This is a genomic window from Citrobacter sp. Cu096, from assembly GCF_030332285.1.
Classification (GTDB): Bacteria; Pseudomonadota; Gammaproteobacteria; order Enterobacterales; family Enterobacteriaceae; genus Citrobacter; species Citrobacter meridianamericanus.
In genome coordinates this window covers 1-57,671 of the sequence record NZ_JAOWID010000023.1, presented here as the reverse complement: position 1 = coordinate 57,671, position 57,671 = coordinate 1, and the positions used below count along the sequence as shown (strand labels likewise).

The following is a 57,671-nucleotide window of genomic DNA, read 5'->3' as shown; positions in this document are numbered from 1 at the left end:
CGCCATCGTCGTTCTTGGCAGCTACTCCGTCTGGCTGGCGGTGAGTGATGTCGGCGGTTTAGACCATTTAAAAGCGATAGTGCCGCAGACACCGCTGAATTTCTCCACCGCCCTGGCGCTGGTGGTCGGCTCGTTTGTCAGCGCAGGAACATTAACCGCCGACTTCGTTCGCTTTGGTCGCAACGCCAAAGGCGCGGTGCTGATTGCCATGGTGGCGTTTTTCCTTGGTAACTCTCTGATGTTTATCTTCGGCGCGGCGGGTGCCGCCGCTGTTGGACAGGCGGATATCTCCGACGTGATGATTGCCCAGGGACTGCTGCTGCCCGCGATTGTAGTGCTCGGCCTGAATATCTGGACTACCAACGACAATGCGCTGTACGCCTCAGGCCTGGGTTTTGCCAATATTACCGGCCTTTCCAGCCGTTCGCTGTCGGTGGCTAACGGTATTATCGGCACATTGTGCGCGCTATGGCTTTACAATAACTTTGTCGGCTGGCTGACCTTTCTGTCGGCAGCAATTCCTCCCATTGGCGGAGTGATCATCGCCGACTATCTGCTAAACCATCGCCGTTATGCAGACTTCAGCAAAGCGCAATTTATTTCCGTAAACTGGATAGCTATCCTGTCCGTTGCATTGGGCATTGCCGCAGGCCACTATATTCCCGGTATTGTGCCCGTCAACGCCGTACTTGGCGGCGTATTCAGTTATATCCTGCTGAATCCACTTTTTAATCGCAGCCTTGCTAAATCACCAGAGGTCAGCCATGCAGAATAATAACATCACCCTTTGTCAGGCACGTTTACAGGGACGCGAAGGATTGTGGCAGCTCACGATTGAAAACGGGCGCTTCAGCCGGATTGAGCCACAGGACACCGCCACGTTGCCGCAGGGAGAAGTACTTGATGCCGAAGGCGGCTTAGCCATTCCACCGTTCGTTGAGCCACATATCCATCTGGACACCACGCAAACCGCAGGCGAGCCGAGCTGGAACCAGTCTGGTACGTTATTTGAAGGCATTGAACGCTGGGCCGAACGTAAGGCAATGCTCACGCACGAAGACGTCAAAGCGCGCGCCATGCAGACCCTGAAGTGGCAGATGGCCAACGGCATCCAGCATGTCCGCACGCACGTTGACGTTTCCGATCCGACGCTGACGGCGCTGAAAGCCATGCTGGAGGTGAAGCAAGAAGTCGCACCGTGGATAGAGCTGCAAATTGTCGCCTTCCCGCAAGAGGGCATTCTTTCTTACCCCAACGGTGAGGCGCTATTAGAGGAAGCCGTGCGTTTGGGTGCCGACGTCATTGGCGCGATCCCCCACTTTGAATTTACGCGTGAATATGGCGTTGAGTCGCTGCACAAAATTTTCGCTCTGGCGCAGAAATATGACCGACTTATCGATGTGCACTGCGACGAAATTGACGATGAGCAGTCACGCTTTGTTGAAACCGTTGCGGCACTGGCCCATCGCGACAATATGGGCGACCGCGTGACCGCCAGCCATACCACGGCAATGCATTCCTATAACGGTGCCTATGCTTCCCGACTCTTTCGCCTGTTGAAAATGTCCGGCATCAACTTTGTCGCGAATCCACTGGTAAATATTCACCTGCAAGGGCGCTTTGATACGTATCCTAAACGTCGCGGTGTAACGCGCGTCAAAGAGATGCTGGAAGCGGAGATCAACGTCTGCTTCGGCCATGATGACGTCTTCGATCCGTGGTATCCGCTGGGCACCGCGAATATGCTGCAGGTACTGCATATGGGATTACACGTGTGTCAGCTGATGGGATACGGACAGATCAACGATGGTCTGAACCTGGTCACTACCCACAGTGCGAAAACCCTGCACCTGCAGGATTACGGTCTGAACGTGGGGAACTCCGGAAATCTGGTGATTTTAGCGGCAGAAAATGGGTTTGACGCGGTTCGTCGCCAGACGCCTGCACGTTATTCCATTCGTCACGGGCGAGTCATTGCTGAAACGGTGCCAAGCCAAACCACGCTGCATCTGACACAGCCGGAAGCGGTAACGTTTAAGCGCTAGGTTGTTCTATCCAGTGTCGGATGGCGCAAGCCTTGCCATCCGACACGGTCTGTCAGGCTTGTAATAAGCTGGCGTGTACCTTAATCACTACCTTTTTGATTTCCCCCGGCTCCCCCACCATACAGCCTGGTTTATGCGGTTCGCCCGGCATAAAAATCGCAAATCTTCCCGGCTTCAGTACGAGCGCCTGCTCATCGGCAATCTCGCTGCACAGCTGATAGTCATCCTCAACATGCATCTCATCGCACTGGCGAGCAGAATCGGTCATCCCGAACAGAATGCGTTCTTCACCGGACAATAGCACCTGAATATCAATGTACTGCTGATGCAGTTCCGCTTTCTTTTGTTCTGGGCTCTGCGTCGCAAACTGCATGACATTCATAAAAATAGTATCGCCCTGCAAGGCGTAGCGCCCTGGGGTCTTCTCCTGAGGATTCGCCGCAATGGCAAGCGTTAATGCCTGCTGCAAGACCGGATGTAATCCGGCAGAAGGCAGTGAACGCAACTCATCTGACATCATAATCAATCTCCCTGGGCCAACAGCGCGGCCCCCAGTAAACCAGCGTCATGACGGTAATGCGCTGCCAGTAATTCCACGTGATAGACCAAAGGCTCTTGTGCCAGATAATGTTCAACCAGCGCCAGATATCCTTCAGCCAGCCCAACGCTGCCACCAACCACCACAATCTGGCAATCGGTCGTAGCCTTCACATCGGCGACAAGCCTTGCCAAAGTACGCGCTGAACGATGGATCAAGTGTCTTGCCTGCTCATCTCCTTGCCCGGCGCGGCTAAAAATGGTTTTGGCATCGCATCCAGCAAGCGTACCTTCGGCTGCAGCCGCGATCCCTCGACCGGAAGCGATCGCCTCGACACAGCCCACGCGCCCGCAGCCGCATACTGGCCCATGCGGGTCAGCCAGCGTATGTCCGAGATGTCCTGCCAAACCGTTGATTCCGGTCAGCAGTTTTCCCTCGCTCACCACCCCGCCGCCCACGCCGGTGGAGACGGTAATAAACACCATATCGCCGTACTCGCCTCCAAGCGCATGATGTTCAGCCCAGGCCGCCGCTTGCGCATCATTAACCGCCATGGTCGGCAAACCGGTCAGCTCTTTTAAGGTTTGTACCAGCGGGAAGTGCATAAGCCCGCCAAGATTGAGCGGGTTTATCGCCAGTAGTGTGCCCTCGCGGATAATACCGGTGGAGGCAATCGCGACGTGGACAGCCTGCCCCTGTAGCGGCGCAACGAGTGCTTGCAGTGCAGCGCGCAGCGCCTCCGGCGTTTTGCTGGCGGGCGTCGGCAATTCACGCCGCTCGCGAATTTGCAGATTACTGTCTACCAGCGCGGCTGCCAGTTTGGTACCGCCGATATCAATCGCCAACGTAGTCATGACACCGCCTTCTGCATCACGGTGATACGCTTTTTATCCCGTTGCTCAAATAACGACATACTTCTTCCTTTACGTTAATTGCCCGGTTCAACACCGGGCAATCGGATTAACTTTTGGATTTCATCATGGTGCTTTTGTCACCGCCGAACGGCACAGCCCCGCTAAACGGTCGACCATCAATGGCATCATGCGTACGTATCGCTTCAGGACGTAGCCAGCGCTGTACGCGGGACGGCATATCGAGACCAATCAGCAGGATAACCACAAATGTCAGGCCGAAAGAGAGCGATCCCAGCGCAGTGCCCAGATCCAGACGCTGCGCAATCAGCGCCCCGATGATCGGCGCCAAAGCCCCGCCCAGCGCACCCACGTTGTAGGTGAAGCCCAGACCAGCCGCACGCTGGTCGGTATCGAAATAGCCGCCAATCAGTTTTGGTAAGATCCCGGAGATCCCTTGACCAAGCATTTGCTGGAAAAACAGCAGCAAACCCAGCACCCAGACGTTTGAGCCGCCAATCGCAAATACCGGAATAATCAGCAACTGTGAAGCCAGCAGACTGCAAACGTAGGCCTTGCGCGTGCCCAGCCAGTCACCAAGAAAACCACCGACGCAACAACCGACCGCCGCGCCAAATCCGCTAAAGAACAGGACATTGGCAACCGTGTGCGGATCATAAGCCAGTTCGGTTTTCAGATAGGTTGGCAACAACGCCTGAATAGGCCATGAATAGAGGAAGGCGAACAGCACGACCACCATTAGCATGACGCCTGTCGGCCAGCGCTTCCCGCTGCTTTGCACCATAAAGCTAATGAAAATAAAAGCACATATCAGGCCAAGGACCGCTACGATAGCTGCATTTTGCAGGTTGCCTGCAAAGCAAAACCACAGCGCGGTCGCGGCGGTGAGGGTCATCAGAATATTGATAACCCGATGTTCGCCCCGGTAGAGTATGTCCACCATCGTGCGCACCGGCGCTTTGCCTTCGTGTTTCTCTTTCCAGTCTTCCGCTTCCGGGATATTTTTACGCAGCCAGAGGGCGAAGATAATTGGCAGAATGCCGATGAAGAACAGCGCGCGCCATCCCCAGACCGGAACCACCAGGCTGTAGACCTGCGCGGCGATCACCGCGCCAACGGAGAAACCGGAAATCAGGAAGCCACTGGCTTTATTTCGCAGATGCTTAGGCCAGCTTTCAATAACATAAGTCGCGCTGGAACCGTACTCGCCGGCCATTCCCATACCGATAACCAGGCGGGCGATAAACATAGTGGTGTAGCCCGGTGCGAAGCCACAGGCCAGCGTCCCCACTGAGAACAGAATGATGCTGGTGACCATCGCCAGGCGACGTCCGTAACGGTCACCCATCGCCCCCAGCATTAATCCGCCAAACCAGCGGGAGATAAAGGCGGCGGAGATCAGACTGGCCGCCTGCACCGTCGTCAGTCCGAATTCGCCTTGTACTTCTGTCAGTACAAGGGCGATTAATACAAAATCAAAACCATCAAGCAAATATCCCAGCCAGGCGGCGGAAAATGCCCGCCATTGTGCCCGATTGAGATGGCGATACCACGGGATGCTCTGGGTAGAAGTACTCATTTTACTCTCCCGACGATCTTTGTTGTTGAGCCGGATGGCGGCTTTGCCTTATCCGGCCACGGTCGAAATATCCAGGCCGGGCAAGCGAAGCGCCCCGGCGACCCGCGATTACGCCTTTTCCGCCAACAGTTGGTTTGCCAGCGCTTTCAGTTCCGGCAAATATTGTTCATCTACCGGGGCAAATGGTTTACGGCACAGCGGAACAGAAACCACGTCCATATAGTGCAGTACCGTTTTCAGGCCGCGGAACACGCCAACTTTAATGAGCAGATCGATAACCTTATTGCACTCGGTTTGCAGCTTTTGTGCCGTCCGGATGTCGCCTTCTTTGAGCGCTTTCACAATTCCCTGGTAACGCCATCCCATGATGTTGTAGGTACTACCGATACCTCCATCTGCACCCGCCAACAGACCAGAAGCGAAGATCTCATCATAGCCGTTGTAAAGCACCAGATCGGGGTGAGCGCGGCGGATCTGTTCCATCTGATAGAGATCGCCTGAGGTTTGCTTCAGCGCACCAACGCCCGGCAACGTCACCAGCGTGTTGATCTGATCCAGCGTCAGTTTTACGCCGCTCAGTGCCGGGATGTTATAGACCACCATCGGTAAGCCATCGGCGGAATCAATAATTGCGCGGTAGTGATCGCAGTGCTCTTCAAAGCTGAACGGATAGTAAAATGGCGTGACAGCCGAAACCGCATCAAACCCGTAGCGATGCGCAGCGCTCGCCAGCTGCTGGCTCTCTTCGGTACTCACTGTGCCGACGTGGGCGATCAGCGTCACCTTGCCTTTTGCTTCTTCGGCAACAATTTCCAGTACCTGCTCTCTTTCAGCGCGGTTTTGGACAAAGGCCTCACCCGTTGAGCCACCGACATACAGCCCATCTATTCCCTGCCCAATATTGAAACGCACCAGACGGCGCAAGCTCTCGATGTCCAGTTTCTGTTGGTTATCGAATGGAGTTAACAACGCTGGCATTACGCCTTTTAAATTTCTTGCCATAACGACCTCTGAGGATGATTAGTGTTATCTGACTACATACCTTTATACCTGTTATACCAGATCAAATAAGCAGCAATACAATACAGAACGCTTATATTGCGATCTACCTCACTAAACACTTCATCCTTCGAGCCGCCTCTGCGTTGGCTGCGTTCGATCACCCCTGTCACATAGTTATCTATGCTCCAGGGTGCTCGCTCTCTTGCCGCATTGATGCAACTTGAATGATTTTGTGTTTAAACGATCGTCGGGATCGCGATCACTTACGCAATTTTTTGTTTTTACTGAGGGCGTGCCAGGTGGCAGAAACGCTGTTGAGATGTTCTTGTAATGCGCGGTCGGCTTCATCAGGATCATGCTGACGAATAGCCTCAACAATAGAAATATGTTGTTGATAACTCACACTATTATGCTCGTACAATTCCCGATCAGGGACGGTCGGACGTGCAGCAATCAGCCAATCCAGCAGCGCGACGTGGATCGCCATAAAGATGGGATTGCCCGGGATCTCCGCCAGTACGCGGTGAAAATCAACGTCCGAGCGAATGAACAACGCATTGTCATCGAGCGACTGACTGTTGATCTCCAGCGCCTTCGCCAGTTTGTCGATTTGCTCGTCCGTCGCATGTTCGGCGGCATATCGTACCAGGCTGGATTCAAAGAACAATCGCAGCTGTTCGAAGTGGGCAATGCCGCCGGGATGCGCGAGGAAATCTTTCGCCATACCAGAGAGCTCGCTGATAATAGTATCAGCAGAAGGACGCGAAACGCGGGCGCGCTCACCGTTGTTGATTTGTACCAGACCTTTGCGCTTTAACGCCGCCAGCGCTTCTCGTACAGAAGGACGGCCCACGTTAAAGAAGGTCATCAGCTCTCGCTCAGACGGCAACTGTTCGCCCTCGCCAAATTCCCGACGACGAATCATCTGCTCCAGTTCTTCTTCAACCATTTCAGACAGTTTTTTACGCGCCAGCGGGCGATTGCGTAAGCTACGGCCAATGGCGGATGGAGAGTCTTCAGCTTGCGAATCAAATGCGTTCATAGGGCCCATTCAGCTAAGTCGTGGTAACAAACAACAGCGGGTTTATCCTATCACAGGATCGAAAGCAGGGTGAAATGATGGTCATTCGGGCTGAACAGCTTATTGGTCATATCTGCAATAAATATATTTTATTCAGTTTAATCATTCTGCATATATTTAATTTAACGGCACTCTATTCACTTTTTGAAATTTATGAATATGAACATGACAAATTATCATAACCATCTATTTTATAACGATAAATAATTTAAAGATCGAATTAAAAACAAGATATCCACTCCATAAAAAACGCTCAAAAAAATATAACATCCGTTTACATAACAGCGTTATTACCGGATTTATCTTCTTCTCTGGCATGGAGTGAAACAATGTTCGGCATCATTATTTCTGTTATCGTTTTATTAACGATGGGTTACCTGATCCTCAAAAACTACAAACCGCAGGTCGTACTGGCGGCCGCGGGGATATTCCTGATGATCTGCGGTGTCTGGCTGGGCTACGGCGCGCTGGTCGCTGACGACAAGAGCAGCGGCTATCTGCTGATCGATATTTACAACGAAATTCTGCGTATGCTCTCCAATCGGGCGGCCGGACTGGGGTTATCCATCATGGCAGTGGGCGGTTATGCCCGTTATATGGACAGGATGGGAGCCAGCAGAGCGATGGTTAGCCTGTTAAGCCGTCCGCTTAAGCTAATCCGCTCACCCTATGTGGTTCTTGCCGCCACTTATGTGATTGGTCAGATCATGGCGCAGTTCATTACCAGTGCATCCGGGTTAGGTATGCTGCTGATGGTGACGCTGTTCCCAACGCTGGTCAGCCTTGGCGTGAGCCGTTTGTCTGCGGTGGCCGTCATTGCTACCTCAATGTCCATTGAATGGGGCATTCTGGAAACCAACTCGATTTTTGCCGCGCAGGTCGCAGGTATGAAAATCGCCACCTACTTCTTTCATTATCAGTTACCCGTCGCATCGTGCGTCATCATCGCCGTCGCCATTGCGCATTTTTTCGTTCAGCGGCAATTTGATAAAAAAACAGTACCGGACTACAACGGATTCACTGAACAAAAAGCACTGGAAAACGTACCTCCACTCTATTACGCCATTTTACCCGTCATGCCGCTGATCCTGATGCTGGGCTCGCTTGCCCTGGCACAGATGGGGCTAATGAAAGCAGAGCTGAATCTGGTGGTGGTAATGCTGATGAGCATGACGCTCACGATGTTTGTTCAATTCCTGCATAAACATGATCTGCGCGAAACGATGGATGATGTGCAGGCTTTTTTTGACGGTATGGGGACGCAGTTCGCCAACGTTGTCACGCTGGTGGTTGCCGGGGAGATCTTTGCGAAAGGGTTAACGACAATCGGCACTGTCGACGCCGTGATAAAAGGTGCAGAGCATTCCGGCCTTGGCGGCATCGGCGTGATGATCATCATGGCCGTGGTCATCGCCGCCTGCGCGATCGTCATGGGATCAGGCAACGCGCCATTCATGTCTTTTGCCAGCCTGATTCCGGATATTGCCGCCGGGCTGCATATTCCTGCGGTAGTGATGATTATGCCGATGCATTTTGCTACTACGCTCGCCAGAGCGGTGTCACCCATTACCGCGGTCATTGTGGTGACGTCGGGTATTGCCGGCGTGTCGCCCTTTGAGGTGGTAAAACGTACAGCCATCCCAATGGCGGTGGGATTTGTGGTGAATATGATAGTCACCATCGCGCTGTTTTACTGATCCCGAAACCAGAAAACAGAACAGGCCCCAAAGGGCCTGTTTTTTTATTTCACTATTTATTTCACTACGCGCAGCGCTGGACGCCCACCGCGAGGTAGCGGCGGTGTGTCATCTGGTTCGTTGTCGTCGCCATTGTCAGGCTTATCGCCATCAATGACCGACATGACCGTTTCACTCTCAAAACCAGACGCGTCGTTGTCGTCATCATTTAAGCTGGCGACATCTTCGTCGTAGGCGGCTTCCGGCTCGAACATCGTACCGGCGCCATTTTCACGAGCATAAATTGCCAGGACGGCAGCCAGCGGCACTGAAACCTGACGCGGCACACCACCAAAGCGCGCGTTAAAGCGCACTTCGTCGTTAGCCAACTCCAGATTGCCCACCGCACGCGGTGCAATGTTCAGAACAATTTGCCCGTCACGTGCATATTCCATCGGAACCTGCACGTCCTGGAGCGTCACATCCACCACCAGATGCGGCGTGAGCTGGTTGTCTAACAACCACTCATAGAATGCGCGCAGCAGATACGGACGGCGTGGTGTTAGCTGTGGCAAATCCATACAGGTTAACCCCGGCCCAGACGCATTTCACGTTCAGGCTCAGTCAGAGAAGCCAGGAAAGAGTCACGTTCAAAGACGCGAGTCATGTACCCTTTCAGTTCTTTCGAACCTGCACCGTTGAATTCAATACCCAGCTGCGGTAAACGCCACAGCAGCGGCGCCAGATAGCAATCTACCAGGCTGAACTCATCGCTCAGGAAGTAAGGTTTCTGGCCAAATACCGGCGCAATTGCCAGCAGTTCTTCGCGCAGACGCTTACGCGCGACTTCGGCTTCAGAAGCAGACCCGTTCACGATGACGTTCATCAGCGTGTACCAGTCTTTTTCAATACGCTGCATGTACAGGCGGCTTTCACCACGCGCAACCGGGTAAACCGGCATCAGCGGTGGATGCGGGAAACGCTCATCCAGATATTCCATAATGATGCGAGATTCCCACAGGGTCAGCTCACGATCCACCAGTGTCGGTACGCTCTGATTCGGGTTGAGGTCGATCAGATCCTGAGGTGGATTGTCCTTCTCCACGTGCTCAATCTCGAAACTAACACCTTTTTCAGCCAGCACAATGCGGACCTGATGGCTATAGATGTCAGTAGGACCAGAAAACAGCGTCATTACCGAACGTTTGTTGGCAGCGACAGCCATGAAAACCTCCAGGTATATTCAGAATTTTTACTGCTACCAGCCACTCAGTGGCCAGCCAGAAGTGATGTCACCCAGGCTCGGAAAGTCATTGCTGTTCAAAATACAAACAAAAAATGAGCGATACCGGACATTTGGGCAGAAAATTGGATGATAGTTTACCAGATTTTGTGACCGTTGTGGTGAGTCGATTCTTGAAATGGGGAAAAAGAGGTGGCAATTAGCGGATTGCCGTGGTTCTACGGCAAGAAATAACGATAAAAAAACCCGCCGAAGCGGGTTTTTTCGCAAATTGTCGTCTGCCGAAGCAGAATACAATTAACGTTTGGAGAACTGAGGACGACGACGTGCTTTACGCAGACCGACTTTCTTACGTTCAACCTGACGAGCATCACGGGTAACGAAGCCAGCTTTACGCAGTTCGCCACGCAGGGACTCGTCGTACTCCATCAGAGCGCGGGTGATACCGTGACGGATCGCACCAGCCTGACCAGAGATACCACCACCTTTAACAGTGATGTACAGATCCAGTTTCTCAACCATGTCGACCAGTTCCAGCGGCTGACGAACTACCATGCGGGCAGTTTCACGACCGAAGTACTGTTCCAGAGAACGTTGGTTGATTACGATTTTACCACTGCCCGGTTTGATGAAAACGCGAGCTGCGGAACTTTTGCGGCGACCAGTGCCGTAGTATTGATTTTCAGCCATTGCCTATAATCCCGATTAGATGTCAAGAACTTGCGGTTGCTGTGCCGCGTGGTTGTGCTCGTTGCCAGCGTAAACTTTCAGTTTACGGAACATAGCACGACCCAGCGGGCCTTTTGGCAGCATGCCTTTAACCGCGATTTCAAGCACACGCTCAGGACGGCGAGCAATCATCTCTTCAAAGGTCGCTTGTTTGATACCACCGATGTGGCCGGTGTGGTGATAGTACACTTTGTCAGTACGCTTGTTGCCGGTTACAGCAACTTTGTCAGCGTTCAGAACGATGATGTAATCACCGGTATCTACGTGCGGAGTGTATTCCGCTTTGTGCTTACCGCGCAGGCGCAGAGCCAGTTCGGAAGCCAGACGGCCCAGAGTTTTACCGGTCGCGTCAACAACATACCAGTCGCGTTTTACGGTTTCTGGTTTAGCTGTAAAAGTTTTCATTAAAAGCTTACCCAAATAAATAAGTTACACGTTGGTGAACACCCAAACGTTTTGTCAGTTGAGGTTCACACGACATTGTCCAGCAAACCTACCCCTTCGAATAGCCTATGCCGGCGCATAGAAAGTTTTGGGAAAAAAACTCTCTCGTAACGTGGGGTCGCAAGATTATAGAGAAGTCAGGGTCAAAGATCGACCCCTTTATGTGATTTGCGGCAGGTTTAACCGGCTAAATGTTCCCGCTTCAGATACTCTTCGCTTTGCATCTCCTGCAAGCGCGACAAACAGCGCTGAAATTCAAACTTCAGACGCTCGCCCTGATAAATTTCATAGAGTGGCGACGCCGCGCTGACCACCAGCTTGACGTGACGCTCATAGAACTCATCCACCAGCGCGATAAAACGCCGCGCCTCACTCTCCATCAGCGTCGTCATGACCGGTACATCAAACAACAGCACCGTATGAAACAGACGCGACAGCGCAATGTAGTCATGTTGGCTACGCGCATCGACACAGAGCGTAGTGAACGACACCGCCAGCGTTTGGTTTTCGACGGCCAGCGTCTGCATAGGGCGATGATTGATTTCCAGCGTCGGCGCATGCTCGCCTTTCGTTCCCGCCAATGCCAGCCAGAGCTTATCCATCTGCTGGCGGGTTTCCTCATTCAGTGGTGACAACCACAAATGCGCCTGGGTTAAGGTGCGCAGACGATAATCGACGCCAGCATCAACATTCATAATGTCACAATGCTGTTTGATAGCATCAATAGCAGGAAGAAAACGCGTGCGTTGCAAACCGTTGCGATACAGTTCATCTGGCGGAATATTGGAGGTCGCGACCAGCGTAATACCGCGGGCAAATAGTGCCTTCATCAGGCCGCCGAGCAGCATGGCATCGGTGATGTCAGAAACAAAAAATTCGTCAAAGCACAGCACGTCCGTTTCGGCCTTAAAACGGTCGGCAATGATTTCCAGCGGATCGCTCTGCCCCTGCAGGGCGGTAAGCTCCTCATGGACGCGCAACATAAAACGGTGAAAGTGCAAACGCTGTTTACGCCCGCCCGGCAGGCTATGGTAGAACAGATCCATCAGCCAGGTTTTTCCGCGCCCGACGCCGCCCCACATATACAGCCCACGCACCGGCGGGTTAGTCGGCGACTCGCGCTTACCCAGCAATTTGCCAAAACGCGCCATCAGTCCACTCTCCTGTGGCACAGGACGTGCCGGCGTCGAAAGTGCCTGGAAAATGATTTCCAATCGATTCACGGCTTCTTGTTGTACGTTGTCGGGCTGATGACTGCCATCTTTGAGGGCTTGCTGGTAACGCGATGTCGGAGAAAGGCTTTGCATGATGTTATTGTTATTCCTTGAGAATCGATGTGCCGTCGCTCACGGTTGACGAAAAAAAGGCCGTTCTACATTACGTGATATAAACACGGGATTCCACTTCTACGGAATTAGCGGTTATAGTGGCATAATCAGGCGCAGGCATGGAGCCTAAAGCCAACACCCTACGGAAACACAAGACAACGGGAGATGTTCATGACCTGGGAATATGCGCTAATTGGGTTAGTCGTCGGTATCATTATTGGTGCTGTAGCCATGCGTTTTGGTAATCGTAAATTACGCCAACAGCAGGCATTGCAGTACGAACTGGAAAAAAATAAAGCTGAGCTGGAAGAGTACCGCGAAGAGCTGGTGAGCCACTTTGCCCGCAGCGCTGAATTGCTGGATAACATGGCGGACGATTATCGTCAGATCTACCAGCATATGGCGAAAAGCTCCAGCAACCTGCTGCCGGGTATGTCACCGGAAAACAACCCGTTCCGTAATCGTCTGGCAGAGTCCGAAGCTGGCAACGATCAGGCGCCGGTTCAAATGCCGCGTGACTATTCTGAAGGGGCTTCTGGCCTGCTGCGTAGCGGCGTAAAGCGCGACTAACCGCACATCGTTAAGAAATTTATTGGGCGCAGCAATTGCGCCCTCCGCTTCTCTTCCCGTCCCAGCTATTATTTAGTCGTTAGCCTCATTGTGACCAAACCGAAAATTCAATAACATCAAACTGTTTTGAATCATCTTCCGTTTACTCAAGGTACGAGAGCAGGATCCATGAAAAAACAAACCCAGCTGTTGAGTGCATTAGCGTTAAGTGTCGGGTTAACTCTCTCGGCGCCATTCCCGGCCGTTGCGTCGATTCCCGGCCAGGTTCCCGGTCAGGCTGCGCTCCCCAGTCTCGCCCCGATGCTGGAAAAAGTGTTACCTGCCGTGGTGAGCGTAAGGGTCGAAGGCACCGCCACTCAGGGGCAGAAAGTCCCGGAAGAGTTCAAAAAGTTTTTTGGTGATGAACTTCCCGACCAACCTTCCCAACCTTTTGAAGGGCTGGGTTCCGGGGTTATTATTGATGCCGCCAAAGGCTACGTCCTGACCAATAACCACGTTATTAATCAGGCGCAAAAAATCAGCGTTCAGCTTAATGATGGTCGTGAGTTCGACGCAAAGCTTATTGGCAGCGACGATCAGAGCGATATCGCTCTGCTACAAATTCAGCATCCCAGCAACCTGACGCAAATAGCCATTGCCGATTCCGACAAACTCCGCGTGGGTGATTTCGCGGTAGCCGTGGGTAACCCGTTTGGTTTGGGGCAAACTGCCACCTCAGGCATTGTATCGGCTTTGGGTCGTAGCGGGTTGAACCTCGAAGGTCTGGAAAACTTTATTCAGACGGACGCTTCCATCAACCGGGGTAACTCCGGCGGTGCATTGCTTAACCTCAACGGTGAGCTGATTGGCATTAACACCGCGATTCTGGCTCCCGGTGGCGGTAGCATCGGTATTGGCTTTGCAATTCCGAGCAACATGGCGCGTACGCTGGCGCAGCAGTTGATGCAGTTTGGTGAAATCAAACGTGGCCTGCTGGGGATTAAAGGCACCGAAATGACCGCCGATATCGCCAAAGCGTTCAAACTGGACGTGCAGCGCGGCGCGTTTGTCAGCGAGGTTCTGCCTAACTCCGGTTCCGCAAAAGCGGGAGTGAAGTCTGGCGACGTCATTACCAGCCTCAACGGCAAACCGCTCAACAGCTTCGCCGAACTGCGTTCACGCATTGCGACAACCGAACCTGGCACCAAGGTCAAACTGGGTCTGCTGCGTAATGGTAAACCGCTGGAGGTTGAGGTCACCCTGGACACCAGTACATCATCGTCCGCCAGCGCGGAGATGATTGCGCCTGCGTTGCAAGGTGCTACGCTCAGCGACGGACAGTTAAAAGACGGCACCAAAGGCATTAAAATTGATAACGTCGAAAAAAGCAGCCCAGCCGCGCAGGCCGGCCTGCATAAAGATGACGTTATCATTGGCGTTAACCGCGATCGCGTAAACTCAATCGCTGAAATGCGCAAAGTGCTGGAAGCGAAACCGTCGATTATTGCTCTGCAGGTGGTTCGCGGTAACGAAAGTATTTACCTGCTCCTGCGTTAACGCCTGTAACCGGACATCAGCCCCCCGTGTGATGTCCGGTAAACTCGTGATATGCTGCTGCCGTTCCCTTTATTAATGACGCCGCCATCATGTTTGTGAAGCTTTTACGTTCGGTCGCGATTGGTTTAATCGTCGGCGCTATTCTGCTGGCCGCGATGCCCTCGTTGCGCAAAATTAATACGCTTACCGCACCGCAGTTCGACAGTGCAGATGAAACACCCGCCAGTTATAACCCGGCTGTTCGCCGCGCAGCGCCTGCCGTCGTTAACGTTTATAACCGCAGTATGAACAGCACAGCGCATAACCAGCTTGAGATCCGCACGCTCGGCTCAGGCGTTATCATGGATCAGCGCGGCTATATCATTACCAACAAGCACGTCATTAATGATGCTGACCAAATCATCGTCGCATTGCAGGATGGCCGTGTATTTGAAGCGCTACTTGTGGGTTCTGATACGTTAACCGACCTTGCGGTGCTGAAAATCAACGCGACTGGCGGACTGCCGACAATTCCGATTAATAACAAACGCGTACCGCACATCGGCGATGTGGTTCTCGCCATTGGTAACCCTTACAACCTCGGGCAAACCATCACTCAGGGGATTATCAGCGCCACCGGTCGTATTGGCCTGAACCCGACGGGGCGGCAAAACTTCCTGCAAACCGATGCCTCCATCAACCACGGCAACTCCGGTGGTGCGCTGGTTAACTCGTTGGGTGAGTTGATGGGTATTAACACCCTGTCATTTGATAAAAGCAACGATGGCGAAACCCCGGAAGGGATCGGTTTTGCTATTCCTTTTCAACTGGCAACCAAAATCATGGATAAGCTGATTCGTGACGGACGCGTGATTCGCGGCTACATCGGCATCAGCGGTCGCGAAATAGCGCCACTGCACGCCCAGGGCGGCGGCATGGATCAAATTCAGGGAATTGTGGTTAACGAAGTGTCCCCGGATGGTCCGGCAGCGCGGGCTGGCATACAGGTTAACGATCTGATTATTTCGGTCAATAATAAGCCAGCGGTGTCAGCGCTGGAAACAATGGATCAGGTGGCAGAGATTCGCCCAGGCTCGGTTATCTCCGTGGTCGTGATGCGCGATGATAAGCAGTTGACGCTGCAGGTCACGATTCAGGAATATCCGGCAACCAACTAACGCGGATATAAAAAAACCGGAGCCAGTGCTCCGGTTTTTTACTTTCTGGTAGTTCGTTATTTAACGAACTCTTCGCCCAGAGTGATATCTTTCTTCAGCGTATCCAGCATACCTTCCAGCGCAGCTTGCTCAAACGCGCTCAGCTTGCCGATAGACTGACGTTCTTCTACGCCGTTTTTGCCCAGCAGCAGCGGCTGAGAGAAGAAGCGAGCATACTGGCCGTCGCCTTCAACGTAAGCACATTCAACCACACCTTTTTCGCCGCTCAGTGCGCGAACCAGTGACAGGCCAAAACGTGCTGCAGCCTGACCCATAGACAGGGTTGCAGATCCGCCACCAGCTTTAGCTTCCACAACTTCAGTACCCGCATTCTGGATACGTTTGGTCAGGTCAGCCGCTTCTTGCTCGGTGAAGCTTACGCCAGGAATTTGTGACAGCAGCGGCAGAATGGTCACGCCAGAGTGGCCGCCAATAACCGGGACTTCAACGTCGCCTGGCTGCTTGCCTTTCAGTTCCGCCACAAAGGTGTTGGAGCGGATAATGTCCAGCGTGGTCACGCCAAACAGTTTGTTCTTATCGTATACGCCTGCTTTTTTCAGTACTTCTGCAGCGATAGCAACCGTCGTGTTAACCGGGTTGGTGATGATACCGATACACGCTTTCGGACAGGTTTTAGCAACCTGCTGCACCAGGTTCTTCACAATACCGGCGTTAACGTTGAACAGGTCGGAACGATCCATACCCGGTTTACGTGCGACGCCAGCGGAGATCAGCACCACATCAGCACCTTCCAGTGCAGGGGTAGCGTCTTCGCCGCTAAAGCCTTTGATTTTCACAGCAGTAGGGATATGGCTCAAATCAACGGCCACACCAGGCGTTACTGGAGCGATGTCGTACAGGGAGAGTTCTGAACCTGAAGGCAGTTGGGTTTTTAACAGTAATGCTAGCGCCTGACCGATACCACCAGCAGCGCCGAGGACTGCAACTTTCATCCTAAACTCCTTATTATATTGATAAGCAAAGTGTCTATTGCTCCGCGGCGGCGACCTTAATTCACAAATCCAACGAATACAACAACCACGCGTCAAGAATGCGTAGTCACGCAAATTTGGCTTTTATGCATTTAACTTACGTAAAATAAAACCTAAGTTACGTAATTCAAAACCACCCGCACAGTAGAGCAACTTTCCAACAGGTGCTGACAATATACCCTACCCACCTCTCAAAACAACATCAATTTGATAACATTTAATTTACTTTTAACCTTATTTGCGAGCCGTGACACAGGCATGTTTCTTGATAACGAAATTTGATAAAATTCCGCTCTTTCATAACATTATTTCAGCCTTGAACAAGGCAGACCGTTTGCATAAAAATTCATCTGTATGCACAATAATGTTGTTTCTACTGCCATATTACGGGTGACTTATGCGAAGCTCGGCAAAACAAGAAGAATTAGTCAAGGCGTTTAAAGCGCTGCTTAAAGAAGAAAAGTTCAGCTCTCAGGGCGAAATTGTCCTGGCGTTGCAGGATCAGGGCTTTGATAATATCAATCAGTCCAAGGTTTCTCGCATGCTGACCAAGTTCGGCGCCGTGCGTACACGCAATGCGAAAATGGAAATGGTTTACTGCCTGCCAGCAGAGTTAGGGGTACCGACAACCTCCAGCCCGCTAAAAAATCTGGTACTGGATATAGACTACAACGATGCGGTCGTGGTTATTCATACCAGCCCCGGCGCTGCTCAGTTGATTGCACGTCTGCTGGACTCATTGGGGAAAGCGGAAGGTATTCTGGGTACGATTGCCGGTGACGATACTATCTTCACCACCCCAGCGAAGGGATTTACAGTAAAAGATTTGTACGAAGCCATTCTGGAACTGTTCGAACAAGAACTATAGTGCCTCCTCCCCGTCGCCTCGCGACGGGGGAAAAAACTCTGTTTTCTCCCTCTTCCCTCTATTTCCCACTACAACTCGTTTAACAAATGGTGCGTTTAACCATCAAAAACCATTCACGTAGTGAATACGAATACTTTAAAACGCACATTTTGCAAAAATTCATATAATTATGATTTGATTGAATTTATTTATTTAAAGATGTCAAAAACACTCTTTTTAATTCCATTTGGTTATAAAAAAACCATTTCTTAACACCAAATACCAGCAGAAACAATTAGCGTGGTATTAATTTATCAGGTTATTAGTGTATACTTGATTTTGTGATGAGGGTCACGAAACGCAGACCCCTATAAAAGAATTCGACGAGGTAAAAATCATGAAAATCAAAACGACTATTGCAACCTTAAGCCTTCTTTCTGTTCTCTCTTTCGGTGCAAGCGCCGCGGTTACTCAGGTGAACTCACAAGAAGCACAGAACCTGCAATCCATGGGTAGCATCTCCGTATCTCAGATCGGTAGCTCACCAATGGATATGCGTCAGGCCATCGCTGCTAAAGCTGAAAAAGCGGGTGCCAGCAGCTATCGCGTTACCGAGCTCCGTGAAGGCGCTCACTGGCATGCTACTGCAGAACTCTACAAATAAACCCTCGTCGTCTCAGTCCGACGACTTGCCCCCGCCTGCCGGGGGCTTTTTTATGCCTTATATTGAATGCCGAACATTAAAGCGCAACTGCCCTTCCAGCTCTTCTTCCGCTTCATCGAACAGTAAAATCAGCGCACCATATCGTCTGCGTAGCTTGTCCGGCAAATGAACAAATTCAATCTCCAGCGGCAACGGTAAGACTTCCCCGATAACCACCTCCCACAAAGAATCTAAATCAACCACCTTTTCCCTGGCGAGACCGAACGTGCGCGTAAACTCGCGATAGAAATCACCCTGGTCTTCTATCTCGTCAAAATCAAATGTATAGATGTTCATCTATAGCCACCATCCCGACGCCAGTCACTGTCACTCTACGAACCAATAATATGCAGAGACTTCCTGCATTTTCAGGTAAGTATAGCCATAAAAAAACCGACGTTTTTATCGTCGGTTTCTCACATTCAATTGCTGGTCAGCGCATGTTGATACTTATGTAGCATCCCACTGAGTCGTTTTACCGGCTCGGTAACCTGCGGTGGTGCTTGCCAGATGATTAATTTCTCCTGGTAGATCTCAAGCTCTTCCAGCAACTGACTAAAGTAACGTCGCAGCTTGTCGTCGTTTCCTGCAGAAATCACGTGATCGGCAGTGCGGCGAAGCTGGCGATGGAATGCGGAGAGATCCTCGTTTACCGGTACCGGCGCATCGCGCAGGCGCTGATGCGCGATGATCATGGTCAGCGCCAGGCGAAACTTCGCCAGGTCGCCGGGAAATTTGTTCATTAGCAAAAACAGCTGCTGATAAAGCGCCGGAAGATGGTTTTCTTTTCGACGAACCACGTTGGTGGTCATCGCAGAAACCGCCGCCGAGACAAACTGGTTGAGCAACACGCGGCCCGTTCTGTCACGAGAGTTATCACGCACCAACATAATGACGATAAATGCCAGTACACAACCAACAATCTGCCCCAGCGCACTGTCAAGAAACTGGCTAAAGTGGAACGTCATCGGGTTATCCAGCACGATGATATTAATCGTGCTGGCCAGCGCCCCCATCGATCCCAATCGTCTTTTCTGTACCTCGATCCCCAGAAAGAAACCCAGCACCGCCAGGCTCAGACACAGCAACAACATACTTTGCTGGGTATTAGGGATAATCACCAGGAAATAGAGTGCCCCGAGCGGTAACGCCGCCAATGTACCGTATATAAAGTCTATCGCCACCATACGCGGGTTAGGCAAACGCATTGCCAGCGAGGTAACAACCGCAATCATCACCATTGCACCACTGCCGGATGTCCAACCGGTCCACAGCCAGAATAAGGTTCCCAGCACACATGAAAGTGTGGTGCGCCAGAAATTAACCATCGCATGGTGACGCTCGGCAGATTCCACTTTCACCACCGGTTCACCTTGCAGGATCTCTTCTTCGATAGCGCTAATTTTGGTGTTGCTGACAACTCCACGTTTAAGTAACAAATAGCGTGTTGCCGCCCCAGCCCAGGTGTAAATTGTGACAGGTGTGTCACGTTCTCCGGTCCAGGCAATCACCCTACGCATCCGCTTCAACTGTTTATGGACATCCTGTACCGTTTCAACCGGCGTATCGAACAACTCACGGAAGGTATCGGTGATCAATTCTGGTCGGGTGTTCTGAATTAGATAGGTTTCGCAGGACTGCGTGATGAGCGTGAGCGACAACGTATTCAATGCCTTGAGTCTGCGGTTAGCCCGCACCCAGCGCGAGGACTCCATATTCAGGTTACTACGCATCCCTTCCAGCGCCGCCGTTCGCCTGACTAAATCTCCCCAGGCTTTGTCCACTTCCTCACTGTCGCCATGCTTAATGCACAGCTGCATAAGCTGATATTGCGCTACCAGCAGGCTATCCAGTTCGACATCAATTTCCTGTTTCACCGAACGGGGCGAAAAGAGCAGGTCAGCAACAATGGCACAGACAATGCCCATCACAATTTCACTACAGCGTTCGAGCGCAAATTGCGGCGTCAGCAGCGGTTCAGCCTGAATAGTAATGACGATGATCAGAGCCGTATAGCCTGAAAGCCCCCAGGCATAGGAGTTTTCGATCTTCACTAACGATGAGATCCAGGTACAAAAACCGGCCCAGACACAACACACCAGGATCATCAATAGCGGGGCGCGGATCATGCTGATGATAATGATCAGTGCGGCAATACAGCCGATAAATGTCCCGACAATACGCAGCATGCCGCGATAGCGGATAGCACCTGAATAAGGTTCTCCACCAGCGGCAAAGGCCGGACCTGCCGCCACAATGGCCGCGGTCAGCACCGCCCAGCGCGGGGTCTCAAGCTGGAAATGAAAGCCAACGAACAGCGCCAGTACAATCGCGCAGGCCAGTTTTACCGCAAAGCGGATATGCTGATTGGCAATGGAGAAAATACCCATCGCGATTAACCAAATTCGCGCAGGCGGTGCGCCATTTTACGGAAGAAAGATTCCTGACTGGCATCGCGATCCTGCTTGCCGGTAATGACGACGGTCGCCGTCGTCCCGGCAGGCCACAAGGTTCCCTGCTGCTCATCAAGGCGAATTCGCACCGGCACACGCTGCGCCAGACGTACCCATTCAAGATTGGAATCAATGGTCGCCATACCCTTGGCGTCCCGCGTGCTGCTGGCATTCGTTACGCCAGCCGCCACACTATCAACAGTCCCCTTCAGCACATTATTACTGCCAAGCGGGGTGATTTCAGCGCGATACCCAGGACGAACGCCTTCCAGTTTGGTTTCTTCCATATACGCCAGCACATAGAAAGAATGCTGTTTGACTAACGCCACCGCCGTGGACCCGCGCGTAATAAATTCGCCGCTATAGACGTTCAGGTTAGTCACCCAGCCATCTGCTGGCGCGCGGATAACGGTACGCTCCAGATCTAATTTCGCCAGGTCGCGGGTCGCTTGTGCCTTCGCAAGCTGGTGTAATACGGTTTGCAGGACGTTGTTTGACTGATCGATCTCTTCACGAGACATGGCCTGCACGCCAAGTCGGTTACGACGACCGGCCTCCTGGCGTTTTTCCTGCGCCAGAACTTGATAATAAGCGACATCAGCTTCAGCCTGTTCAAGGGCTTTCTTATAGCGTGGCTGATCGATGGTGAACAGGATCTGATCCTTTTTCACCAGTTGGTTATCATGGATGTTAACGTTGGTAATAAGGCCCGCAACATCCGGCGCAATGGCGACAACATCGGCGCTGAAACGGGCATCACGCGTCCACGGCGACTCGGTGTAGAACACCCATGCGCGGAAAATGGCGATGAAGGCCAGAATGACCAGTATCACGGTAATGGCCGTGCGGGAGAGTTTTCTTGTTAGTGTTTTCACTTCAACCTCAAACGAACAGGCGCGTTGTTAAGTAGAACAGACAGCAATACAGCGCGGTGTTAAACAGAGCCGGATGCCAGACAAAATCATAGATACCAGTCGGAACCAGCACCCGACGCACCAGCCAGAAAATCGCCAGTGACAAAAGTAATTCGAAAAAAATCGGTGGGAAGGACAAACCAAACACCACGATAACGGGAAACAGACTCATGTTGACCTTGGTAACGTAAGAGAGTGCAGATGATAGTTTTTCTAGCGTATGTCACCGCAGAGAAGGGCGAGGATGAGCCAGGCGAGAGCGACATAGCCGTTATTTGAATAATAATATATTAACGTAACTGTTATGCTGTTATCTATATTATGTGATCTAAATCACTTTTAAGTCAGAGTGAACAATGGAACGATTAAAACGTATGTCGGTGTTCGCCAAAGTTGTCGAACTGGGCTCCTTCACCGCCGCCGCAAGACAGCTACAAATGAGCGTTTCATCAATAAGCCAGACGGTCTCCAAACTGGAAGATGAGTTACAGGTCAAGCTGCTAAACCGCAGTACGCGCAGCATTGGGCTAACTGAAGCCGGTAAAATTTATTATCAGGGCTGCCGCCGGATGCTGCACGAAGCACAGGATGTTCACGAGCAACTTTATGCCTTTAATAACACGCCTATCGGTACCCTGCGCATTGGCTGCTCTTCAACTATGGCACAAAATGTCCTCGCCGGGTTGACCGCCACGATGCTGAAAGAGTATCCGGGATTGACGGTAAATCTGGTAACCGGCATTCCGGCCCCGGATTTAATCGCGGATGGTCTGGACGTAGTTATCCGCGTCGGCGCGTTGCAGGACTCCAGCCTGTTTTCACGCCGTTTGGGAGCTATGCCGATGGTGGTCTGCGCCGCGAAAAGCTATCTCGCGCAGTTTGGCACCCCGGAGAAACCCGCCGATCTCAGCAACCACTCGTGGCTGGAATACAGCGTGCGCCCGGATAATGAATTCGAGCTTATCGCTCCGGAGGGCATCTCCACCCGCCTGATCCCAGAGGGGCGCTTCGTGACTAACGATCCGATGACGCTGGTACGCTGGCTGGCCGCAGGCACGGGCATTGCCTATGTACCGCTGATGTGGGTGATCAATGAGATCAATCGTGGCGAAGTGGAGATCCTGCTTCCCCGCTACCAGTCGGATCCGCGTCCGGTCTACGCGCTGTATACCGAAAAAGACAAATTGCCACTCAAGGTGCAGGTAGTGATTAACTATCTGACAGACTATTTTGTCGATGTGGCGAAGCTATTCCAGGGAATGTACGGTCGGGGAAAAGAGAAGTGATGATATGCCCGATAGCGCTAGCGCTTATCGGGCAAAAATACCCTTTAAATTACAGTTTCTCAGGCAGTACCGCCCACGGTCAGGTTATCCACCTTCAGCGTCGGCTGACCCACGCCCACAGGCAGACTCTGTCCTTCTTTACCGCAAACGCCAACTCCGTTATCCAGTCTCAGGTCGTTACCCACCATCGAAATCTGCTGCATCGCTTCGATACCGGAGCCAATTAACGTTGCGCCTTTCACCGGTTTGGTCACTTTACCGTTCTCAATCAGATACGCTTCGGACGTCGAGAATACAAATTTCCCGGAGGTGATATCCACCTGGCCGCCGCCGAAGTTAGGTGCATAAATACCGTATTCAACGGATTCGATGATTTCCTGCGGCGTGGATTTCCCCGGCAGCATATAGGTGTTAGTCATACGCGGCATCGGCAGGTGCGCGTAAGATTCACGGCGACCGTTACCCGTTGGCGCGACTCCCATCAGGCGCGCATTGAGTTTGTCCTGCATATAGCCTTTCAGAATGCCATTTTCGATCAGCACGTTGTACTGACCCGGCGTACCTTCGTCATCGATAGCCACGGAACCACGACGGTCCGCCATTGTGCCGTCATCCACCACGGTACACAATTCTGACGCCACCAGTTCACCCATGTGACCGCTGAATACTGATGTGCCACGGCGGTTAAAGTCACCTTCCAGACCATGACCGACCGCTTCATGCAGCAGAACGCCAGGCCAGCCAGCGCCGAGCACCACCGGCAACGTACCGGCAGGCGCGGCCACCGCAGAGAGGTTAACCAACGCCATGCGTACGGCCTCTTTCGCCCATGCGTCAGCACGGACTTCGCCATCGAGATCGGCAAGGAAATAGTCATAGCCAAAACGCCCGCCGCCACCGCTGGCGCCGCGTTCACGCTTGCCATCCTCTTCAACCTGTACGCTTACCGACAAACGCACCAACGGACGGACGTCAGCGGCCAGCGTACCGTCGGTCGCCGCCACCAGAATCAGTTCATAAACACCGGTCAGACTGGCGGTCACTTCCTGAACGCGCTTGTCTGCGGCACGCGCCACGTTGTCTACGCGGCGCAGAATATCCAGCTTCTCTTCACGGCTCATGCTCTGCAGGGGATCAACTGAGGTATAAAGCGCCTGGTGCTCCACCGCCCCCAGCGTTTTTACTTTGCCATCACCGTTGTCACGCACGATGGTACGAGCGGCATGAGCACTTTGTTCCAGCGCCAGCAGGCTAATCTGGTCTGCATAGGCAAACCCTGTTTTTTCGCCGCTGATGGCTCGCACGCCAACGCCCTGATCGATATTGTAAGAACCATCTTTAATGATGCGGTCTTCTAAAACCCAGGATTCGTGATAGCTCGACTGAAAATAGAGATCGCCGTAATCAAGGCGGCGTTCGGCCAGTTGGCCCAGGATGGCAAACAGATCCTGATGTTTCAGGCCATTCGCCGCTAGCAATTGTTCACTTACCAGGTTCAGACTCATCGTTTTGCTACTCATTAGTTACTGCGGTAGAAGATCTATGTAGTGAGATTGGGGCAATTACTCGCCCCCGTCAAATCATTGCTGGCTTTCTTTGCGCGGCTGACGCAGAACTTCGTTGATCTGTGGCTTATCGATCGGACCAGTGATGCGATAGCGCAGAATCGACACTTTGCTCCACAGCGGTCCCAATACCTTACTGGCAGCAAACACCGCAGCACCAACAATCGGGTTGACGGCAAACGCAGCGGCAACCCCTACGGTGGCAGAAATCTCTGGCGCGACCACCGCTTCCATATTCAACTCCCGGCGTACCAGGTTCACCGAGCCTTTCATCGCAATATCGGCTTCCAGACCGTCCACCAGCGTATCATCAGTATGCATCACGCCATCTTTGATCCACGCCGTGCTGCGAATCGAGTCGAAATAGAAGCCTTCGCTGAAGGTATCGCTGAAATCAAAGCGCAGTTTACGCAGCAACGCATCAAAACTTAACAGGCGTAACAGTTGTCCCGCATGACCGGTACTGAGTTCTGTAAGCTCACCTTTGCCCAGGCGGGTACGCAAAATACCATTCAGCGAAGCTAAATCTGGATCCCACGGCGGGTTACGCCAGTGCAGATCGTACTCAACGTTGAACGAAGAGTTGCGAATCGGGGTCGATACGCCAAAGAAGTTGGCCGCGGAGTCAATTTTATTGCCACTCAGTTTACCCTTCAGCGACGTCCGCTCCTTGCCCGGCGCATTCACCCACACGCCGTCGGTGGTCAGTCTGGCAAAACCGGTATCCAACAGGCCGTTACTCAAGGTGAGCGTGTCGCCTTTAATCGCGACATCGGCGTCAATGCGACCGTATTTCTGTCCCCACATCCAGCACTCGGCACAGCGTAGTTGAAGATCCGGCCAGCCACGGAAGCTGACGTTGTCGATGGTGGAAAACGGCGAAGCGGGCGTACTATTCGGTGACGGTTTTGCCGCACTTGGGTTGTAATAAAGATACTTAATATTGGCCAGCCACGGCGCGTTATTGCGCATCGCCAGCGTGGCGTTAATTTCGCGGCCCTGCGCCTGCACGGTGGAGCCATTGATTGACGGCTCAGACACAATACTTAAATTATTCCACTGCTGGCCACCCAGGGATAACGCTGGCGTACGTACCGTGATGCGCTGAGGGAAGTTGGCGTTGGTCCCAACGTTATCCGCAGCACCTTTCTGGAACAAAGCCAGCCATTGCGCCCCATCCATAGGGGGAAGATTAAGCTCAATGCCTTGTTGATCGGGTAACGCGGGCACGGTACGGCTTTCCGACGTCCAGATTGCGCGGTCAAGCGTCAGTTTCTGATTCAGCAACCAGCGGCTGTTAAAGTGATTCTTACTGCCCGCGTTGCCGGTCAGATCAAAACTGCGCAGATTGCCGTTGGCCTTAACGTTAACCGGCAACGCCTCACCGGCAGCCTTATTCAGGGGAGAAGGTAAGTGACTACTTACATTCTTCAGGTCGCCTTTTATCTCTATGTCGTAAGTCGGCCCCGCATGATACGGGAGATCGATACCTACCTTGCCATTCCACGCCATGCTGCCACTTAACGCATCGTTGACCTGCGCCGGTAAAATCCCCATACGGGTTGGCTGCCAGTCACCTTGCAGATTCACGGCTACCTGATAGGCTTTCGCCCCTTCGGTCGTGGAAAAATCGACGTTCAGCGGCTGATTAAACCAGTTCGCCGTCATCGGCTCGCTCTTTAAATCGCCATTGATAAAGCTGAATTTACCGTTCAAATTCTTCAGCGTGCTGTCGAGCGGTTTAATAAACAGGCTGTTATTACGCAGGTTGACATCACCTTTCGCGGTAACCAGCGAGCCGTCTAGCGGAATATCCAGATGTAAGCGAGCATTCACATCGCCGTCAATCTGCAACTGCTCTAGCGTGGCGCCGAGGGAATCCTTCAGCGGCGTCTCATCAAAATAAGGTCCGACCGCCTTGCCTGGTCCGTTAATATCGGCATCAATCAGCAGTTTTTCTTTGGCATAGTCGGGGATATTGGCCGTCAGATTACTGGCCTTCACGCCGCCCAGATTAACGCTATCCGTCTTCATCCACAGACCGTCGTTAATGAAATTCAGTTCAATATTGAGGTCAGTAAGCGCAGGCCAGTCGGGCTGGAAAGCAAATTTCGCGTTGCGTAGCGGCACCAGGACCTGAAATTGCCCCTCATTATGCAGATACGGGAACAGATGCGGGTTACCGCCATACACCAGCGTGGCGTTATCCGCTTCGCCGCCCTGAATAGCGCCACTGAGGTAGTCAACCAGGTCTTTGCCCATCAGATTTTCCGGGAAGTAGCGCCAGGCTTGGGAGCCGTCGTCGGTGCTGATGCCAGCCAGAATACCTAACCACGGTTCATCTCCAGTGGGTTGCAGATAGCGAAAACCACCGCGCGCACGTACCGCTTTCGCTTTCACATCAATGTTGCGCCCGTCTAACTGAAAGCCTTTCTCATTCTTCAGCCAGCTTAGCGTCGCCACGCCGTTCTCTATTTCCAGCGGTGCGCGGAAAACGGTTTCGTACGGCATTTTAGCTTGCTTCATCGAAGCGGTGAGTGCACCATTTTCAACGCTGCCCGCAAGCGTACCGGAGAAATGCTCAGCCCCTGGTAGCAGCTTCCACTGTTTCCAGGCCAGATTGCTCCACGAGGACTGGAAGCGAGTTTTTTCTGTCGCCTGCAGTGGGATATCCAACGCCAGCACATCTATCTTTCCGCTCGGCTGCGTGGCCCGCCAGATATCACCCAGTGCAGGCGATATCCTGGCCGCCATCGGGCGCAGCCCCTCCAACCCAGCCAATTCCAGGTTACTGGCACGAATGCGTAACTCATCGCTGCGTTTATGATTCTCACCACCGACTTCCTGCTCAGGGACCCAGGCCAGCGTTAATGCCCCGCTCGGCCAGGGTTTATCGTCCATGGTGATACGGGTATCAGGGATCGAGAATTGCCAGCCCGGTCCTTCATGGGTAATGTGCGCCGTCAGGTTATCGACAGAGAGCGTGTGAGTATGCTCATCACCCAGCCAACTTGCCCCGCCTTTTTTCAGCCAGACATCACCGCCGGAAACGACCCCTTTGCTAATCGTCATCCAGGCTTCCAGGCTGAAACGCGCAGTTTGCAGCGCAACATTATCCTGCATCCATTTACTCAGCCACGGTTTGACGTCGATGTCATCGGCTTGCAGCCAGACCCGACCGTTATTCAACAGCCCGTCATCGTCGCGCAAATCCATACGCACCTGCATAACACCGTGCTGCCCGGTCAGACTGGAGAGACTGACCAGGCCCTCTGCACGATGGCGGTTTTTACCGTTCAGCCACGTAAGCTGGGGGATCGCCAGTTCTGCACGCTGGCCAGAGAGGGTTAAGAAACTAATCTGGCTGTCACGCAGATCGAAATGATCAAACTGACGCAGAAAGAGATCGCTGAGGTGGCCGGCTTCAATTCCGTCACCGCTTTCACTGTGCTGGATGGGGGTATTGATGCGCAGTTGCAATTGCCAAAAGGTGAGGTCGCGGAACTGCCAGCGCATGTGCAGTAAGCTTTGCCAGACATCCAACGCTAACGTGACGCGCTTTACCGAAAATTCGCCACCGTCTTTTAGCTGCGCATGGATATCGCGCGCTTCAAGCGTAGGACCGAAATTTTGCCAACTTGCGGAAAGCTCACTGGCGGAAACCGGCAGACCGGTGGCGGATTCAATCTTGCCAAGGATGACAGGCCGCCAACTGTCAAGATGAGGTAGCGCCAGGCGCAGCCCACTGACCAGCAGCGCTGCGATGACAACGAATGCGGCTCCAGTGAGCAGTAATATCCCCGGCAATCGCCTCACGCGCCTCTCCTTGTCTACCAAAAAATGTGACTCACAAAACCGTGTTGCCGGATGGCGGCGTGAACGCCTGCTCCGGCCTGCGAGGTATCGCCATCAGGCGTTTACCAGGCCAGATTACATCATGACGACGTCGAACTGCTCCTGGTTATACAGCGGTTCAATTTGAACCTTGACCTGCTTGCCGACAAAGATTTCAACTTCCGCCAACGCATGAGACTCCTCCCCCTTCAGGGCTTCAGCCACCGCCGGAGAGGCATATACCAGGAAACGATCGGATTCATATGCATGGTGAACGCGCACAATTTCACGCATGATTTCATAGCACACGGTTTCCACCGTTTTCACCGTGCCGCGCCCATGGCAGGTCGGACACTCGTTGCACAACACATGTTCCACGCTTTCGCGCGTGCGTTTGCGCGTCATCTCTACCAGACCCAGCTGTGAAAAACCGTTGATGCTGGTTTTTACGCGATCCTTGCTCAGAGCCTGCTCCAGAGAGTGCAGCACTCGGCGACGGTGGTCTTCATTATTCATGTCGATAAAATCGATAATAATAATGCCGCCGAGGTTACGCAGACGCAGCTGACGGGCAATAGCCTGCGTTGCTTCAATATTAGTATTAAAGATAGTGTCGTCGAGATTACGATGCCCAACAAACGCGCCGGTATTAATATCGACGGTGGTCATCGCTTCAGTCTGGTCGATAACCAGATAACCACCTGACTTGAGTTCAACTTTACGCTCCAGCGCACGTTGGATTTCATTCTCAACGTCAAACAGATCAAAGATAGGCTGGCGACCGCTGTAATGCTCAAGCTTACTGGTCATTTCAGGCATATATTCAGCCGTGAATTCCATTAACGCTTCGTACGTCAGGCGGGAGTCGACGCGGATCCGATCAAGCTGGGCGTCAGCAAAATCGCGCAACACGCGCTGCGCGAGCGCCAGCTCACCGTACATTTGATAGCGCGTTTGCGGGCGTTTCTTACGTTCCATGACTTTCGTCCAGACACGCTTCAGGTAGGCCGCATCCGAAGCCAGATCTTCTTCGCAGACGCCTTCTGCCGCCGTACGAATAATGAATCCGCCCTGCTCATCGCAGTAATCCGCCACCACTTTTTTCAGGCGTTCGCGTTCAATTTCGCTTTCGATACGTTGGGAAACGCCAACGTGCGACGCCCCCGGCATAAAGACGAGATAACGGGAAGGCAGCGTGATATCCGTGGTAAGACGGGCGCCTTTAGTACCCAACGGATCTTTTACTACCTGCACCATCAGGTCCTGACCCTGGCGCACCAGTTCAGAGATGTCGCGCACGGTGAACTGTTTTTGTTCTTCACCCGCCACGCATTCGGTGTGCGGCATGATGTCCGAAGCGTGAAGAAATGCAGCTTTATCAAGCCCAATATCTACAAAAGCCGCCTGCATACCCGGAAGTACACGACTTACACGACCTTTGTAGATATTGCCTACGATTCCGCGTCGCGCCTCACGTTCAATATGAATTTCCTGCAGAATACCACCATCAATGTAAGCCACCCGTGTTTCCGATGGCGTTACGTTTACCAACAATTCAGCCGTCATGTTTATCCCTTTTATCACGCAGTGCGTTAAAATTGGTCAGCAACTCATACGTTTCTACCAGCGGTAAGCCGACTACGGCGTGATAGCTGCCATTAATCTTCCTGACAAAACAGCCACCCAACCCTTGAATACCGTATGCACCTGCTTTATCCATTGGTTCACCGCTGGCAACATAACCCGCGATGTCCTCATCGGTTAGTGCTCTGAACGTCACTTCCGTCATCACCAGACAGTCCAGACTGTGCTGGCGGTCGGCCAATGCTACGGCGGTCATGACCTGATGCGTTTTGCCCGACAGTTTACGCAGCATTGCAGCGGCATGGTCGGCGTCATGTGGTTTTTCCAGCACCTCGCCATTAAGGATAACAATGGTATCCGCCCCCAATACCGGCAAATCACGCGCGGCCAGCGCCACGCCAGCCTGCGCTTTTTCGCGCGCCAGACGCGAAACATACTGCTGCGCACTTTCCTGCGGGTGGCGCTGTTCTTCAATTCCAGGAACCAGCCGTTCAAACGTAACACCAAGCTGAGCAAGCAACTCCTGACGACGTGGAGAACCTGAAGCAAGATACAGAGTATTCATATCAACCTTTATTGCACCGCAAACTGCTGACGGACCTTACGCATCAGTAAGAATAGCCATGGCCAAAGCACACCATTCACTACACTACTCCAGAACACTTCGGGTCTGAAAGAGACATTGATCACTAAAAACTCGGCCCAGAAAACAATAATATCCACGACCAGTGATAACAACATGACTACCAGCGCCTGTTGCCAGAGCGCGAGGTTGCGGAATAGCTGGAATTTCAGCGCGACCAGATAAGCAATGATACTCATCGACAGTGCACGCACGCCAAGGGTGGAACCGCTGATGAGATCCAGTATGGCACCCATCACAAATCCTGTGCCTACATTTACGCGATGCGGCAGCGCAAGGATCCAGTACAACAAGATAAGCAGCACCCAGTTCGGCCGGAAAACCAGAATGTCGTCCGGCCAGGGCATGACTTGCAGCAACAGTGCAATAAGGAACGAGAGCCAAATCACCCAACGTCCCTGGCTACGATAGCTTGCCACTTACTGTCCTCCCGGCTTACGCGGAGCAGGCTGTGGCGATGTGGTATCCGCAGGCGCAGGAGTCACGCCTGTTGCAGGAGCTGGCATGGGCGCAGGCGGTCCCATTGCTTCAGGTGCAGGCAGAACTTGCGGCATCATTTGCATCAGACGTTCATTGGCAACACGGTGCACTTCTTCTGGCGTCATCGGATTTGCGCCATTGCGATCGGCGCCCCACAACAGCAGCAGATAGCGCAGACGCTGCAGACCGGCGGTCGGGCGCGCCTGAATCACGGTATATGCGCGCTGCGTGTCCAGCTTAACCGATGAAACGACACCGACCGGATAACCTTCAGGGAAACGTCCGCCCAGGCCCGAGGTAACCAGCACATCACCAACGCGAATGTCGGTATTGGCCGGCAGATGTTCGAGCTGAAGATCGTCGGTGCAGCCGTTACCCGCAGCGATCACGCGAATATCATTACGCAGGACCTGGATCGGTAGTGCATGCGTCGCGTCGCAAATCAGCAGCACGCGGCTGGTCAGTTTAGCCACAGCAACGACCTGACCCACAACGCCTTTGTCGCTAATAACCGGCTGACCTTCATAGACGCCGTTAACGCTCCCTTTGTCGATCACGACCTGATCGCTGTAAGGGTCATTAACCGTTGAGATGACCTGCGTCACCATCTTTTGTTCGTCCTGACGTAGCGGCGATCCCAGCAGCTCGCGCAATCGCGCGTTCTCCTGTTTATATTGCCCCAACATCAGCAGCTCGCTGTTTTTCAGCAGCAGTTCCTGACGCAACGCCCGGTTTTCAAGTTCGAGTTGATCGCGCGAAGCCAGCGTTTGTGAAACGCCGTCGAGTAATTCACGGGGAGCATTTGAGATAAAGTAGAAAGGACTGACGGCGGTATCCATGTACGTTCGGATTTGACTAAACGTACCCAGGCGGCTGTCGGCAATAATAACGCCGAGCGCCACCAGCACCGCCAGAATAAGGCGAATCTGTAGCGACGGGCCACGGCTAAAAATTGGCTTCATAGTCTATGCGTATTCTCGTATCAGAGCGGAAGGGCAACCCGCGGGCTACCCAGCCTGCATCCGATTACTCTTCGCTGAACAGGTCGCCGCCGTGCATATCGATCATTTCCAGCGCCTTGCCACCACCGCGCGCCACGCAGGTCAGCGGATCTTCAGCAACAACAACTGGAATACCGGTTTCTTCCATTAACAGACGGTCAAGGTTACGCAGCAGCGCGCCACCACCGGTCAGCACCATGCCGCGTTCAGAGATATCAGACGCCAGCTCTGGCGGGCACTGTTCCAGTGCAACCATTACCGCGCTTACGATACCGGTCAGAGGTTCCTGCAGGGCTTCCAGAATCTCGTTGGAGTTCAGGGTAAAGCCGCGTGGAACACCTTCTGCCAGGTTACGACCGCGAACTTCGATCTCGCGGACTTCGTCGCCCGGATAGGCGGAACCGATTTCGTGTTTAATACGTTCTGCGGTGGCTTCACCGATCAAAGAACCGTAGTTACGACGAACATAATTAATGATGGCTTCATCAAAGCGGTCACCACCAATACGAACAGAAGAGGAGTAAACCACGCCGTTCAGGGAGATAACGGCAACTTCAGTCGTACCACCACCGATATCCACAACCATAGAACCGGTTGCTTCAGAAACTGGCAGACCGGCACCGATCGCAGCCGCCATCGGCTCTTCGATCAGAAAGACTTCACGGGCACCAGCGCCCTGTGCGGATTCACGGATCGCACGGCGTTCAACCTGCGTTGCTCCAACCGGTACACACACCAGTACGCGCGGGCTTGGGCGCATGAAGCTATTGCTGTGCACTTGTTTGATAAAGTGCTGGAGCATTTTTTCAGTCACGAAGAAGTCAGCGATAACGCCGTCTTTCATTGGGCGAATTGCAGCAATATTGCCCGGCGTACGACCCAGCATCTGCTTCGCATCATGACCTACTGCAGCCACGCTTTTCGGCGAACCGGCACGATCCTGACGAATGGCCACAACAGAAGGCTCATTCAATACGATGCCTTGTCCTTTTACATAAATAAGGGTATTCGCGGTACCCAGGTCAATGGACAGGTCATTGGAAAACATGCCACGAAATTTTTTCAACATACTAAGGGATAATCCTGAAAGCTGGGGCGGAAAACAAAATCCGCTTACTTTACCAACCACACGCAGCAGCGACAAGGCGCAAAAATCATCTGCTACGGTGAAAATTAGTGCAGTTCGTTTCCTTTGTTACAAAACCGGCCTGAATCCATCAGGGCTGAATAAATCAGCAGCACTCCTCGCTTTTGTTTGCAACCTGTCAAAGGTCATTCACCTGCATGTTTGCTGTTACAACCTGGCGAGCAGACAAGCACACCCCCAGAAGGCACAGCGCGCGTTATTCTACGTGAAAACAAATTAAACGGCAGGTTAAACCGAGTATCTTTGCGAATATTTTTTCACGTTAGTGTCAAGTGGCTGTGATGCGGCAAAAAAATCCCCTTGCCCACCAGAAACTCCACGTTCCGTCAGCGTGTGCCACTCACTACGCGAACGAACGCCCGTGGCGTAAACCTGCGTTGGTGTTCCTGAACAGGCCTCTACCAGGCTTTGAACCAGCAGCTGGTTTTCCGTTCGTTTATCAATATTCCTCACCAGGCTTGGATGTAGCTTCAATAACTCAACGTTAAGCTCCTTGATCCAACTGGTACTCACCAGCGTTAAGCCCGCCTGCGTCACAGCGATTCGCACACCCAGCGCCCCCATCAATCTGATGACGGGTTGTAACCGGCTGATATGTTGACAGACATCTGCCTCCGCAAGTTCAATAATTATGCGTTTGCGTAATGATTTTTCGCACTGCATCAGCGTATCACGTAGCCAGCGCTGAAAACGCGGGCGAATGAGTGATTCAACCGTTGTCTGCATCGCCAGACTTTCCTGCGGCCAGTACCCCAACAGCAGGATCAAACGGCTGATTTGCAGACGGTCATACTCTTCAGCCAGGCCAAACTGCAGCACCATCGGCATATATTCCGCCGAAATAACCTCTTCGCTGCCATCAAAAATACGGCACATCAGCTCCCGATGATGTACTCGTCCTTCACGCGTTACCGCAGGCTTTTGATAAATTCTCGGCCCGCCCCGACTGAGCATCTGTTCGATTAGCGTTCGCCAGCGTACGTTGCCCCGACCTTTTTCCGGCAGTGAATCATCATAGACCGACCAGCTGTTCCCACCCTGTAATACCGAATTCCGCGTGGCGGCTTCGGCATGATCCATCACTTGTTCTGTCGACTGCCCGCTGCGACAAACACAAATGCCGATATGAATCATATCGGCACGATCGATCATTTTATTAGCCGGAAGCGCGTCCACCGCTTTTAATAATTGCCCCGCGATGCTTTCCGCCTCTTTCAACGTGCGGTGCGGCAGCAGGATGGCAAAATCGCTACGGTGGTAGCGCGCCAGCAACGCGCCTGGATAGCGCGTCATAAAAGTCGACAATAAATTGATGAGCATTGAAATTTGTTCTTCCGCGAGGGTAATTCCCCAGCTATCGCGCAGCAGCGTAAAGTCTGGAAGGCGCACCATCATCACGACGCCATGCGATCCCACTTTTTCCTGATCTTCCAGTAGCGTTGCCAGTTGGTTATCAAAGAACAAGCGGTTACTCAGCCCGGTTTTTGTATCCTGCGCCACATAGGAACGAATCAGCGTATCGAGGCGACTGCGTTGTTCGCGAGCATTTTGAATCTCGGCCAGGAGCATATCGAGCGCGCTACTGGTACGTGCTGGCCATTCATAGACCGTTCCCCGCACGTTCGGTCCACGTTCACCATTCAGAATGCGCGTTGAACGAATCTCCAGCAGCTCTTGCCCTGAAAGCTGACGCTGAAGCCAGCGCACCGACAAAAAGAGCATCAGTATAATGAAAGCAATCGCCAGCGTGAGCGGTGCGGTGGTCAGCAGCGAATGGAAATAGTTACCCATCGGATCCTGATAAACCAGACGCAGCGACATACCCGGGTTCTTGATCAACGGGACGGTGATATCGCGATAGAGATTATTTGTCCCCGCCGGGCGATAGCTGCTGGTGCGGGAGTGCTCATACACCACGTGCTCGCCCTGCATCAGTTGTATACGCACGATATCAACCGAAACCATCAGTTCATCGATTTGCGGGGTTAACGCAACGACATCGCGGGAGACAAGTTGAGTATCAATCGCCGTCGCCACCCCCTGAACACGGGTGGTGAACTTATATTGAACTGCGTTGTAGAAACTCAGCGAGCAGCCGATGAGAGTTACGAAAATCGTTAACCCAGTAAGCAGCGTGACAAAAGCTGAAAATTTCGTCGTTAATCGCATCCTTGTGTTAACTCCGACAGTTATGAAACAGGCATGAAAGTGATAAAGCGACGCGCAAATGCAAAGCTGAACGCAAAATCCGTCCATTTATACAAACAGTGTGGGCATACTACCAAATCAGGTATATCTGGCAATTTATTGCGCAGAATCGGCATCATGTTTTGATTAGCGAGTATAGTCTTCATAATTAATTTTCCAATCCACCAGACGAATTGAGGACAGGTTATGCAGGCTTTGATCTTAGAACAGCAGGACGGAAAAACCCTCGCATCCGTTCAACCCCTCGACGAAAATCAGCTACCGGAAGGCGATGTGACGGTGGATATCCACTGGTCAAGCCTGAACTACAAAGACGCCCTGGCTATCACTGGCAAGGGTAAAATCATTCGTAATTTTCCGATGATTCCTGGTATCGATTTCGCCGGTACCGTTCGCGCAAGCGAAGATCCCCGTTTTCATGCAGGTCAGGAAGTTTTGCTGACCGGCTGGGGCGTGGGTGAAAATCATTGGGGTGGACTGGCAGAACGCGCACGCGTGAAAGGCGACTGGCTGGTTACGCTGCCAAAAGGGCTGGACGGACGTAAAGCCATGGTCATCGGTACCGCCGGTTTTACCGCCATGCTGTGCGTCATGGCGCTGGAAGATGCCGGCATCCGCCCGCAAGACGGTGAGATTGTTGTCACCGGCGCCAGTGGCGGCGTGGGCAGCACGGCCATTGCGTTACTGCATAAGCTGGGTTATCAGGTTGCGGCGGTTTCGGGTCGCGAAAGCACCCACGACTACCTGAAAAGCCTGGGCGCTAGCCGTATTCTTGGTCGCGATGAGTTTGCAGAATCACGCCCGCTGGAAAAACAACTGTGGGCTGGTGCAGTTGATACGGTTGGTGACAAAGTCCTGGCGAAAGTACTGGCACAGATGAACTACGGCGGCTGCGTTGCCGCCTGTGGCCTGGCAGGCGGTTTTACTCTGCCGACTACGGTGATGCCGTTCATTCTGCGTAACGTTCGTTTGCAAGGGGTAGACTCAGTGATGACTCCTCCGGAACGGCGTGCACAAGCCTGGGCGCGACTGGTGAAGGATTTGCCGGAATCGTTCTATGCTCAGGCCGCCACGGAAATTACGCTGGCAGATGCACCGAAGTTCGCCGATGCCATCATCAATAACCAGGTGCAAGGCCGTACGCTGGTGAAAGTGAAGTAATAGACCGTGGCGCAGAAATTTACACTTAATTAACCAAATTTCACGGCATATCTTCAGACTCCCTGCCATATTAACTACGCGTCCCCTGTCAGTTATGACGCGTAAGCCGGGAGTCTGTTATGAAGAAATTACGTCCATTTACAGAAGCCGACGTCACTGACGAGTCGGCTTTTTTTATGCAGCGCCGCCAGGTTCTGAAAGCATTAGGGATCAGCGCTGCCGCGTTGTCTTTGCCCCTCTCTGCGCAGGCCGATCTTCTTAGCTGGTTTAAGGGCAACGATCGCCCTCCAGCACCCGCAGGTAAGCCGCTTGATTACAGTAAGCCCGCCGTCTGGCAAAATTCGCTTCCTTTAACGCCTGCGGATAAGGTTTCTGGCTACAACAACTTCTACGAGTTCGGTCTCGATAAGGCGGATCCGGCAGCCAATGCTGGCAGCCTGAAAACCGATCCGTGGACGTTGCAAATCAGTGGCGAGGTGGCAAAACCACTCACCCTCGATCACGATGCCCTAACCGCCCGTTTCCCGCTGGAAGAACGGATTTATCGGATGCGCTGCGTGGAAGCCTGGTCAATGGTCGTGCCGTGGATTGGGTTTCCGTTACATAAACTGCTGGCACAGGTTGAACCGACCGGCAACGCAAAGTATGTTGCGTTCGAAACGCGCTACGCGCCGGATGAAATGCCAGGACAAAAGGATCGCTTTATTGGCGGCGGGCTGAAGTATCCCTATGTTGAAGGGCTGCGTCTGGATGAAGCGATGCATCCACTCACACTGCTCACCGTAGGGGTTTATGGTAAGGCCCTTCCCCCACAAAATGGCGCGCCCATCCGCCTGATTGTGCCGTGGAAATACGGATTTAAAGGCATTAAGTCGATCGTGAGTATTAAACTCACCCGCGAACGTCCCCCGACCACCTGGAACCTGGCTGCCCCCAACGAATACGGGTTTTATGCCAACGTTAATCCGCATGTCGATCATCCCCGCTGGTCCCAGGCCACAGAGCGTTTTATTGGCGCAGGCGGTATTCTGGACGTTCAGCGCCAGCCCACGCTGCTGTTTAACGGTTACGCCGACGAAGTCGCTTCGCTGTATCGAGGACTTAATCTGCAGGAGAATTTTTAAGTGCGCCTGACTGCAAAGCACATTACCGGGCTGAAAGTTTGCCTGCATCTTGCAGGCTTTTTACCGTTTGTCTGGCTATTTTGGGCGGTAAACCACGGTGGACTGAGCGCCGACCCGGTCAAAGATATCCAGCACTTTACCGGTAGGACAGCTCTGAAATTCTTGTTGGCGACCTTGCTGGTCTCTCCACTCGCGCGCTACGCTAAACAGCCATTATTGATACGCACGCGTCGCCTGTTAGGGCTATGGTGTTTCGCCTGGGCGACATTGCATTTAACCAGCTATGCGCTCCTGGAGTTGGGTATTAATAATCTGACGTTGTTAGGGCGGGAGTTAATCACGCGACCTTACTTGATGCTGGGCATTGTCAGTTGGGTGATCTTATTCACCCTCACCTTAACGTCCACGCAGGCGGCACAGCGAAAGCTGGGGAAAAAATGGCAGTATCTGCACAACTTCGTCTATCTTGTGGCGATTCTGGCACCCATACATTATCTGTGGTCGGTAAAAATTATCTCCCCTCAACCGATTATTTATGCCGCACTCGCGGCGGTGCTGTTAGCCTGCCGCTACAAGAAGTTTCGCCAGTGGTGGCGGTAGTTTCACGATATGTGCAGTACGTTGCAAAATGCGGACGATCCGATTTTCTTTACATGTTAACGGTTGATTATCTTCCCTGATAAGACCAGTATTTAGCTGCCAATTGCTACGAAATAGTTATAATGTGCGACTTTGCTATCCCCGGTAGCGTTTTTACGGCGTGGAAAGGGTGACATTCGCATATTGAAGGTATATTTTGTCTTTTACCCGAAAATGGCAGAAGATAGCCGCACAATGACTAACAAGTCTGGCAATCTCATATAATGGCCGCAGCACCCAGTGCAACGCCTGAGATGCGTGGCATCTTGTCACTCACTGTTATAAAAATGCTATACAGACGGCGGTAAAACGCTTGTCACAATCTCACTAAACAAAGAGTACGGAACCCACTCATGGATATTCGTAAGATTAAAAAACTGATCGAGCTGGTTGAAGAATCAGGCATCTCCGAACTGGAAATTTCTGAAGGCGAAGAGTCTGTACGCATCAGCCGTGCAGCGCCAGCTGCAAGTTTTCCAATGATGCAACAAGCTTATGCTGCACCAGTGATGCAGCAGCCAGCTCTGTCTAACGCTGTCGCACAAACTGCCTCTCCAAGTATGGAAGCTCCGGCAGCAGCGGAAATCAGTGGTCACATCGTACGCTCCCCAATGGTTGGTACGTTCTACCGCACCCCGAGCCCGGATGCTAAAGCGTTCATCGAGATCGGCCAGAAAGTGAATGCGGGCGATACCCTGTGCATCGTTGAAGCCATGAAAATGATGAACCAGATCGAAGCCGACAAATCCGGCGTAGTTAAAGCGATTCTGGTAGAAAGCGGTCAACCGGTAGAATTTGACGAGCCGCTGGTCGTCATCGAATAACGAGGCGAACATGTTGGATAAAATTGTTATCGCCAACCGCGGCGAGATTGCCTTGCGTATTCTTCGTGCCTGTAAAGAACTGGGCATCAAGACTGTCGCGGTGCATTCAAGCGCGGATCGCGATTTAAAACACGTATTGCTGGCGGATGAGACGGTCTGTATTGGCCCGGCTGCGTCCGTAAAAAGCTATCTGAACATTCCGGCTATCATTAGCGCTGCTGAAATCACTGGCGCGGTGGCAATTCACCCGGGTTATGGCTTCCTCTCTGAGAACGCCAACTTTGCTGAGCAGGTAGAACGTTCCGGCTTTATCTTCATCGGTCCGAAAGCCGACACAATCCGCCTGATGGGCGACAAAGTGTCTGCGATCACCGCCATGAAGAAAGCTGGCGTACCGACAGTACCAGGCTCTGATGGCCCGCTGGGCGATGACATGGACGCTAACCGCGCTCATGCTAAACGCATCGGTTATCCGGTTATCATCAAAGCCTCCGGCGGCGGCGGCGGTCGCGGTATGCGCGTCGTACGTAGCGATGCCGAACTGGCACAATCCATCTCCATGACCAAAGCGGAAGCGAAAGCGGCTTTCAACAACGATATGGTTTACATGGAGAAGTACCTGGAAAACCCACGCCATATCGAAATCCAGGTGCTGGCAGACGGTCAGGGTAACGCGATTTATCTGGCTGAGCGTGACTGTTCCATGCAGCGTCGTCACCAGAAAGTCGTCGAAGAAGCACCAGCACCGGGCATTACCCCGGAACTGCGTCGCTACATCGGTGAGCGTTGCGCCAAAGCGTGTGTTGATATCGGCTATCGTGGCGCGGGTACTTTCGAGTTTCTGTTCGAAAACGGTGAGTTCTACTTCATTGAGATGAACACCCGTATTCAGGTTGAACACCCGGTTACCGAAATGATCACCGGCGTTGACCTGATCAAAGAGCAGCTGCGTATCGCTGCGGGACAACCGCTGTCCATCAAGCAGGATGAAGTTGTGGTTAAAGGCCATGCGGTTGAATGCCGTATCAACGCCGAAGACCCGAACACCTTCCTGCCAAGCCCGGGTAAAATCACGCGTTTCCACGCGCCGGGCGGATTTGGTGTGCGCTGGGAGTCTCATATTTACGCAGGCTACACAGTACCTCCGTACTATGACTCAATGATCGGGAAGCTCATTTGCTACGGTGAAAACCGCGACGTAGCAATCGCCCGTATGAAAAACGCATTGCAGGAACTGATCATCGACGGTATCAAAACCAACGTTGATCTGCAGATCCGCATCATGAATGACGAGCACTTCCAGCATGGTGGAACGAATATCCACTATCTGGAGAAAAAACTCGGACTCCAGGAAAAGTAAGCATGCGTTAACCGAAAAGGCCGGAAATTCCGGCCTTTTGTTTTTCTCCCCTCCCGTACGCGCCATAAGGTACAATCCCCGCTTTCTTTATCTACAAGGGACAAAAAATGGACGCTCGTTTTGTTCAGGCCCATAAAGAGGCGCGCTGGGCGCTGTGGCTGACCCTTTTATATCTTGCCACATGGTTAGTGGCCGCTTACTTACCAGATTCCACGCTCGGCTTTACCGGCTTACCGCACTGGTTCGAAATGGCCTGCCTGCTAACGCCGCTGGTTTTCATCGTACTGTGCTGGGCGATGGTGAAGTTTATCTATCGCGACATTCCGTTGGAGGATGACGATGCAGCTTGAAGTTATTTTGCCGCTGGTCGCCTATCTGTTGGTGGTCTTCGGTCTCTCTGTTTACGCCATGCGTAAGAGAGCGACCGGTACTTTCCTGAACGAATATTTCCTCGGCAGCCGCTCGATGGGTGGGGTCGTGTTAGCCATGACGCTAACGGCAACCTACATTAGCGCCAGTTCGTTTATTGGCGGCCCTGGCGCGGCTTACAAATACGGATTGGGATGGGTGCTGTTGGCAATGATCCAGTTGCCTGCCGTGTGGCTCTCTTTGGGGATTCTCGGGAAGAAATTCGCCATTCTGGCGCGCCGCTATAATGCCGTTACCCTTAACGACATGCTGTTTGCCCGCTACCAGAGTCGTCTACTGGTGTGGCTGGCAAGCCTGAGCCTGCTGGTCGCGTTTGTTGGAGCAATGACCGTACAGTTTATTGGCGGCGCACGATTGCTGGAAACCGCAGCGGGCATTCCTTACGAAACCGGTCTGCTGATCTTTGGCGTCAGTATCGCATTGTATACTGCGTTCGGCGGATTTCGTGCCAGCGTACTGAACGATACCATGCAAGGCATGGTAATGCTGATTGGTACTATCGTGCTGCTGATCGGCGTCGTTCATGCCGCCGGTGGCCTTAGCAATGCAGTGGTAACCCTACAGACCATCGACCCGAAACTGGTCTCACCGCAGGGTGCGGATGACATTCTGTCACCCACGTTTATGACCTCATTTTGGGTATTGGTGTGTTTTGGCGTAATTGGCCTGCCACATACGGCAGTACGCTGTATCTCCTATAAAGACAGCAAAGCAGTCCACCGCGGAATTATCATCGGCACCATCGTAGTGGCGATCCTGATGTTTGGTATGCATCTGGCAGGTGCATTAGGACGGGCGGTAATCCCTGATCTGACGGTACCGGATCTGGTTATCCCGACCCTGATGGTAAAAGTGTTGCCACCGGTAGCTGCCGGGATCTTCCTTGCGGCTCCCATGGCCGCGATCATGTCGACGATCAATGCCCAATTGCTGCAAAGTTCCGCTACGATCATTAAGGATCTGTACCTGAACCTTCGTCCGGAACAGCTTAAAAATGAAACCCGGCTGAAGCGCATGTCGGCCGTGATTACCCTGCTGCTCGGTGCGTTACTGCTGCTGGCTGCCTGGAAACCGCCAGAGATGATTATCTGGCTTAACCTGCTGGCGTTTGGCGGGTTGGAAGCCGTCTTCCTGTGGCCGCTGGTGCTGGGCCTGTACTGGGAACGAGCAAATGCTGCTGGCGCATTGAGTGCGATGATTGTCGGCGGCGTGCTTTATGCCGTACTCGCGACCTTTAACGTTCAGTACCTGGGCTTTCATCCGATTGTGCCTTCGTTACTGATAAGCTTGCTGGCTTTCCTGATCGGTAACCGTTTCGGTTCCACCGTCCCGCAAGCTGCCATATTGACTACTGATAAATAAAGAGTTTTGCCATGCCATGGATCCAACTAAAACTGAACACGACCGGTGCCAACGCTGAAGAGTTAAGCGATGCGCTGATGGAAGCGGGCTCCGTTTCCATTACTTTCCAGGATACGCATGATACGCCGGTATTTGAGCCTCTGCCGGGCGAGACTCGCCTGTGGGGTGATACCGATGTTATCGGCTTGTTCGACGCAGAAACCGACATGAAAGAAGTCGTTGCCATCCTGGAACAGCATCCGCTGCTGGGTGAAGGCTTCGCGCATAAAATCGAACAGCTTGAAGATAAAGACTGGGAACGCGAATGGATGAATAACTTCCACCCGATGCGTTTTGGTGAACGCTTGTGGATTTGCCCGAGCTGGCGCGATGTCCCGGATGAGAATGCCGTCAACGTAATGCTGGACCCGGGTCTGGCGTTTGGTACAGGTACTCATCCAACCACTTCGCTGTGCCTGCAATGGCTGGACGGTCTCGATCTAAACGGCAAAACGGTTATCGACTTTGGTTGCGGCTCAGGCATTCTAGCGATTGCGGCCCTGAAGCTGGGCGCAGCGAAAGCCATCGGTGTCGATATCGATCCGCAAGCAATTCAGGCCAGCCGTGATAACGCTCAACGGAATGGTGTTTCTGAGCGTCTTGAGCTTTATCTACCGAAAGACCAGCCAGAAGCGATGAAAGCCGACGTGGTGGTCGCTAACATCCTCGCGGGTCCATTACGTGAACTGGCGCCGTTAATCAGCGTACTGCCCGTTGAGGGCGGTTTACTGGGGCTTTCTGGCATTCTTGCCAGTCAGGCGGAAAGCGTCTGTGAGGCCTATGCCGATCTCTTTACACTCGATCCGGTTATCGAGAAAGAAGAATGGTGCCGCATTACCGGTAAGAAAAAATAATCCCTTCCGGCGTGGTTATCTGACCACGCCATTTTCAGACAATTGACCAGCACAGCGATACCTCTCCTCGATATACAATATTTAATTGATTTTGTTAATTTTTATATTGTTTTCGTTGAGTGTACGTATGCATTTCTATCGTTTTACAACAACTTTACTAACAGCATGCTTGATGCCCCTGACAACGCTTGCCGCATCATGGGGATATATCGGAGAGACCGGCCCTGCACGGTGGGGAGAAATTAGCAGTGAGTATGCAACGTGCCAAACTGGAATAAATCAATCACCCATTGATATCCAGACCGCCACAACCAATAAACTCAGCCTTCCTGCGCTCAACATACAATACGTCGATGGCCCGACAAGATTTCGTAGCATCAACCATACGCTACAGGGAACAATGAGTCCCTATACTTCAAACTCTATTAATGTTGATGAAAAAATTTATTATCTGAAACAATTAGATTTTCACGCACCGAGCGAACATACCCTCAACGGAAAAAACTATCCTCTGGAGCTGCAGTTAGTCCACAAAAACCAACACGGAGACATCGCCATCGTAGCGGTCATGTTTGATGTCGATGAACCTAACCAGGCGATTCAAAATCTGTGGGAATCCTTTCCAACCATGAAGGACAATAGCATGCCCATTTTTTCGCCAGTCAATATCAACCACCTTTTACCCGATGATAAATCCTACTGGCGTTATAGCGGTTCGCTAACTACTCCTCCCTGCACTGAAGGCGTGACCTGGACTGTACTGAAAACGCCAGTTACCCTTTCCGCCGACCAGTTGGATAAATTTCACTACATTGTTGGGTCTGCGAATAATCGCCCGCCGCAGCCGCTGAATGAACGCAAAATTGAGGAAAGCAATTCCGGGGATACCGAGATCCTGTACTAAAATGAGGTAGCGATCACACAATGGTGAGGTTATTTGCTGATTAATTCAGCAGAATATCTTGTCAGTCCCTTCTGCCGCTGAAGAAAAAATGAGAAGTTACGCAAAATTATATGTGTATATAAAATCGGCACTTTTTTATAACACTATGATTTACATGATCAAATATTTTAATGCGCTCATATTTACGGCAATTCATTGATCCACCTCAGTGGATTGGTCAAAGTTTGGCCTTTCATCTCGTGCGAAAAATGCGTAATATACGCCGCCTTGCAGTCACAGTATGGTCATTTCTTAACTCATGCGCATCGGACAATACCAGCTCAGAAATCGCCTGATCGCAGCACCTATGGCTGGCATCACTGACAGACCATTCAGGACGCTGTGCTATGAGATGGGAGCCGGGTTGACGGTATCCGAGATGATGTCATCTAACCCGCAGGTTTGGGAAAGTGACAAGTCTCGTTTACGGATGGTGCACGTTGATGAGCCAGGAATTCGCACGGTGCAAATTGCCGGTAGCGACCCTGTTGAGATGGCCGATGCCGCACGAATTAACGTGGAAAGCGGCGCCCAGATTATTGATATCAATATGGGGTGTCCGGCTAAAAAAGTGAATCGTAAGCTCGCAGGTTCAGCCCTTTTGCAGTACCCGGATCTAGTGAAATCAATACTAACCGAGGTCGTCAATGCAGTGGACGTTCCTGTCACGCTCAAGATTCGCACCGGCTGGGCTCCGGAACACCGTAACTGCGTAGAGATTGCCCAACTGGCTGAAGACTGTGGCATTCAGGCTCTGACCATTCATGGACGCACCCGCGCCTGTTTGTTCAATGGAGATGCTGAGTACGACAGTATTCGGGCAGTTAAGCAGAAAGTTTCCATTCCGATTATCGCGAATGGCGACATTACTGACCCGCATAAAGCCAGAGCTGTACTCGACTATACAGGGGCGGATGCCCTTATGATAGGACGTGCAGCTCAGGGAAGACCCTGGATCTTTCGGGAAATCCAGCATTATCTGGACACTGGGGAGCTGCTGCCCCCGCTGCCTCTGGCAGAGGTTAAGCGCTTGCTTTGTGCGCACGTTCGGGAACTGCACGACTTTTATGGTCAGGCAAAAGGGTACCGAATTGCGCGTAAACACGTATCCTGGTATCTCCAGGAACACGCTCCGGATGACCAGTTTCGGCGCACATTCAACGCCATTGAAGATTCCAGCGAACAGCTGGCGGCGTTGGAGGCATACTTCGAAAATTTTGCGTAAACAGAAATAAAGAGCTGACAGAACTATGTTCGAACAACGCGTAAATTCTGACGTACTGACCGTTTCTACCGTTAACTCTCAGGACCAGGTAACTCAAAAACCCCTGCGTGACTCGGTTAAACAGGCACTGAAGAACTATTTTGCTCAATTGAATGGTCAGGATGTTAACGATCTCTATGAGCTGGTACTGGCTGAAGTAGAACAGCCCCTGTTGGACATGGTGATGCAATACACCCGCGGCAACCAGACCCGTGCTGCCCTGATGATGGGCATCAACCGTGGTACGCTGCGTAAAAAACTGAAAAAATACGGCATGAACTGATACTAATCAGTTAAATGTTTGTTTTAAAAGGCGCTACTCGGCATGGGGAAGCGCCTTTTTTATTGACGTCATACGGGAGGCTTTGGCGATGAACGCGAGATGTGAACCTGTCTATTTTGGCGATGAATCTAAAAAGATAATCCTGGGTGATGCGCTGACCGAACTGAAAAAGCTGCCGTCTGAAAGCGTCGAGCTCATTTTTGCCGACCCACCTTATAATATCGGTAAAAACTTTGACGGAATGGTGGAATCCTGGGACGAACAGAGCTTTTTGACATGGCTGTTTGAATGCATTGACGAATGCCATCGTATTCTCAAACCGCATGGCACCATGTACATCATGAACAGTACGGAGAACATGCCATACATCGACCTCAAATGCCGCCAGCTTTTTACCATCAAGAGCCGCATCGTGTGGTCATATGATAGCTCTGGGGTGCAGGCCAAAAAGTACTTTGGTTCGATGTATGAACCGATCCTGATGATGGTAAAAGATCAGAAAAACTATACGTTTAATCGCGATGATATTCTGGTGGAAGCCAAAACGGGCGCTAAACGCGCGCTGATAGATTACAGAAAGAATCCACCCCAGCCATATAATCAGAAAAAAGTGCCTGGCAATGTCTGGGCGTTTCCCCGCGTTCGCTATCTGATGGACGAATACGAAAATCACCCCACGCAGAAACCCAAAGCTCTACTGGAGCGCATCATTCTGGCTTCCTCCAACCCAGATGACAAAGTGCTGGATCCGTTTGCCGGTAGCTTCACGACCGGCGCCACCGCCGTGGAGTTAGGTCGCAAGTTTGTCGGGATTGAAATCAATACTGAATACGTGAAAATGGGGCTCAGAAGACTGAGTATTGGTTCTCATTTTTCAGAAATTGAACTTGCAAAGGTGAAAAAGCGTAAGACAAAAAACATGTCTAAAAAGAGCCATTTGACGGCAAAGTGTGGCGATCGTTCAGCAAAGTAAAGGCATTGTAAGTCCGCTTTTCAGCGTGCAGATTTCGTGTATATTCCCTGCACGCTTGGGCATGAATACACAGGGTTTGGTAATGATACGCAAGTATTGGTGGCTGGTTATTTTTGCGGTCTTCGTTTTTCTTTTTGATGCGCTGCTTATTCAGTGGATAGAGCTGATGACGACAGAGCACGACAAGTGTCGGAACATGAACTCGGTGAATCCCCTTAAGCTGGTCAACTGCGTCGATCTCGAATAGTGCCGCCCACCCCACTTCAGCAGCCGTCAGGCCTGGCGGCTAAAACTACCCTACCTGACTCTCACTCTGCGTTAATTGCCTTACGATACCATCTGGGCTTAACATTTTTAATACATTATCAACTAATACTGGCGCTTGTTTATAAAGATCATAACTCATTGGATTAATGAGCCAGTTTTTAACGATGCCACTAAAACTGCCATGAAGAATAATTATTATAACGTCTAAATCAAGGCCGGTTGCGACAAGCCCTTCGTCCATACATTGTTGCAAGGCAATGCGCATATCCAGATGATTGATACCAATTTTTTCACGAATAGCCTGTTCCGATATCATATCATTATGGAATTCACATTTATGATATAAAATCTGCATTAATGCCTGCTGTCGAGGATTCTCAGCAATATATTGCAAACCCACGACTAATCTTTCTTGTAACCGCTGTAATGGGTTATCTCCCCAACGCCCAACGAGCTGCTCCTGAATAAGATCACGCAAGGGTGGTTGCTGTAACCAAAGCTCATTAAAAAGCTGCGTTTTATTTTCGAAATGCCAATAGAGTGCCCCTCGCGTAACGTTGGCCGCATCCGCAATGTCGTTGAGCGTCGTATTACTCACGCCACGCGCGGCGAACTGCACAATCGCTGTTTCAATCAGGTGCTGTCGCGTTTTGAGGGCATCAGCTTTTGTTCTTCTGGCCATGATCCCGACTGCCCGGAGTAGAGTGGAGAATGATTAACTTTCTTATCTAATATTTGCTGAACGGAATAAATGTATCACTTAGCGTATATTTAGACGAGGCCTAAAAGCGTTAATTGCTGACATTGCACACGAATAAATAAAACATATAAAAAACTTAAATATATTCACCAATCAAATGCTTATTTCGACATGTATTTATGCGCATCATAGTATTGCTATTAACACCATAATGAAACATCAGAAGATTAATCCTTTTTTGTTTTTATGTGCCGTGTGTCGCGTCCATAAATAAGTATTACTTACATCGCAGGCTAATAATTTGTAGGATAGCCAACTATTATTTTTCTTGTGCGCGTTATCGCCTCTGCGTTACCCGGTTAATAACGAGCGTTCGGTTTTTTAAGGAATAGAAATGACGAAAAATGCCAGGTTTTCACTCCTGCCCTCATTCATCATCATCTCCGCTGCATTACTCGCCGGTTGTAACGATCAGGGAGAAACACAAGCTCATCCCGCAGAGCCGCAGGTGACTGTCCATGTCGTCGAAAAGGCCCCCTTAGCCGTGACGACCGAATTACCCGGGCGCACAACGGCATTTCGTATTGCAGAAGTCCGTCCTCAGGTTAGCGGGATTGTACTTAAACGGAATTTCACTGAGGGAAGCGATGTTGAAGCCGGTCAGTCGCTTTATCAGATCGACCCCGCGACTTACCAGGCTGACTATGACAGCGCCAAAGGCGAACTGGCAAAGAGTGAAGCGGCGGCAGCTATCGCGCATTTAACGGTAAAACGTTATGTTCCGCTGGTTGGCACTAAGTACATCAGCCAGCAAGAGTACGATCAGGCCATTGCTGATGCCCGCCAGGCCGATGCATCCGTAATCGCAGCAAAAGCCGCGGTCGAAAGCGCACGTATTAACCTGGCCTACACCAAAGTGATATCGCCCATTAGCGGACGTATCGGTAAATCTAACGTCACCGAAGGCGCATTAGTCACGAATGGCCAAGCGACTGAGCTTGCTACCGTTCAACAGCTTGATCCTATTTACGTCGACGTAACGCAGTCCAGCAATGACTTTATGCGCCTCAAACAATCTATTGAGCAAGGGAGCCTGCATAAAGACGATGCCAGCAGTACTGTAGAACTGGTAATGGAAAATGGTCAGTCGTACCCGCTGAAAGGCACTTTGCAATTTTCTGACGTGACGGTTGATGAAAGTACCGGATCCATCACCCTCAGGGCCGTCTTCCCTAACCCGCAGCACACATTGCTGCCGGGCATGTTTGTGCGCGCGCGCGTTGATGAAGGTGTTCAGCCAAATGCGATTCTCGTTCCGCAGCAAGGGGTAACGCGTACGCCTCGCGGCGATGCCACCGTGATGGTCGTTAACGACAAGAGCCAGGTTGAGTCTCGCACAGTTGTTGCCGCACAAGCCATTGGCGACAAGTGGCTCATCAGTGAAGGTCTGCAACCGGGTGACAAAGTTATCGTGAGCGGCTTACAGAAAGCACGCCCAGGCGTCCAGGTTAAAGCAACTGCCGACACCGAAACCTCTGCCACGAAAGCCCAATAAGGTACCGGATATGGCTAACTTCTTTATCAGGCGTCCTATTTTTGCCTGGGTACTGGCCATCATTCTGATGATGGCGGGAGCTCTGGCAATCATGCAGCTTCCCGTAGCGCAGTACCCGACCATTGCACCTCCTGCGGTCGCAATCACCGCAACCTATCCAGGCGCGGATGCACAGACGGTGCAAGATACTGTTACGCAGGTTATCGAACAGAATATGAACGGTATCGATAACCTGATGTATATGTCCTCCACCAGCGATTCCGCCGGGAGTGTGACCATCACACTGACTTTCCAGTCCGGTACCGACCCCGATATCGCCCAGGTTCAGGTGCAAAATAAATTGCAGCTCGCCACACCGTTACTGCCGCAGGAAGTCCAGCAGCAGGGGATCGGCGTTGAGAAATCCAGCAGCAGCTTTTTAATGGTCGCGGGGTTTGTTTCTGATAACCCGCAAACCACGCAGGATGATATTTCCGACTACGTCGCCTCAAACGTTAAAGACTCAATCAGTCGTCTGAATGGCGTAGGCGACGTACAACTGTTTGGCGCGCAGTACGCTATGCGTATTTGGCTGGATGCGAACTTGTTGAACAAGTACCAGCTTACGCCGGTTGATGTGATCAATCAGTTAAAGGTCCAGAACGATCAAATTGCCGCGGGTCAGTTAGGGGGGACGCCTGCATTACCTAACCAGCAGCTTAACGCTTCTATCATTGCGCAAACGCGACTGAAAGACCCTGAAGAGTTCGGCAAAGTCACTTTACGCGTGAACAGCGATGGTTCGGTAGTTCATCTGAAAGACGTCGCGCGGATCGAACTGGGTGGTGAGAACTACAACGTCGTTGCGCGTATTAACGGTAAGCCTGCATCCGGTCTCGGTATTAAATTGGCTACCGGGGCAAACGCGCTGGATACCGCTAACGCAATCAAAGCCAAACTGGCTGAGTTACAACCGTTCTTCCCGCAGGGAATGAAGGTGGTCTATCCGTACGACACCACGCCATTTGTGACTATCTCCATCCACGAAGTGGTAAAAACGCTGTTTGAGGCGATCGTGCTGGTGTTCCTGGTCATGTATTTGTTCCTGCAGAACATCCGGGCAACGCTCATTCCAACCATCGCTGTCCCCGTCGTATTATTAGGCACATTCGCCGTACTTGCCGCGTTTGGCTACTCGATAAACACCCTGACGATGTTCGGGATGGTGCTCGCCATCGGTCTATTGGTCGATGATGCAATAGTGGTGGTGGAAAACGTCGAACGTGTGATGATGGAAGATAATCTGCCGCCTAAAGAGGCGACGGAAAAATCTATGTCACAAATTCAGGGAGCACTGGTCGGTATCGCCATGGTGCTGTCTGCGGTTTTTATCCCAATGGCCTTTTTTGGTGGGTCGACAGGTGCTATCTACCGGCAGTTCTCCATCACCATTGTTTCCGCCATGGCGCTTTCTGTATTGGTCGCGCTGATCCTGACTCCCGCGCTTTGCGCAACGCTGCTGAAGCCGGTATTGGCTGAACATCACGAGAAAAAAAGCGGTTTCTTTGGCTGGTTTAATGCCAAATTCGATAACAGCGTCAACCACTACACCAATAGCGTCAGCGGTATTGTGCGTAAAACCGGGCGTTACCTGGTTGTCTACCTGATCATCGTGATCGGAATGGCGGTGCTGTTTATGCGTCTGCCGACTTCCTTCCTGCCGGAAGAAGATCAGGGCGTATTTATGACCATGATTCAGCTCCCGGCGGGCGCAACACAAGAGCGCACCCAGAAAGTGCTGGATCAGGTTACTCAGTATTATCTGAACAATGAGAAAGCTAACGTCGAAAGCGTCTTCACGGTTAACGGCTTTAGCTTCAGCGGCCAGGGGCAAAACTCCGGTCTGGCGTTCGTCAGCCTCAAGCCCTGGGATGAGCGTAGTGGAGAAGAAAACAGCGCTGAAGCTGTCATTGCACGCGCCACTTACGCCTTCAGCCGGATTCGCGATGGCCTGGTCTTCCCCTTCAACATGCCAGCGATAGTTGAATTGGGTACCGCAACCGGCTTCGATTTCGAGCTGATCGATCAAGGCGGTTTGGGACATACGGCGTTAACGCAAGCACGTAACCAACTGCTGGGTATGGTGGCTAAACACCCAGATTTGTTAGTCCGCGTACGCCCGAACGGCCTGGAAGATACCCCTCAATTCAAACTGGATGTCGATCAGGAGAAAGCACAAGCACTGGGCGTTTCGCTGTCGGACATTAACGAGACGATCTCTGCATCGTTGGGCGGCTATTACGTCAATGACTTTATTGACCGCGGTCGTGTGAAAAAAGTTTACGTTCAGGCGGATGCTAAATACCGCATGCTGCCAACGGACATCAGTAATCTGTATATCCGCAGTGCCAATGGCGAAATGGTTCCGTTCTCTGCGTTCAGCGCATCGCATTGGGTTTACGGCTCACCGCGCCTGGAGCGTTACAACGGTATGCCATCGATGGAAATACTGGGGGAAGCCGCGCCTGGTCGAAGTACGGGTGAAGCAATGGCATTAATGGAAAGCCTCGCAGAAAAGCTGCCAAACGGTATTGGTCATGATTGGACAGGTATGTCTTATCAGGAACGACTGTCGGGTAACCAGGCGCCTGCACTTTATGCCATCTCGCTAATCGTCGTCTTCCTTTGCCTGGCCGCATTGTATGAGAGCTGGTCAATTCCCTTCTCCGTCATGCTGGTTGTACCACTCGGCGTGGTAGGCGCATTGTTAGCTGCATCGCTGCGTGGGATGAATAACGACGTCTACTTCCAGGTCGGTCTGCTAACCACTATTGGCCTCTCGGCTAAAAACGCCATCCTGATCGTCGAATTTGCCAAAGACTTGATGGATAAAGAGGGTAAAGGGTTGATAGAAGCCACTCTGGAGGCGTCGCGCATGCGTCTTCGTCCAATCCTGATGACATCTCTGGCGTTTATTCTGGGGGTTATGCCTCTGGTTATCAGCCACGGAGCGGGTAGCGGCGCGCAGAATGCGGTCGGTACGGGCGTAATGGGGGGAATGTTGACCGCGACGTTGTTGGCAATCTTCTTCGTCCCTGTCTTCTTTGTTGTCGTCAGACGGCGTTTTAGTCGACACAACGACTAATTTGTAAAAAAAGGCGTCTTCGGACGCCTTTTTCATCGATGGTGTCCCTCTTTATTTATTAATAAGATAGCCATTAATTTCTTTTTAATCTTTCCTGAAAATTCGCCCGTCGCCTTTCTTTTTATTCATTATTTTTACAATCCACATGAATTGAGATTATTCCTCATGTCAGTATTTTTTTAAGAAGTGGTAAAATAGCCTCCAGGTTCGCAGATGGCTTAGCGTTTGTCTTTGCCCGATTAGCGAAACGCTTATTTTTGAGGTAACACCATGAAAAGATTAATCTCCGTTGCATTGCTAACCGCATTTCTGGCCGGCTGTGCACACGATTCTCCTTGCGTACCTGTATACGACGATCAGGGACGCCTGGTTCATACCAATACATGTATGAAAGGCACCACGCAGGATAACTGGGAAACCGCCGGAGCCATCGCCGGTGGTGCCGCAGCCGTTGCCGGACTGACGTTAGGGATCGTTGCCTTAACCAAATAATTCCTCTTAAAAGCGCGGTTGTTACCGCGCTTTTAGTTATAAAAATAAAATATATATAAGACAAAGCGTTGGTATAAAGCACCTAACGTATAATAAAATTATTATAGATTTCTCTCACATCTCCACGATTTGAAATTAGCATTTTTTCTTTTCTTAGTAACACCACGTTTTCTTTCCATTATTCTCACGTGATCAATATTAACGCACGAAATCGTTATCACGCGTCCAGTCTGATTTTTGAATTTTTTGCGCCGAAATGTGGCTTACGTTTCAATTTTGCACCACTTCAGGGCGCTGCATTTATTTTTTCCTGTCTACACTCTGCATATTGCGTCGAATAATCGTGCGCAAAAACCTGGCACTACCTTTGCTTAAAAGAGTATGGCCAAAGCCACAGACAGGTAAAAGACGTTTTCAGAACGTTTCCATAACAATAATTCCTCCACACAGGATGCTCTATGAAAAAGATGATAATAGCCAGCCTGGCTGCGGCCGGCGTGCTGCTTGCGGTTGCAAATCAGGCACATGCCGGCGCAACACTGGATGCAGTAAAGAAAAAAGGTTTTGTGCAGTGTGGGATCAGTGACGGGTTGCCTGGCTTTTCTTACGCCGATGCAAGCGGTAAGTTTTCAGGTATTGATGTCGACGTATGTCGTGGCGTTGCCTCCGCCGTATTTGGCGATGATAGCAAAGTAAAATATACCCCGCTTACCGCCAAGGAACGTTTCACCGCGCTACAATCGGGTGAAGTTGACATGCTTTCTCGTAATACTACCTGGACCTCCTCTCGCGATGCAGGAATGGGAATGTCTTTCACTGGCGTAACGTATTACGACGGCATTGGTTTTCTTACCCACAATAAAGCAGGTCTGAAGAGTGCTAAAGAGCTGGATGGCGCAACGGTTTGTATCCAGGCAGGAACTGATACCGAACTGAACGTGGCCGACTATTTTAAAGCCAACAATATGAAGTACACCCCCGTCACTTTCGACCGCTCGGATGAATCCGCTAAAGCTCTCGAATCTGGGCGCTGCGATACGCTAGCTTCCGACCAGTCTCAGCTGTACGCCCTGCGAATCAAGCTGAGTAATCCTGCGGAGTGGATTGTCCTGCCAGAAGTTATTTCTAAAGAACCGCTGGGACCTGTCGTACGTCGTGGCGACGATGAGTGGTTCTCCATTGTTCGCTGGACGCTGTTCGCCATGCTGAATGCGGAAGAAATGGGGGTTAACTCGAAAAACGTCGATGAAAAAGCGGCTAATCCTGCCACGCCGGATATGGCGCACCTGTTAGGCAAGGAAGGGGATTATGGTAAGGACCTGAAGCTTGATAACAAGTGGGCTTACAACATAATCAAGCAGGTAGGTAACTACTCGGAGATCTTTGAGCGTAACGTTGGAGCGGAAAGTCCACTGAAGATCAAACGTGGACAGAACAATCTCTGGAATAACGGCGGCATTCAATATGCACCACCGGTGCGCTAATGCGTAGTGATGTAACGGGCGCCGCGACTGCGGCGCTCAGTCCAGGGTCATCGTTACCGAGGTTTTCTTATGTTCCATCGCCGCTCAACCGTAAAAGGATCGTTATCCTTTTCTAACCCTGCGGTCCGCGCCTGGTTATTTCAAATACTTACCGTCATTGCAGTCATCAGCATTGCGGTCTATCTCATTCATAACACAATAAATAACCTGAACAATAGCGGTATTACCTCGGGATTCTCTTTTCTCGATCGCAGCGCCGGATTTGGTATTGTCCAGCATCTTATTGATTACGAGCAAGGCGATACGTATGGCCGTGTCTTTGTAGTCGGTCTGCTCAATACGCTATTAGTCTCTGCGTTGTGTATTGTTTTCGCTTCTGTTCTCGGTTTCTTTCTCGGCCTGGCACGCCTTTCAGATAACTGGTTATTGCGAAAGCTCTCAACGATCTACATCGAAACGTTCCGCAATATACCGCCGCTGCTGCAGATCTTTTTCTGGTATTTCGCCGTATTACGTAACCTGCCCGGTCCACGTCAGGCCATTAACGCGTTGGATTTACTGTTTCTGAGTAACCGGGGATTGTATATTCCGGCACCGCAAATGGGAGAAGGTTTTTTTGCGTTATGTATCGCTGTCATTATCGCTATCGCCGTCGCCATCGGGCTATTTCGCTACAACAGAATGCACCAGACTAAAACAGGTCAGTTACGCCGGACCTGGCCAACGGCTTTGGCGCTGATCGTGCTTTTACCGGTGATTTCACAGTGGCTGTTTGGCGCGGCGCTTCACTGGGACATCCCCGCGCTTCGCGGTTTTAACTTCCGTGGAGGTATGGTGCTTATTCCCGAACTGGCTGCCCTGACCCTGGCGCTTTCCGTGTATACCTCGGCGTTTATTGCAGAAATTATTCGGGCGGGAATTCAGGCTGTTCCTTATGGCCAACATGAAGCCGCACGCTCACTGGGCCTACCAAATCCAGTAACGCTGCGCCAGGTAATCATCCCACAGGCGCTGCGCGTCATCATTCCCCCATTGACCAGCCAGTATCTGAACATCGTCAAAAACTCCTCCCTTGCGGCCGCCATTGGCTACCCGGATATGGTTTCACTGTTTGCCGGTACGGTGCTCAACCAAACAGGGCAAGCCATTGAAACTATCGCCATCACCATGTCGGTGTACCTAATCATCAGCCTGAGCATTTCTCTGCTGATGAATATTTATAACCGCCGTATCGCACTGATTGAGCGCTAAGGAGCCATGATGACAAAAGCACTGCTGTCTCCCCCCTCGCGCCAGAGCAGTAACCCGGCTGGCCGCAGTCTACTCTGGGTGCGTAAAAACCTGTTCTCCAGCTGGTCAAATAGCCTGCTCACGCTGCTATGCGTATGGCTGATTTGGTCATTTCTTCCACCACTGCTGAACTGGGTATTCTTTCAGGCCAACTGGGTCGGTTCGACCCGAGCAGACTGTACCAAAGCCGGAGCCTGCTGGGTGTTCATTCATGAACGCTTTGGGCAATTCATGTATGGACTTTATCCCCACGATCAGCGCTGGCGCGTAAATCTGGCCTTGATAATTGGCCTGGTTTCTATCATCCCCATGTTCTGGAAATTTATCCCCCATCGTGGCCGCTATATTACCGTCTGGGCCATTGTGTATCCGGTGGTGGTCTGGTGGTTGATGTACGGTGGTTTTTTCGGACTTGAGCGCGTAGAAACCCGACAGTGGGGAGGATTAACACTGACACTTATCATCGCATCCGTAGGGATTGCGGGCGCGCTTCCGTGGGGTATTTTATTGGCACTGGGGCGTCGTTCCCATATGCCAATAGTGCGGATTTTATCTGTCATTTTCATTGAGTTCTGGCGCGGTGTGCCGTTGATAACCGTCCTGTTTATGTCCTCAGTTATGCTCCCTCTGTTTATGTCCGAAGGAACCAGTATCGACAAACTTATCCGGGCGCTGGTCGGCGTTATTCTTTTCCAGTCGGCTTATGTCGCAGAAGTGGTTCGCGGAGGACTACAAGCCCTGCCAAAAGGTCAGTATGAAGCCGCTGAATCACTGGCGCTAGGGTACTGGAAAACACAAGGGCTGGTCATTCTTCCGCAAGCCCTTAAGCTGGTTATTCCCGGTCTGGTTAACACAATTATCGCTCTGTTCAAGGATACCAGCCTGGTCATCATTATCGGTCTGTTTGATCTCTTCAGCAGCGTGCAGCAGGCAACTGTGGACCCTGCGTGGTTGGGTATGTCGACGGAAGGATATGTTTTTGCCGCTCTGATTTACTGGATCTTCTGTTTCAGCATGTCACGTTACAGCCAACATCTGGAAAAACGTTTTAACACCGGGCGTACACCGCACTGAGGAATTTATGAGCCAATTATTAATGCCGTCTACCGACGCGATGATTACGCTGGAAAACGTCAACAAATGGTACGGACAATTTCACGTCCTGAAAAACATCAACCTGAAGGTAAAGCAGGGAGAACGTATCGTATTGTGCGGGCCTTCCGGCTCAGGTAAATCGACAACCATCCGCTGTATTAACCACCTGGAAGAGCATCAGCAAGGACGTATTGTGGTGGATGGAATTGAACTCAATGAGGACATCCGAAATATTGAGCGCGTCAGGCAAGAAGTCGGCATGGTCTTTCAGCACTTTAATCTCTTTCCCCATTTAACGGTTCTGCAGAACTGCACGCTGGCACCTGTATGGGTGCAAAAAATGCCGAAAAAAGAGGCGGAAACTCTGGCAATGCACTACCTTGAGCGAGTTCGCATTGCTGAACATGCGCATAAATATCCCGGACAAATCTCTGGTGGGCAGCAACAGCGCGTGGCCATTGCACGCTCGCTGTGCATGAAACCCAAAATCATGTTGTTTGATGAACCCACATCAGCATTGGATCCTGAAATGGTAAAAGAAGTGCTGGATACCATGATAGGTCTGGCGCAATCGGGCATGACCATGTTATGTGTTACCCATGAAATGGGCTTTGCCCGCACAGTGGCCGACCGGGTGATCTTTATGGATCTTGGTGAGATTGTTGAACAGGCGCCACCGGACGAGTTTTTTGCTCATCCAAAATCTGAACGCACACGCGCCTTTTTGTCGCAGGTTATTCATTAAATAGATATGGCGGATACCGTTCTGGATTTTTTCGCTTATAAACGCAAAAAGGCCATCCTGACGGATGGCCTTTTTGCTTATTTGATGTCTGGCAGTTCCCTACTCTCGCATGGGGAGACCCCACACTACCATCGGCGCTACGGCGTTTCACTTCTGAGTTCGGCATGG

At 51.7% G+C, this 57,671-nt stretch carries 54 protein-coding genes and 1 rRNA gene (1 of these 55 running past the window's edge); 30 read left to right on the top strand and 25 right to left on the bottom strand.

The window, feature by feature from the left end; all coding sequences use genetic code 11:
• Together codB and OGX99_RS09195 are read left to right on the top strand one after the other, a co-directional pair.
• Window positions 1-775: the 3' portion of a cytosine permease gene (gene codB, locus OGX99_RS09200; RefSeq protein ID WP_187253332.1), read on the top strand. 476 nt of this gene lie to the left of the window's left edge; the window shows 775 of its 1,251 coding nt (coding positions 477-1,251); its start codon lies beyond the left edge, outside the window; the stop codon is at window positions 773-775.
• Window positions 765-2,045 carry a cytosine deaminase gene (locus OGX99_RS09195; protein WP_151217876.1) on the top strand — a complete coding sequence of 427 codons (1,281 nt, stop codon included), beginning with the start codon at window positions 765-767 and terminating at the stop codon, window positions 2,043-2,045. Before codB ends, OGX99_RS09195 begins: the two co-directional genes overlap by 11 nt.
• Before the next feature lie 52 nt (window positions 2,046-2,097).
• On the opposite strand, the gene nanQ is transcribed toward OGX99_RS09195, so the two are convergent.
• The 5 genes from nanQ to nanR form a co-directional block, all read right to left on the bottom strand.
• Window positions 2,098-2,565, bottom strand: coding sequence for an N-acetylneuraminate anomerase (gene nanQ, locus OGX99_RS09190; RefSeq protein ID WP_151217877.1), 468 nt, complete (start codon window positions 2,563-2,565; stop codon window positions 2,098-2,100).
• Window positions 2,566-2,567: 2 nt separating this feature from the next.
• Window positions 2,568-3,437: an N-acetylmannosamine kinase gene (gene nanK, locus OGX99_RS09185; protein WP_286543297.1), complete on the bottom strand. Its 870-nt coding sequence runs from the start codon at window positions 3,435-3,437 to the stop codon at window positions 2,568-2,570.
• Between the two features lie 106 nt (window positions 3,438-3,543).
• Complete coding sequence (gene nanT / locus OGX99_RS09180; RefSeq protein WP_151217879.1) at window positions 3,544-5,034, bottom strand: sialic acid transporter NanT; 1,491 nt, start codon at window positions 5,032-5,034, stop codon at window positions 3,544-3,546.
• A gap of 108 nt (window positions 5,035-5,142) precedes the next feature.
• A complete protein-coding gene (gene nanA, locus OGX99_RS09175; RefSeq protein ID WP_121585117.1) occupies window positions 5,143-6,036 on the bottom strand; it encodes an N-acetylneuraminate lyase in 894 nt (297 codons plus the stop codon).
• Window positions 6,037-6,295: 259 nt separating this feature from the next.
• The gene (nanR, locus tag OGX99_RS09170) at window positions 6,296-7,087 is read right to left on the bottom strand and encodes a transcriptional regulator NanR (protein ID WP_151217881.1); all 792 of its coding nucleotides are present in this window, start codon (window positions 7,085-7,087) and stop codon (window positions 6,296-6,298) included.
• 359 nt (window positions 7,088-7,446) lie between these two features.
• Between nanR and dcuC the strand changes: the two genes are divergently transcribed.
• Window positions 7,447-8,814 (top strand): anaerobic C4-dicarboxylate transporter DcuC, encoded by a 1,368-nt coding sequence (dcuC, locus tag OGX99_RS09165; protein ID WP_187253334.1) that lies wholly within the window; start codon window positions 7,447-7,449, stop codon window positions 8,812-8,814.
• 56 nt (window positions 8,815-8,870) lie between these two features.
• Here the strand turns inward: dcuC and sspB are convergent, their stop codons facing one another.
• The 5 genes from sspB to zapE form a co-directional block, all read right to left on the bottom strand.
• The gene (gene sspB, locus OGX99_RS09160) at window positions 8,871-9,374 is read right to left on the bottom strand and encodes a ClpXP protease specificity-enhancing factor (RefSeq protein ID WP_252838708.1); all 504 of its coding nucleotides are present in this window, start codon (window positions 9,372-9,374) and stop codon (window positions 8,871-8,873) included.
• Between the two features lie 5 nt (window positions 9,375-9,379).
• Entirely contained in the window at window positions 9,380-10,018 is a 639-nt protein-coding gene (gene sspA / locus OGX99_RS09155) for a stringent starvation protein SspA (RefSeq protein ID WP_003025132.1), read from the bottom strand.
• Window positions 10,019-10,333: 315 nt separating this feature from the next.
• On the bottom strand, window positions 10,334-10,726 hold the full coding sequence (rpsI, locus tag OGX99_RS09150; RefSeq protein ID WP_003025138.1) for a 30S ribosomal protein S9: 393 nt from the start codon (window positions 10,724-10,726) through the stop codon (window positions 10,334-10,336).
• A 15-nt stretch (window positions 10,727-10,741) separates the two neighbouring features.
• Window positions 10,742-11,170 (bottom strand): 50S ribosomal protein L13, encoded by a 429-nt coding sequence (gene rplM / locus OGX99_RS09145; RefSeq protein WP_003025141.1) that lies wholly within the window; start codon window positions 11,168-11,170, stop codon window positions 10,742-10,744.
• A gap of 218 nt (window positions 11,171-11,388) precedes the next feature.
• On the bottom strand, window positions 11,389-12,516 hold the full coding sequence (gene zapE, locus OGX99_RS09140; RefSeq protein ID WP_187253335.1) for a cell division protein ZapE: 1,128 nt from the start codon (window positions 12,514-12,516) through the stop codon (window positions 11,389-11,391).
• 192 nt (window positions 12,517-12,708) lie between these two features.
• On the opposite strand from zapE, the gene zapG reads away from it, so the two are divergent.
• The 3 genes from zapG (at window position 12,709) to degS (ending at window position 15,800) form a co-directional block, all read left to right on the top strand.
• A complete protein-coding gene (zapG, locus tag OGX99_RS09135; protein ID WP_151217884.1) occupies window positions 12,709-13,107 on the top strand; it encodes a Z-ring associated protein ZapG in 399 nt (132 codons plus the stop codon).
• 168 nt (window positions 13,108-13,275) lie between these two features.
• Window positions 13,276-14,643, top strand: a complete 1,368-nt coding sequence (gene degQ, locus OGX99_RS09130) for a serine endoprotease DegQ (protein ID WP_187253336.1) — start codon at window positions 13,276-13,278, stop codon at window positions 14,641-14,643.
• An 89-nt stretch (window positions 14,644-14,732) separates the two neighbouring features.
• Window positions 14,733-15,800 carry an outer membrane-stress sensor serine endopeptidase DegS gene (gene degS, locus OGX99_RS09125; protein ID WP_151217885.1) on the top strand — a complete coding sequence of 356 codons (1,068 nt, stop codon included), beginning with the start codon at window positions 14,733-14,735 and terminating at the stop codon, window positions 15,798-15,800.
• Window positions 15,801-15,856: 56 nt separating this feature from the next.
• On the opposite strand, the gene mdh is transcribed toward degS, so the two are convergent.
• The gene (gene mdh, locus OGX99_RS09120; RefSeq protein ID WP_003025158.1) at window positions 15,857-16,792 is read right to left on the bottom strand and encodes a malate dehydrogenase; all 936 of its coding nucleotides are present in this window, start codon (window positions 16,790-16,792) and stop codon (window positions 15,857-15,859) included.
• A gap of 436 nt (window positions 16,793-17,228) precedes the next feature.
• Here mdh and argR point away from each other — a divergent pair, with 436 nt between their 5' ends.
• Together argR and yhcN are read left to right on the top strand one after the other, a co-directional pair.
• Window positions 17,229-17,699 carry a transcriptional regulator ArgR gene (gene argR, locus OGX99_RS09115; RefSeq protein ID WP_003025162.1) on the top strand — a complete coding sequence of 157 codons (471 nt, stop codon included), beginning with the start codon at window positions 17,229-17,231 and terminating at the stop codon, window positions 17,697-17,699.
• A gap of 376 nt (window positions 17,700-18,075) precedes the next feature.
• Window positions 18,076-18,342 (top strand): peroxide/acid stress response protein YhcN, encoded by a 267-nt coding sequence (gene yhcN, locus OGX99_RS09110; RefSeq protein ID WP_003025165.1) that lies wholly within the window; start codon window positions 18,076-18,078, stop codon window positions 18,340-18,342.
• A gap of 57 nt (window positions 18,343-18,399) precedes the next feature.
• Here yhcN and OGX99_RS09105 read toward each other — a convergent pair whose 3' ends face one another.
• The 4 genes from OGX99_RS09105 to aaeX form a co-directional block, all read right to left on the bottom strand.
• Window positions 18,400-18,678 (bottom strand): barstar family protein, encoded by a 279-nt coding sequence (locus tag OGX99_RS09105; RefSeq protein WP_151217886.1) that lies wholly within the window; start codon window positions 18,676-18,678, stop codon window positions 18,400-18,402.
• Window positions 18,679-18,803: 125 nt separating this feature from the next.
• Window positions 18,804-20,771 (bottom strand): p-hydroxybenzoic acid efflux pump subunit AaeB, encoded by a 1,968-nt coding sequence (aaeB, locus tag OGX99_RS09100; protein ID WP_286543290.1) that lies wholly within the window; start codon window positions 20,769-20,771, stop codon window positions 18,804-18,806.
• Between the two features lie 5 nt (window positions 20,772-20,776).
• On the bottom strand, window positions 20,777-21,709 hold the full coding sequence (aaeA, locus tag OGX99_RS09095; RefSeq protein WP_003025174.1) for a p-hydroxybenzoic acid efflux pump subunit AaeA: 933 nt from the start codon (window positions 21,707-21,709) through the stop codon (window positions 20,777-20,779).
• A gap of 7 nt (window positions 21,710-21,716) precedes the next feature.
• Entirely contained in the window at window positions 21,717-21,920 is a 204-nt protein-coding gene (gene aaeX, locus OGX99_RS09090; RefSeq protein ID WP_151217888.1) for a p-hydroxybenzoic acid efflux pump operon protein AaeX, read from the bottom strand.
• A 184-nt stretch (window positions 21,921-22,104) separates the two neighbouring features.
• Between aaeX and aaeR the strand changes: the two genes are divergently transcribed.
• The gene (aaeR, locus tag OGX99_RS09085; protein ID WP_210905444.1) at window positions 22,105-23,034 is read left to right on the top strand and encodes an HTH-type transcriptional activator AaeR; all 930 of its coding nucleotides are present in this window, start codon (window positions 22,105-22,107) and stop codon (window positions 23,032-23,034) included.
• A gap of 59 nt (window positions 23,035-23,093) precedes the next feature.
• Here aaeR and tldD read toward each other — a convergent pair whose 3' ends face one another.
• The 7 genes from tldD to mreB form a co-directional block, all read right to left on the bottom strand.
• Window positions 23,094-24,539: a metalloprotease TldD gene (tldD, locus tag OGX99_RS09080; RefSeq protein ID WP_187253355.1), complete on the bottom strand. Its 1,446-nt coding sequence runs from the start codon at window positions 24,537-24,539 to the stop codon at window positions 23,094-23,096.
• A gap of 75 nt (window positions 24,540-24,614) precedes the next feature.
• A complete protein-coding gene (gene yhdP, locus OGX99_RS09075; protein WP_151217890.1) occupies window positions 24,615-28,415 on the bottom strand; it encodes an AsmA2 domain-containing protein YhdP in 3,801 nt (1,266 codons plus the stop codon).
• A gap of 114 nt (window positions 28,416-28,529) precedes the next feature.
• Entirely contained in the window at window positions 28,530-29,999 is a 1,470-nt protein-coding gene (gene rng, locus OGX99_RS09070; protein WP_187253338.1) for a ribonuclease G, read from the bottom strand.
• Window positions 29,989-30,582 carry a Maf family protein gene (locus tag OGX99_RS09065; RefSeq protein ID WP_151217891.1) on the bottom strand — a complete coding sequence of 198 codons (594 nt, stop codon included), beginning with the start codon at window positions 30,580-30,582 and terminating at the stop codon, window positions 29,989-29,991. The genes rng and OGX99_RS09065 overlap by 11 nt, the downstream gene beginning before the upstream one ends.
• Before the next feature lie 8 nt (window positions 30,583-30,590).
• The gene (mreD, locus tag OGX99_RS09060; RefSeq protein WP_151217892.1) at window positions 30,591-31,079 is read right to left on the bottom strand and encodes a rod shape-determining protein MreD; all 489 of its coding nucleotides are present in this window, start codon (window positions 31,077-31,079) and stop codon (window positions 30,591-30,593) included.
• Window positions 31,080-32,102 (bottom strand): rod shape-determining protein MreC, encoded by a 1,023-nt coding sequence (gene mreC / locus OGX99_RS09055; RefSeq protein ID WP_151217893.1) that lies wholly within the window; start codon window positions 32,100-32,102, stop codon window positions 31,080-31,082.
• A 64-nt stretch (window positions 32,103-32,166) separates the two neighbouring features.
• Window positions 32,167-33,210 (bottom strand): rod shape-determining protein MreB, encoded by a 1,044-nt coding sequence (gene mreB / locus OGX99_RS09050; RefSeq protein WP_000913396.1) that lies wholly within the window; start codon window positions 33,208-33,210, stop codon window positions 32,167-32,169.
• Between mreB and OGX99_RS09045 the strand changes: the two genes are divergently transcribed.
• Window positions 33,188-33,508, top strand: coding sequence for a hypothetical protein (locus tag OGX99_RS09045; protein WP_286543287.1), 321 nt, complete (start codon window positions 33,188-33,190; stop codon window positions 33,506-33,508). The two genes, mreB and OGX99_RS09045, sit on opposite strands and share 23 nt — an antisense overlap.
• Window positions 33,509-33,516: 8 nt before the next feature.
• Here OGX99_RS09045 and csrD read toward each other — a convergent pair whose 3' ends face one another.
• Window positions 33,517-35,457, bottom strand: coding sequence for an RNase E specificity factor CsrD (gene csrD / locus OGX99_RS09040; RefSeq protein WP_252838706.1), 1,941 nt, complete (start codon window positions 35,455-35,457; stop codon window positions 33,517-33,519).
• Window positions 35,458-35,682: 225 nt separating this feature from the next.
• On the opposite strand from csrD, the gene acuI reads away from it, so the two are divergent.
• From acuI to OGX99_RS08975, 13 genes are all read left to right on the top strand, one after another.
• Window positions 35,683-36,657, top strand: a complete 975-nt coding sequence (acuI, locus tag OGX99_RS09035; protein ID WP_286543283.1) for an acrylyl-CoA reductase (NADPH) — start codon at window positions 35,683-35,685, stop codon at window positions 36,655-36,657.
• A gap of 119 nt (window positions 36,658-36,776) precedes the next feature.
• The gene (gene msrP, locus OGX99_RS09030; RefSeq protein WP_210905446.1) at window positions 36,777-37,781 is read left to right on the top strand and encodes a protein-methionine-sulfoxide reductase catalytic subunit MsrP; all 1,005 of its coding nucleotides are present in this window, start codon (window positions 36,777-36,779) and stop codon (window positions 37,779-37,781) included.
• Entirely contained in the window at window positions 37,782-38,381 is a 600-nt protein-coding gene (gene msrQ, locus OGX99_RS09025; protein ID WP_151224439.1) for a protein-methionine-sulfoxide reductase heme-binding subunit MsrQ, read from the top strand.
• A 392-nt stretch (window positions 38,382-38,773) separates the two neighbouring features.
• Window positions 38,774-39,244: an acetyl-CoA carboxylase biotin carboxyl carrier protein gene (gene accB, locus OGX99_RS09020; protein WP_003025210.1), complete on the top strand. Its 471-nt coding sequence runs from the start codon at window positions 38,774-38,776 to the stop codon at window positions 39,242-39,244.
• A 10-nt stretch (window positions 39,245-39,254) separates the two neighbouring features.
• Window positions 39,255-40,604: an acetyl-CoA carboxylase biotin carboxylase subunit gene (gene accC, locus OGX99_RS09015; RefSeq protein ID WP_003025213.1), complete on the top strand. Its 1,350-nt coding sequence runs from the start codon at window positions 39,255-39,257 to the stop codon at window positions 40,602-40,604.
• Window positions 40,605-40,711: 107 nt separating this feature from the next.
• Window positions 40,712-40,954, top strand: coding sequence for a YhdT family protein (locus OGX99_RS09010; RefSeq protein ID WP_016154721.1), 243 nt, complete (start codon window positions 40,712-40,714; stop codon window positions 40,952-40,954).
• Window positions 40,944-42,395 (top strand): sodium/pantothenate symporter, encoded by a 1,452-nt coding sequence (gene panF / locus OGX99_RS09005; protein WP_151217897.1) that lies wholly within the window; start codon window positions 40,944-40,946, stop codon window positions 42,393-42,395. Before OGX99_RS09010 ends, panF begins: the two co-directional genes overlap by 11 nt.
• 11 nt (window positions 42,396-42,406) lie before the next feature.
• Window positions 42,407-43,288, top strand: coding sequence for a 50S ribosomal protein L11 methyltransferase (prmA, locus tag OGX99_RS09000; RefSeq protein ID WP_286543279.1), 882 nt, complete (start codon window positions 42,407-42,409; stop codon window positions 43,286-43,288).
• A 127-nt stretch (window positions 43,289-43,415) separates the two neighbouring features.
• On the top strand, window positions 43,416-44,192 hold the full coding sequence (locus tag OGX99_RS08995; protein ID WP_210905447.1) for a carbonic anhydrase: 777 nt from the start codon (window positions 43,416-43,418) through the stop codon (window positions 44,190-44,192).
• 298 nt (window positions 44,193-44,490) lie between these two features.
• Window positions 44,491-45,456 carry a tRNA dihydrouridine synthase DusB gene (gene dusB, locus OGX99_RS08990; protein ID WP_003025224.1) on the top strand — a complete coding sequence of 322 codons (966 nt, stop codon included), beginning with the start codon at window positions 44,491-44,493 and terminating at the stop codon, window positions 45,454-45,456.
• Window positions 45,457-45,481: 25 nt separating this feature from the next.
• Window positions 45,482-45,778: a DNA-binding transcriptional regulator Fis gene (fis, locus tag OGX99_RS08985; RefSeq protein ID WP_000462905.1), complete on the top strand. Its 297-nt coding sequence runs from the start codon at window positions 45,482-45,484 to the stop codon at window positions 45,776-45,778.
• A gap of 88 nt (window positions 45,779-45,866) precedes the next feature.
• Complete coding sequence (gene yhdJ, locus OGX99_RS08980; protein ID WP_151217900.1) at window positions 45,867-46,751, top strand: adenine-specific DNA-methyltransferase; 885 nt, start codon at window positions 45,867-45,869, stop codon at window positions 46,749-46,751.
• A gap of 82 nt (window positions 46,752-46,833) precedes the next feature.
• The gene (locus tag OGX99_RS08975; RefSeq protein ID WP_151217901.1) at window positions 46,834-46,998 is read left to right on the top strand and encodes a DUF2556 family protein; all 165 of its coding nucleotides are present in this window, start codon (window positions 46,834-46,836) and stop codon (window positions 46,996-46,998) included.
• A 45-nt stretch (window positions 46,999-47,043) separates the two neighbouring features.
• On the opposite strand, the gene envR is transcribed toward OGX99_RS08975, so the two are convergent.
• Entirely contained in the window at window positions 47,044-47,700 is a 657-nt protein-coding gene (gene envR, locus OGX99_RS08970) for an acrEF/envCD operon transcriptional regulator (protein WP_151217902.1), read from the bottom strand.
• A gap of 412 nt (window positions 47,701-48,112) precedes the next feature.
• Here envR and OGX99_RS08965 point away from each other — a divergent pair, with 412 nt between their 5' ends.
• From OGX99_RS08965 to OGX99_RS08935, 7 genes are all read left to right on the top strand, one after another.
• A complete protein-coding gene (locus OGX99_RS08965) occupies window positions 48,113-49,273 on the top strand; it encodes an efflux RND transporter periplasmic adaptor subunit (RefSeq protein ID WP_286543276.1) in 1,161 nt (386 codons plus the stop codon).
• Between the two features lie 10 nt (window positions 49,274-49,283).
• A complete protein-coding gene (locus OGX99_RS08960) occupies window positions 49,284-52,397 on the top strand; it encodes an efflux RND transporter permease subunit (RefSeq protein WP_151217904.1) in 3,114 nt (1,037 codons plus the stop codon).
• A gap of 270 nt (window positions 52,398-52,667) precedes the next feature.
• A complete protein-coding gene (locus tag OGX99_RS08955; RefSeq protein ID WP_003025292.1) occupies window positions 52,668-52,889 on the top strand; it encodes a lipoprotein in 222 nt (73 codons plus the stop codon).
• A gap of 458 nt (window positions 52,890-53,347) precedes the next feature.
• Window positions 53,348-54,373 carry an amino acid ABC transporter substrate-binding protein gene (locus OGX99_RS08950; RefSeq protein ID WP_049283189.1) on the top strand — a complete coding sequence of 342 codons (1,026 nt, stop codon included), beginning with the start codon at window positions 53,348-53,350 and terminating at the stop codon, window positions 54,371-54,373.
• A 69-nt stretch (window positions 54,374-54,442) separates the two neighbouring features.
• Window positions 54,443-55,624 carry an amino acid ABC transporter permease gene (locus OGX99_RS08945; RefSeq protein ID WP_151217905.1) on the top strand — a complete coding sequence of 394 codons (1,182 nt, stop codon included), beginning with the start codon at window positions 54,443-54,445 and terminating at the stop codon, window positions 55,622-55,624.
• Between the two features lie 9 nt (window positions 55,625-55,633).
• The gene (locus OGX99_RS08940; protein ID WP_187260090.1) at window positions 55,634-56,737 is read left to right on the top strand and encodes an amino acid ABC transporter permease; all 1,104 of its coding nucleotides are present in this window, start codon (window positions 55,634-55,636) and stop codon (window positions 56,735-56,737) included.
• A gap of 7 nt (window positions 56,738-56,744) precedes the next feature.
• Window positions 56,745-57,503: an amino acid ABC transporter ATP-binding protein gene (locus tag OGX99_RS08935; protein ID WP_151217906.1), complete on the top strand. Its 759-nt coding sequence runs from the start codon at window positions 56,745-56,747 to the stop codon at window positions 57,501-57,503.
• A gap of 86 nt (window positions 57,504-57,589) precedes the next feature.
• On the opposite strand, the gene rrf is transcribed toward OGX99_RS08935, so the two are convergent.
• Window positions 57,590-57,671 (bottom strand): 5S ribosomal RNA (gene rrf / locus OGX99_RS23870); the annotation flags it as partial.

Excerpts from the sequence above, each read along its gene's own strand:
- panF (WP_151217897.1), top strand. The coding sequence starts at position 40,944 with ATGCAGCTTGAAGTTATTTTGCCGCTGGTCGCCTATCTGTTGGTGGTC.
- yhcN (WP_003025165.1), top strand. The coding sequence starts at position 18,076 with ATGAAAATCAAAACGACTATTGCAACCTTAAGCCTTCTTTCTGTTCTC.
- argR (WP_003025162.1), top strand. The coding sequence starts at position 17,229 with ATGCGAAGCTCGGCAAAACAAGAAGAATTAGTCAAGGCGTTTAAAGCG.
- accC (WP_003025213.1), top strand. The coding sequence starts at position 39,255 with ATGTTGGATAAAATTGTTATCGCCAACCGCGGCGAGATTGCCTTGCGT.
- OGX99_RS09065 (WP_151217891.1), bottom strand. The coding sequence starts at position 30,582 with ATGAATACTCTGTATCTTGCTTCAGGTTCTCCACGTCGTCAGGAGTTG.
- accB (WP_003025210.1), top strand. The coding sequence starts at position 38,774 with ATGGATATTCGTAAGATTAAAAAACTGATCGAGCTGGTTGAAGAATCA.
- OGX99_RS08975 (WP_151217901.1), top strand. The coding sequence starts at position 46,834 with ATGATACGCAAGTATTGGTGGCTGGTTATTTTTGCGGTCTTCGTTTTT.
- aaeB (WP_286543290.1), bottom strand. The coding sequence starts at position 20,771 with ATGGGTATTTTCTCCATTGCCAATCAGCATATCCGCTTTGCGGTAAAA.
- OGX99_RS08935 (WP_151217906.1), top strand. The coding sequence starts at position 56,745 with ATGAGCCAATTATTAATGCCGTCTACCGACGCGATGATTACGCTGGAA.
- OGX99_RS08940 (WP_187260090.1), top strand. The coding sequence starts at position 55,634 with ATGACAAAAGCACTGCTGTCTCCCCCCTCGCGCCAGAGCAGTAACCCG.
- nanK (WP_286543297.1), bottom strand. The coding sequence starts at position 3,437 with ATGACTACGTTGGCGATTGATATCGGCGGTACCAAACTGGCAGCCGCG.
- degQ (WP_187253336.1), top strand. The coding sequence starts at position 13,276 with ATGAAAAAACAAACCCAGCTGTTGAGTGCATTAGCGTTAAGTGTCGGG.
- nanQ (WP_151217877.1), bottom strand. The coding sequence starts at position 2,565 with ATGATGTCAGATGAGTTGCGTTCACTGCCTTCTGCCGGATTACATCCG.
- csrD (WP_252838706.1), bottom strand. The coding sequence starts at position 35,457 with ATGCGATTAACGACGAAATTTTCAGCTTTTGTCACGCTGCTTACTGGG.
- OGX99_RS08945 (WP_151217905.1), top strand. The coding sequence starts at position 54,443 with ATGTTCCATCGCCGCTCAACCGTAAAAGGATCGTTATCCTTTTCTAAC.
- yhdJ (WP_151217900.1), top strand. The coding sequence starts at position 45,867 with ATGAACGCGAGATGTGAACCTGTCTATTTTGGCGATGAATCTAAAAAG.
- OGX99_RS09010 (WP_016154721.1), top strand. The coding sequence starts at position 40,712 with ATGGACGCTCGTTTTGTTCAGGCCCATAAAGAGGCGCGCTGGGCGCTG.
- nanA (WP_121585117.1), bottom strand. The coding sequence starts at position 6,036 with ATGGCAAGAAATTTAAAAGGCGTAATGCCAGCGTTGTTAACTCCATTC.
- tldD (WP_187253355.1), bottom strand. The coding sequence starts at position 24,539 with ATGAGTCTGAACCTGGTAAGTGAACAATTGCTAGCGGCGAATGGCCTG.
- rpsI (WP_003025138.1), bottom strand. The coding sequence starts at position 10,726 with ATGGCTGAAAATCAATACTACGGCACTGGTCGCCGCAAAAGTTCCGCA.
- degS (WP_151217885.1), top strand. The coding sequence starts at position 14,733 with ATGTTTGTGAAGCTTTTACGTTCGGTCGCGATTGGTTTAATCGTCGGC.
- OGX99_RS08960 (WP_151217904.1), top strand. The coding sequence starts at position 49,284 with ATGGCTAACTTCTTTATCAGGCGTCCTATTTTTGCCTGGGTACTGGCC.
- dusB (WP_003025224.1), top strand. The coding sequence starts at position 44,491 with ATGCGCATCGGACAATACCAGCTCAGAAATCGCCTGATCGCAGCACCT.
- sspB (WP_252838708.1), bottom strand. The coding sequence starts at position 9,374 with ATGGATTTGCCACAGCTAACACCACGCCGTCCGTATCTGCTGCGCGCA.
- nanT (WP_151217879.1), bottom strand. The coding sequence starts at position 5,034 with ATGAGTACTTCTACCCAGAGCATCCCGTGGTATCGCCATCTCAATCGG.
- OGX99_RS09195 (WP_151217876.1), top strand. The coding sequence starts at position 765 with ATGCAGAATAATAACATCACCCTTTGTCAGGCACGTTTACAGGGACGC.
- mreB (WP_000913396.1), bottom strand. The coding sequence starts at position 33,210 with ATGTTGAAAAAATTTCGTGGCATGTTTTCCAATGACCTGTCCATTGAC.
- sspA (WP_003025132.1), bottom strand. The coding sequence starts at position 10,018 with ATGGCTGTCGCTGCCAACAAACGTTCGGTAATGACGCTGTTTTCTGGT.
- OGX99_RS09105 (WP_151217886.1), bottom strand. The coding sequence starts at position 18,678 with ATGAACATCTATACATTTGATTTTGACGAGATAGAAGACCAGGGTGAT.
- mdh (WP_003025158.1), bottom strand. The coding sequence starts at position 16,792 with ATGAAAGTTGCAGTCCTCGGCGCTGCTGGTGGTATCGGTCAGGCGCTA.
- OGX99_RS08965 (WP_286543276.1), top strand. The coding sequence starts at position 48,113 with ATGACGAAAAATGCCAGGTTTTCACTCCTGCCCTCATTCATCATCATC.
- acuI (WP_286543283.1), top strand. The coding sequence starts at position 35,683 with ATGCAGGCTTTGATCTTAGAACAGCAGGACGGAAAAACCCTCGCATCC.
- fis (WP_000462905.1), top strand. The coding sequence starts at position 45,482 with ATGTTCGAACAACGCGTAAATTCTGACGTACTGACCGTTTCTACCGTT.
- OGX99_RS09045 (WP_286543287.1), top strand. The coding sequence starts at position 33,188 with ATGCCACGAAATTTTTTCAACATACTAAGGGATAATCCTGAAAGCTGG.
- dcuC (WP_187253334.1), top strand. The coding sequence starts at position 7,447 with ATGTTCGGCATCATTATTTCTGTTATCGTTTTATTAACGATGGGTTAC.
- nanR (WP_151217881.1), bottom strand. The coding sequence starts at position 7,087 with ATGGGCCCTATGAACGCATTTGATTCGCAAGCTGAAGACTCTCCATCC.
- OGX99_RS08955 (WP_003025292.1), top strand. The coding sequence starts at position 52,668 with ATGAAAAGATTAATCTCCGTTGCATTGCTAACCGCATTTCTGGCCGGC.
- mreC (WP_151217893.1), bottom strand. The coding sequence starts at position 32,102 with ATGAAGCCAATTTTTAGCCGTGGCCCGTCGCTACAGATTCGCCTTATT.
- zapE (WP_187253335.1), bottom strand. The coding sequence starts at position 12,516 with ATGCAAAGCCTTTCTCCGACATCGCGTTACCAGCAAGCCCTCAAAGAT.
- OGX99_RS08995 (WP_210905447.1), top strand. The coding sequence starts at position 43,416 with ATGCATTTCTATCGTTTTACAACAACTTTACTAACAGCATGCTTGATG.
- zapG (WP_151217884.1), top strand. The coding sequence starts at position 12,709 with ATGACCTGGGAATATGCGCTAATTGGGTTAGTCGTCGGTATCATTATT.
- aaeX (WP_151217888.1), bottom strand. The coding sequence starts at position 21,920 with ATGAGTCTGTTTCCCGTTATCGTGGTGTTTGGTTTGTCCTTCCCACCG.
- prmA (WP_286543279.1), top strand. The coding sequence starts at position 42,407 with ATGCCATGGATCCAACTAAAACTGAACACGACCGGTGCCAACGCTGAA.
- aaeR (WP_210905444.1), top strand. The coding sequence starts at position 22,105 with ATGGAACGATTAAAACGTATGTCGGTGTTCGCCAAAGTTGTCGAACTG.
- msrP (WP_210905446.1), top strand. The coding sequence starts at position 36,777 with ATGAAGAAATTACGTCCATTTACAGAAGCCGACGTCACTGACGAGTCG.
- OGX99_RS08950 (WP_049283189.1), top strand. The coding sequence starts at position 53,348 with ATGAAAAAGATGATAATAGCCAGCCTGGCTGCGGCCGGCGTGCTGCTT.
- envR (WP_151217902.1), bottom strand. The coding sequence starts at position 47,700 with ATGGCCAGAAGAACAAAAGCTGATGCCCTCAAAACGCGACAGCACCTG.
- rng (WP_187253338.1), bottom strand. The coding sequence starts at position 29,999 with ATGACGGCTGAATTGTTGGTAAACGTAACGCCATCGGAAACACGGGTG.
- rplM (WP_003025141.1), bottom strand. The coding sequence starts at position 11,170 with ATGAAAACTTTTACAGCTAAACCAGAAACCGTAAAACGCGACTGGTAT.